The 57,671-nt window shown below is 72.5% G+C and carries 40 protein-coding genes and 1 pseudogene (1 of these 41 running past the window's edge); 29 read left to right on the forward strand and 12 right to left on the reverse strand.

Translation table 11 applies throughout. The annotated features are described in order from the left end of the window. Positions 1–173: 173 nt before the first annotated feature. The 3 genes from ACWD0J_RS15970 to gabT form a co-directional block, all read right to left on the reverse strand. Positions 174–1,082 (reverse strand): SMP-30/gluconolactonase/LRE family protein, encoded by a 909-nt coding sequence (locus tag ACWD0J_RS15970; RefSeq protein WP_451496402.1) that lies wholly within the window; start codon positions 1,080–1,082, stop codon positions 174–176. A gap of 97 nt (positions 1,083–1,179) precedes the next feature. Then, positions 1,180–1,992, reverse strand: a complete 813-nt coding sequence (locus tag ACWD0J_RS15975; protein ID WP_451496403.1) for a phosphatase PAP2 family protein — start codon at positions 1,990–1,992, stop codon at positions 1,180–1,182. Between the two features lie 237 nt (positions 1,993–2,229). Further along, positions 2,230–3,564 (reverse strand): 4-aminobutyrate--2-oxoglutarate transaminase, encoded by a 1,335-nt coding sequence (gabT, locus tag ACWD0J_RS15980; RefSeq protein ID WP_451496404.1) that lies wholly within the window; start codon positions 3,562–3,564, stop codon positions 2,230–2,232. Positions 3,565–3,838: 274 nt separating this feature from the next. On the opposite strand from gabT, the gene ACWD0J_RS15985 reads away from it, so the two are divergent. From ACWD0J_RS15985 to ACWD0J_RS15995, 3 genes are all read left to right on the forward strand, one after another. Continuing rightward, positions 3,839–5,977: an ATP-binding protein gene (locus ACWD0J_RS15985; RefSeq protein WP_451496405.1), complete on the forward strand. Its 2,139-nt coding sequence runs from the start codon at positions 3,839–3,841 to the stop codon at positions 5,975–5,977. 123 nt (positions 5,978–6,100) lie between these two features. Beyond that, positions 6,101–7,771 (forward strand): PucR family transcriptional regulator, encoded by a 1,671-nt coding sequence (locus ACWD0J_RS15990; RefSeq protein ID WP_451496406.1) that lies wholly within the window; start codon positions 6,101–6,103, stop codon positions 7,769–7,771. Between the two features lie 257 nt (positions 7,772–8,028). After that, positions 8,029–9,474: an aldehyde dehydrogenase family protein gene (locus ACWD0J_RS15995; RefSeq protein ID WP_451496407.1), complete on the forward strand. Its 1,446-nt coding sequence runs from the start codon at positions 8,029–8,031 to the stop codon at positions 9,472–9,474. A 123-nt stretch (positions 9,475–9,597) separates the two neighbouring features. Here the strand turns inward: ACWD0J_RS15995 and ACWD0J_RS16000 are convergent, their stop codons facing one another. After that, a complete protein-coding gene (locus ACWD0J_RS16000) occupies positions 9,598–12,435 on the reverse strand; it encodes a glycoside hydrolase family 3 C-terminal domain-containing protein (protein WP_451496408.1) in 2,838 nt (945 codons plus the stop codon). A gap of 393 nt (positions 12,436–12,828) precedes the next feature. Here ACWD0J_RS16000 and ACWD0J_RS16005 point away from each other — a divergent pair, with 393 nt between their 5' ends. The 7 genes from ACWD0J_RS16005 (at position 12,829) to ACWD0J_RS16035 (ending at position 23,970) form a co-directional block, all read left to right on the forward strand. After that, a complete protein-coding gene (locus ACWD0J_RS16005; RefSeq protein WP_451496409.1) occupies positions 12,829–14,517 on the forward strand; it encodes a Tat pathway signal sequence domain protein in 1,689 nt (562 codons plus the stop codon). Positions 14,518–14,521: 4 nt separating this feature from the next. Beyond that, entirely contained in the window at positions 14,522–15,619 is a 1,098-nt protein-coding gene (locus tag ACWD0J_RS16010; protein ID WP_451496410.1) for an ABC transporter permease, read from the forward strand. Next, entirely contained in the window at positions 15,616–16,566 is a 951-nt protein-coding gene (locus tag ACWD0J_RS16015; protein ID WP_451496411.1) for a carbohydrate ABC transporter permease, read from the forward strand. Before ACWD0J_RS16010 ends, ACWD0J_RS16015 begins: the two co-directional genes overlap by 4 nt. Before the next feature lie 124 nt (positions 16,567–16,690). Next, positions 16,691–18,901, forward strand: coding sequence for a WD40/YVTN/BNR-like repeat-containing protein (locus tag ACWD0J_RS16020; RefSeq protein WP_451496412.1), 2,211 nt, complete (start codon positions 16,691–16,693; stop codon positions 18,899–18,901). Beyond that, positions 18,901–20,865: a beta-galactosidase gene (locus tag ACWD0J_RS16025; RefSeq protein WP_451496413.1), complete on the forward strand. Its 1,965-nt coding sequence runs from the start codon at positions 18,901–18,903 to the stop codon at positions 20,863–20,865. Before ACWD0J_RS16020 ends, ACWD0J_RS16025 begins: the two co-directional genes overlap by 1 nt. After that, positions 20,865–23,213 (forward strand): glycosyl hydrolase family 95 catalytic domain-containing protein, encoded by a 2,349-nt coding sequence (locus ACWD0J_RS16030; protein ID WP_451496414.1) that lies wholly within the window; start codon positions 20,865–20,867, stop codon positions 23,211–23,213. Before ACWD0J_RS16025 ends, ACWD0J_RS16030 begins: the two co-directional genes overlap by 1 nt. A 43-nt stretch (positions 23,214–23,256) precedes the next feature. Then, the gene (locus ACWD0J_RS16035; protein WP_451496415.1) at positions 23,257–23,970 is read left to right on the forward strand and encodes a glycoside hydrolase family 12 protein; all 714 of its coding nucleotides are present in this window, start codon (positions 23,257–23,259) and stop codon (positions 23,968–23,970) included. 55 nt (positions 23,971–24,025) lie between these two features. On the opposite strand, the gene ACWD0J_RS16040 is transcribed toward ACWD0J_RS16035, so the two are convergent. Further along, complete coding sequence (locus ACWD0J_RS16040) at positions 24,026–24,901, reverse strand: ABC transporter permease (RefSeq protein WP_451496416.1); 876 nt, start codon at positions 24,899–24,901, stop codon at positions 24,026–24,028. A 32-nt stretch (positions 24,902–24,933) separates the two neighbouring features. After that, positions 24,934–25,974, reverse strand: coding sequence for an ABC transporter substrate-binding protein (locus ACWD0J_RS16045; protein ID WP_451496417.1), 1,041 nt, complete (start codon positions 25,972–25,974; stop codon positions 24,934–24,936). Positions 25,975–26,119: 145 nt separating this feature from the next. On the opposite strand from ACWD0J_RS16045, the gene ACWD0J_RS16050 reads away from it, so the two are divergent. Together ACWD0J_RS16050 and ACWD0J_RS16055 are read left to right on the forward strand one after the other, a co-directional pair. Then, on the forward strand, positions 26,120–26,890 hold the full coding sequence (locus ACWD0J_RS16050; protein ID WP_451496418.1) for an ABC transporter ATP-binding protein: 771 nt from the start codon (positions 26,120–26,122) through the stop codon (positions 26,888–26,890). A 4-nt stretch (positions 26,891–26,894) separates the two neighbouring features. Beyond that, positions 26,895–27,818: an LLM class F420-dependent oxidoreductase gene (locus tag ACWD0J_RS16055; protein WP_451496419.1), complete on the forward strand. Its 924-nt coding sequence runs from the start codon at positions 26,895–26,897 to the stop codon at positions 27,816–27,818. Positions 27,819–27,831: 13 nt separating this feature from the next. Here the strand turns inward: ACWD0J_RS16055 and ACWD0J_RS16060 are convergent, their stop codons facing one another. Together ACWD0J_RS16060 and ACWD0J_RS16065 are read right to left on the reverse strand one after the other, a co-directional pair. After that, positions 27,832–29,892 carry a glycoside hydrolase family 31 protein gene (locus tag ACWD0J_RS16060; RefSeq protein WP_451496420.1) on the reverse strand — a complete coding sequence of 687 codons (2,061 nt, stop codon included), beginning with the start codon at positions 29,890–29,892 and terminating at the stop codon, positions 27,832–27,834. 95 nt (positions 29,893–29,987) lie between these two features. Then, on the reverse strand, positions 29,988–31,004 hold the full coding sequence (locus ACWD0J_RS16065; RefSeq protein WP_451496421.1) for a LacI family DNA-binding transcriptional regulator: 1,017 nt from the start codon (positions 31,002–31,004) through the stop codon (positions 29,988–29,990). A gap of 606 nt (positions 31,005–31,610) precedes the next feature. Here ACWD0J_RS16065 and ACWD0J_RS16070 point away from each other — a divergent pair. The 8 genes and pseudogenes from ACWD0J_RS16070 to ACWD0J_RS16105 form a co-directional block, all read left to right on the forward strand. Further along, positions 31,611–33,542: an acyl-CoA dehydrogenase family protein gene (locus ACWD0J_RS16070; protein ID WP_451496422.1), complete on the forward strand. Its 1,932-nt coding sequence runs from the start codon at positions 31,611–31,613 to the stop codon at positions 33,540–33,542. A gap of 359 nt (positions 33,543–33,901) precedes the next feature. Continuing rightward, positions 33,902–35,083, forward strand: coding sequence for a 1-deoxy-D-xylulose-5-phosphate reductoisomerase (gene dxr, locus ACWD0J_RS16075; protein WP_451496462.1), 1,182 nt, complete (start codon positions 33,902–33,904; stop codon positions 35,081–35,083). An 8-nt stretch (positions 35,084–35,091) separates the two neighbouring features. Further along, on the forward strand, positions 35,092–36,384 hold the full coding sequence (locus ACWD0J_RS16080) for a M50 family metallopeptidase (protein WP_451496463.1): 1,293 nt from the start codon (positions 35,092–35,094) through the stop codon (positions 36,382–36,384). Positions 36,385–36,555: 171 nt separating this feature from the next. Then, positions 36,556–37,713 (forward strand): flavodoxin-dependent (E)-4-hydroxy-3-methylbut-2-enyl-diphosphate synthase, encoded by a 1,158-nt coding sequence (gene ispG, locus ACWD0J_RS16085; protein ID WP_451496423.1) that lies wholly within the window; start codon positions 36,556–36,558, stop codon positions 37,711–37,713. A 218-nt stretch (positions 37,714–37,931) separates the two neighbouring features. Beyond that, complete coding sequence (locus ACWD0J_RS16090; RefSeq protein WP_451496424.1) at positions 37,932–38,780, forward strand: GNAT family N-acetyltransferase; 849 nt, start codon at positions 37,932–37,934, stop codon at positions 38,778–38,780. A gap of 128 nt (positions 38,781–38,908) precedes the next feature. Next, positions 38,909–39,439 carry a GNAT family N-acetyltransferase gene (locus tag ACWD0J_RS16095; protein ID WP_451496425.1) on the forward strand — a complete coding sequence of 177 codons (531 nt, stop codon included), beginning with the start codon at positions 38,909–38,911 and terminating at the stop codon, positions 39,437–39,439. 119 nt (positions 39,440–39,558) lie between these two features. Continuing rightward, complete coding sequence (locus ACWD0J_RS16100) at positions 39,559–41,259, forward strand: proline--tRNA ligase (protein WP_451496426.1); 1,701 nt, start codon at positions 39,559–39,561, stop codon at positions 41,257–41,259. Positions 41,260–41,345: 86 nt separating this feature from the next. Continuing rightward, positions 41,346–41,564 (forward strand): annotated as a pseudogene (locus tag ACWD0J_RS16105) (hypothetical protein); the annotation flags it as partial. Between the two features lie 46 nt (positions 41,565–41,610). Here ACWD0J_RS16105 and ACWD0J_RS16110 read toward each other — a convergent pair. The 3 genes from ACWD0J_RS16110 to ACWD0J_RS16120 are packed head-to-tail and all read right to left on the reverse strand — an operon-like array spanning position 41,611 to position 43,549. Further along, a complete protein-coding gene (locus tag ACWD0J_RS16110; protein ID WP_451496427.1) occupies positions 41,611–42,507 on the reverse strand; it encodes an aminoglycoside phosphotransferase family protein in 897 nt (298 codons plus the stop codon). A 26-nt stretch (positions 42,508–42,533) separates the two neighbouring features. After that, a complete protein-coding gene (locus tag ACWD0J_RS16115; protein ID WP_451496428.1) occupies positions 42,534–42,995 on the reverse strand; it encodes a ferritin-like domain-containing protein in 462 nt (153 codons plus the stop codon). Next, positions 42,992–43,549: a hypothetical protein gene (locus tag ACWD0J_RS16120; protein WP_451496429.1), complete on the reverse strand. Its 558-nt coding sequence runs from the start codon at positions 43,547–43,549 to the stop codon at positions 42,992–42,994. Before ACWD0J_RS16120 ends, ACWD0J_RS16115 begins: the two co-directional genes overlap by 4 nt. 203 nt (positions 43,550–43,752) lie before the next feature. Between ACWD0J_RS16120 and rimP the strand changes: the two genes are divergently transcribed. The 9 genes from rimP to ACWD0J_RS16165 all read left to right on the forward strand — a co-directional run bounded on the left by rimP (position 43,753) and on the right by ACWD0J_RS16165 (position 56,164). Next, positions 43,753–44,262 (forward strand): ribosome maturation factor RimP, encoded by a 510-nt coding sequence (gene rimP / locus ACWD0J_RS16125; RefSeq protein ID WP_451496430.1) that lies wholly within the window; start codon positions 43,753–43,755, stop codon positions 44,260–44,262. Positions 44,263–44,264: 2 nt separating this feature from the next. Further along, complete coding sequence (gene nusA, locus ACWD0J_RS16130) at positions 44,265–45,251, forward strand: transcription termination factor NusA (RefSeq protein ID WP_451496431.1); 987 nt, start codon at positions 44,265–44,267, stop codon at positions 45,249–45,251. Positions 45,252–45,375: 124 nt separating this feature from the next. Beyond that, positions 45,376–45,657, forward strand: coding sequence for a YlxR family protein (locus tag ACWD0J_RS16135; protein ID WP_451496432.1), 282 nt, complete (start codon positions 45,376–45,378; stop codon positions 45,655–45,657). 177 nt (positions 45,658–45,834) lie between these two features. Then, the gene (gene infB / locus ACWD0J_RS16140; protein ID WP_451496433.1) at positions 45,835–48,996 is read left to right on the forward strand and encodes a translation initiation factor IF-2; all 3,162 of its coding nucleotides are present in this window, start codon (positions 45,835–45,837) and stop codon (positions 48,994–48,996) included. Positions 48,997–49,151: 155 nt separating this feature from the next. After that, on the forward strand, positions 49,152–49,445 hold the full coding sequence (locus tag ACWD0J_RS16145) for a DUF503 domain-containing protein (RefSeq protein ID WP_451496434.1): 294 nt from the start codon (positions 49,152–49,154) through the stop codon (positions 49,443–49,445). Positions 49,446–49,484: 39 nt separating this feature from the next. Next, positions 49,485–49,931 (forward strand): 30S ribosome-binding factor RbfA, encoded by a 447-nt coding sequence (rbfA, locus tag ACWD0J_RS16150; protein WP_451496435.1) that lies wholly within the window; start codon positions 49,485–49,487, stop codon positions 49,929–49,931. Beyond that, positions 49,928–50,833, forward strand: coding sequence for a tRNA pseudouridine(55) synthase TruB (truB, locus tag ACWD0J_RS16155; RefSeq protein WP_451496436.1), 906 nt, complete (start codon positions 49,928–49,930; stop codon positions 50,831–50,833). The genes rbfA and truB overlap by 4 nt, the downstream gene beginning before the upstream one ends. Positions 50,834–51,274: 441 nt before the next feature. Beyond that, complete coding sequence (locus ACWD0J_RS16160) at positions 51,275–55,051, forward strand: trypsin-like peptidase domain-containing protein (RefSeq protein WP_451496437.1); 3,777 nt, start codon at positions 51,275–51,277, stop codon at positions 55,049–55,051. Positions 55,052–55,216: 165 nt separating this feature from the next. Further along, entirely contained in the window at positions 55,217–56,164 is a 948-nt protein-coding gene (locus tag ACWD0J_RS16165; RefSeq protein ID WP_451496438.1) for a bifunctional riboflavin kinase/FAD synthetase, read from the forward strand. A 100-nt stretch (positions 56,165–56,264) separates the two neighbouring features. Here ACWD0J_RS16165 and ACWD0J_RS16170 read toward each other — a convergent pair whose 3' ends face one another. Beyond that, positions 56,265–57,671, reverse strand: the 3' portion of a protein-coding gene (locus tag ACWD0J_RS16170; RefSeq protein ID WP_451496464.1) for a nucleotide-binding protein. It continues 1,320 nt past the right edge of the window; only the last 1,407 of its 2,727 coding nucleotides appear in the window; its start codon lies off the right edge, out of view; it ends in the stop codon at positions 56,265–56,267.

Raw genomic sequence — 57,671 nt, forward strand, 5'->3', positions numbered from 1 at the left:
GCTACCTCGCCGGCCTTCATCTACGGGCCTCAATGATCTGGATCAGAGATCTCACCCGGACCACCCCCGTGATCACGACTCGATACGCGCCCTAGGGGCGTGTTCCGGAAGTCCCGGCCGGCTCTCCGGGCGGACGGCGCCACTTTCGGAACACGCCCCAGCCGAGGGCCCGGCTAGACGCGCGGTGCCCCGGTCACGGACATCACCAGGGAGTACAGGGAGGTGGTGGCCGTGAGGAAGAGGCGGTTGTTCCTCGGGCCGCCGAAGGCGATGTTGGAGACGGGCTCGGGCACGCGGAGCCGGCCGATGAGGGTGCCGTCCGGGTCGTAGCAGTGGACGCCGTCGTCCAGGGCGGCGGCCCACAGGCGGCCCTCGTCGTCGAAGCGGATGTTGTCGAAGCGGACACGGCCCCGGCCCTCGGCGAAGACCTTCCCGCCGGACAGCGTGCCGTCCTCGCGGACGTCGAAGACGCGGATCCGGGCGGTCCGCGAGTCGGAGACGTACAGCCGCTGCTCGTCGGGGGACAGGATGACGCCGTTGGGGCCCTCGAACCCGTCGGCGGCGAGGTGCACGTCCCCCGTCGCGGGGTCGATCCGGTACACGTGGCACGCGCCGATCTCGGACTCGGCGCGGTGGCCCTCGTAGTCGCTGGTGATGCCGAAGTCCGGGTCGGAGAACCAGATGGTGCCGTCGGAGCGGACGACGGAGTCGTTCGGGCTGTTGAGGCGCCGGCCGGCGTACCGGTCGGCCAGAACCGTCACCGTCCCGTCGGGCTCGGTGCGGGTGACGCGGCGGTTGCCCTGCTCGCAGGTGACCAGGCGGCCCTGCCGGTCGAGGGTGTTGCCGTTGCTGTGGCCGGCCGGGGCGCGGAAGACGCCGACGGCACCGGTGGCCTCGTCCCAGCGCAGCATGCGGTCGTTCGGGATGTCGCTCCAGATCACCTGGCGCCACGCGGGAAGGTACACCGGGCCCTCGGCCCAGCGGCAGTCGGCGTGCAGGACCTCCAGCCTGCTGTCGCCGTTCGCGCAGCGTCCGGTACGGAAGCGGTCGTCCAGGATCTCGTACAGGCCGTCGGCGGACATGGTGTCCTCTCGGAGGGGCGGACCGGGATGGCGTTCAACGTAACGCGGGCGGAGGGCCGGCCGGGCCGAGGCGTACCCGGCGGGGCCGCCGTGGCGGTCACCGCCCCGGTCGGTCCGGCGTCGCCCTCGCGAGGAACAGCCGCAGCGACGCGAGCAGCACCGCGCACAGGCACCAGCCGGCCACCACGTCCAGGGGCCAGTGGTAGCCGCGGCGGACCAGACCGAAGGAGACACCCAGGACGAGGAGGGCGCACAGGGCGACGAGGGCCCGGCGGGCGTGGGTGCGCAGCCATGGCAGCAGGAGCAGGGTCGCCGAGCCGTAGGCGATGGCGGCCGTGGCGGTGTGGCCGGAGGGGAAGTAGCCGGTGCCGGGGGGCATGACGGGGGTGCCGGGGCGGGCGGTGAGCTCCTTCAGCGGGATGACCAGGGCCGGCACCAGGGCCATCAGGAGGGCCGCCGCGGCGGCCGGGAGCCACCACCGGTCTGTACCGGTGCGGCGGGAGCGCCAGGCCGCCCAGATGAGGGCGAGGGCCAGGACCGGCACGGCCACCTGGACATTGCCCAGGTCGGCGAGGAACTCGGAGAAGCGGTCCGGGTGGACCAGGGCGCGACTGACGCGCTCGTCCGCGCGCACCAGCGGGCCGTCGGCGACGACCTGCCAGGTGATCAGCGCGAAGAGCAGAGCGGGAAGCCCGAGGAGCCCGAGAAGGCGCAAGAGGGAGGTCGGCCGCCCCGGAACAGGGGGGGTGGTTCCGGGGCGGCCGAAGGGACCGGGGCGTCGCGCGCCCCGGGGGGTTTGGGGCGGGCGACTGTCCGATCGGTGAGGAGATCCGGAACCAGAGGCTCCGTTTGTGTGCGCGAGGGCACGACCAGGTCGAAGCTGGGGAGGCCCCGGCCTGAACTCGCCCACAGTCCCCTGTGGGCGGGGTGTATCTCTCATCTGGGTAGAACCTACGCCAGGGGATGGGCCGAGGACAGGCTCCATCGCGTCCCGCCATCCACCCCGCACACCTTCTTCACACCGTCTGCCGTCGGCGGAATCAGGTGTGCGGACGCCCCGTCAGATGGGCGCGCAGGCGTCCGTCCGGACGGGCGCGAACCCCGACAGACACGGGCGAAGCCACCCGCCGGAGGTCCGGCGGCACCGTCAGACGCGCGCGAAGGCCTGCTCGATGATGTCGAGACCCTCGTTCAGCAGGTCCTCGCCGATCACCAGCGGGGGCAGGAAGCGCAGCACGTTGCCGTAGGTGCCACAGGTCAGGACCAGCAGGCCCTCCTGGTGGCAGGCCTTGGCCAGGGCGCCGGTCGCCTCCGGGTTCGGTTCCTTCGTCGTACGGTCCTTGACCAGCTCGATGGCGATCATCGCGCCGCGGCCGCGGACGTCGCCGATGATGTCGAACTTCTCGGCCATGGCACCCAGGCGGGCCTTCATCGTGGCCTCGATCGCCTTCGCCCTGGCGTTGAGGTCGAGCTCCCGCATCGTCTCGATCGCGCCCAGCGCGCCCGCGCAGGCGACCGGGTTGCCGCCGTAGGTGCCGCCCAGGCCGCCCGCGTGCGCGGCGTCCATGATCTCGGCGCGGCCGGTGACGGCGGCCAGCGGAAGGCCGCCGGCGATGCCCTTCGCCGTCGTGATCAGGTCCGGGACGATGCCCTCGTCCTCGCAGGCGAACCACTGGCCGGTGCGGCAGAAGCCGGACTGGATCTCGTCGGCGACGAAGACGATGCCGTTGTCGGAGGCGAACTCGCTGATCGCGGGCAGGAAGCCCTTGGCCGGCTCGATGAAGCCACCCTCGCCCAGCACCGGCTCGATGATGATCGCGGCCACGTTGTCCGGGCCGACCTGCTTGGTGATCTGGTCGATGGCCTGCGCGGCGGCCTCCGGACCGGCGTTCTCCGGGCCGGTCGGCCAGCGGTAGCCGTAGGCCACCGGCACCCGGTAGACCTCGGGCGCGAACGGGCCGAAGCCGTGCTTGTACGGCATGTTCTTCGCGGTCAGCGCCATGGTGAGGTTGGTCCGGCCGTGGTAGCCGTGGTCGAACACGACGACCGCCTGCCGCTTGGTGTACGCCCGCGCGATCTTGACGGCGTTCTCGACGGCCTCGGCGCCGCTGTTGAACAGCGCCGACTTCTTGGCGTGGTCACCCGGGGTCAGCTCGGCGAGGGCCTCGGCGACCTCCACGTACCCCTCGTAGGGCGTGACCATGAAACAGGTGTGGGTGAAGTCGGCGAGCTGGGCGGAGGCCCGGCGTACGACGGCCTCGGCGGAGGCGCCCACCGAGGTGACCGCGATGCCCGAGCCGAAGTCGATCAGGCGGTTGCCGTCGACGTCCTCGATGATGCCGCCGCCCGCGCGCGCGGTGAAGACCGGGAGCACCGAGCCCACACCGGCCGCGACCGCGGCGGTACGGCGGGCCTGCAGCTCCTGCGACTTCGGGCCGGGGATGGCGGTGACGACGCGGCGCTCCTGCGGAAGTGCGGTCATGGGGGGCTCCCTGATGTCTTGCGAACCGGAGATTCCGGGTGGGCGTGCTGAGGACGCTCGACTTCTTTTCTCGCAGGCTAGGACGGGGAGGGAGGGGTGGGCATGCTCCATGTGGGCGTTCTCGGCGGCGCGGCTTGTCCGCCGTGGACATAGCGGAGTACGGGCCGGCCGATGGGGACCCGGCCGTGTAAGCGGTGAACTCCCCTTGCGAGGGCGTTAGATTGACTCGCTGACGGTGGACGGAACGGCTGGTCAAGGGGCGAGGGCGAGGGCGATGGACAGCGACGGGACGCAGGACGCGCGGGGTACGCATGCGAACCCGGTGCCACGTCCGGCGGGGCCCCCTCAGGTTCCGGCGATGCCGCCACGGCCCGCCGTGGCACCGGGCGTGCCCCCGATGCCGGGCCGTGTGCCGGACGGCTCGGCCTTCCTCACGTGGCTGCGCACGCCCCGCCCGGAGGCGGCGCCCGGCGTGTGGCGGTTCGGGCACACGCCCCGGCCGGACGAGGAGCCCGAGCAGATCCCGACGCGGCAGCTGCTCAGCGGGGCGGTGATCGCGTTCCTGGTGGGCTGGCTGGTCTGGTCGCTGCTGTGGAACGGCTACCTCGGCGGCTGGTGGGTGCTGCCCCTGGAACTGTTCACCCCGGACTCCTGGCGGCACAGCGACGACCGCGTCGGCAACGCGGTCCTCTGGTACGGCTACTACACGCTGATCGCCCTCACGATCATGCTCGTCGTCGGGCGTCTCGGCCGCTGGGGCGAGATCTGGCGCCGCTTCGGCCCGCCCGCCTGGAACCGGACCGCACCGGCGCCCGAGCGGCCGCCCGCCCCGGAGCAGGACCCCGCCGAGTGGCCCCAGCTGCGGGCCGCCGGGGTCGTCGACGCGGCCGAGCGGCTCGCCGCCGAGGCCCGCGCCGGGCTGATGCGGGACGTCGACCACGCCCGGATCAGCCGCGCCTGGCAGGGCGTGCGCAGCGGCCGGCACAGCCTCGCCACCTTCACCGGCGCCGTGCTCCAGGAGGGCGCCGCCGCCTGTCCGCACCCCTCCGGCGAGCGGGACCTGCCGGGCCGGCTCGCCCGGCACGACCTGGTCACCGGCCAGGTGCGGCTGGGCACCACGGCCGACGACGCCCGCAACCCGTACGCCTACCGCGGTGCCGGCCTCGGCCTCGGGCCCGACCTGCTCGGCACCTCCCTGCTCGCCGTCGGGCCGGCCGGGTCCGGCAAGACCGGGACCGTCGTACGGCCGCTCGCCGAGTCGCTGTGCCTGCACGCGCTCGCCGGCCGGGCCGCGGTCGTGGTGGTCGGCGCGGCGGGCGCCGGGCTCGGCCCGACCGAGGCGTACGACGTCGTGGTACGGATCGGGAACCCGGAATCCGTCTACGACCTCGACCTGTACGGCGGGACGACCGACCCGGACGAGGCGGCGGCGGTGCTCGCCGAGGCGCTCGTCGGGGACCTCGCCGAGCCGCACCAGGGCGGGGACACCCGCCGGTCCACCACCGTCCTCGCCCAGCTCCTCGGACCGTTCTGGGCGGTGCACGGCCGCTTCCCCTCCGTACCGGAGCTGCGGCAGCTGCTCGACGGGGCGCCCGGGCCGCTGGCCGCGCTGCGCAAGGGTCTGGAGGACTCCGGACAGGATTCGCTGCTGCGGGAACTGGACGCGCGGGAACGGCAGATGGGGCATCCGGGAGACGTCGGGGGAGTGCTCGCGGACCGGGTGGCGCTGCTCGACCGGCCGGCCTTCGCGGGGTTCTTCGACACGTCCGGCCAGACGCGGCCCTTCTCGCTGAAGGCGCTGGACCATCCGGTGCGGGTCCGCGTCGACCTGCCGCAGCGCGGGCACGCCGACGCCTCGCGGATGCTGGCGCGGCTGGTGCTGGCCCAGTTCACGGCGAGCGTCGCGGTACGGGAGGACCGGTCGCTGTTCGCCTGCCTGATCCTCGACGACGCCACCGGCGTGGTGACCCCGGAGGCGGTCCGGGGCATCCAGCGGCTGCGGTCGGGCAACGCCGGGGTGGTGCTGACGCTGCGCACCCTGGACGACGTGCCGAGGGCGCTGCGCGGGCCGCTGCTCGGGGCCACCGGATGCCGGATGGCGCTCTCCGGGCTCACCCCGTGGGACGGACAGGACTTCGCCGAGGTGTGGGGCAAGGAGTGGACCCAGGCGACGGACGTCACCGACCGGCAGATCATCGCCGAGACGCCGGCCGGCAAGGCGCTGCACATGGTGCGGCGGGTGATCACCGGCAAGGCGGCGACCGCGCGGGCGGTGACCGTGCGGCAGGTCGAGCGGGAGCGGTGGTCCGCGTCCGAGCTGGCGCACGGAGTGCCGCCGGGGCACGCGGTGCTGTCGCTGACGAACGTGAAGGGGGAGCACGCGCCGCCGCTGCTGGTGGACCTGCGGGGGTGAGCGGGACGGAGGCTGTGACGTCACGCGGGGACCGTACGGTGAGGCACAATCGGCACAGGTCGTTCATACGTGACGGCCAAAAGATCACCACGATCACGACGGTCACCCATCCCTGAAGGCCCCATGCCCCCCACGCTCGCCTCGCTCGTCCACCACTCCCCGCTCAAGCTGACCGTGCGAGCGGGCGAGGACCGCCTGGACGTGCCCGTCCGCTGGGCGCACGTCAGCGAGCTCGCCGACCCCGTGCCCTACATGGAGGGCGGGGAACTGCTGCTCATCACCGCGCTGAAGCTGGACGCCGAGGACTCCGAGGCCATGCGCCGCTATGTGAAGCGGCTGGTGGAGGCCGGGGTCGTCGGGCTCGGCTTCGCGGTCGGGGTCACCTACGAGGAGATCCCCGAGGCGCTCGTCGACGCGGCCCGGCAGGAGGGGCTGCCGCTGCTGGAGGTGCCGCGTCGCACGCCCTTCCTCGCCATCAGCAAGGCCGTCTCGGCGGCCATCGCGGCCGACCAGTACCAGGCGGTGACGGCGGGCTTCGCCGCGCAGCGCGAACTGACCAGGCAGACCCTCGCGGCCGGCCCGGAGGGCCTGCTCGCCGCGCTCGCGTCCCACGTGGACGGCTGGGCGGCGCTCTACGACGCCTCGGGCGCCGTCGTCGCCACCGCCCCGGAGTGGGCCGGCCGCCGGGCCGCCCGCCTGACCGCGGACGTCGAGCGGCTGCGGGAGCGGCCGGCGCCCGCCTCGTCGGTCGTCGGCGGCCCCGAGCACGAGGACCGGGTCGAACTGCACTCGCTCGGCACCGGGCGGCGACCGCGCGCGGCGCTGGCCGTCGGCACGGCCGCGGCTCTCGGCACGGCCGAGCGGTACGCCGTCCACTCGGCCATCGCCCTGCTGACGCTCACCACGGAACGCTCGCGGTCCCTGCACGCGGCCGAACAGCGGCTCGGGGCGGCGGTGCTGCGCATGCTGCTGGCGGGGGAGCCGGACCACGCGCGGGCGGTCGCCGGAGACCTGTACGGGGAACTGCTGGACGCCCCCTTCCGGATGATCGTCGCCGAGTCGGCGTCCGCCGCGTCGGCCGCCCGGGTGCAGGCGGACGGACCCGCGCGCGTGCCGCTCACCAAGGCGACGGCCGCGACGCTCGCCGCCGCCGACACCCACGGCGATCCGCTGGGCGCTCTCACCGAGGTCCTCGAGTCGGCGGCGGCACGGTCCGGGGAAGCGGTGCTGGTCGTGCCCGAAGGCGGGGACGAGGCGCGGCGGCTGGTGGTGCTGGCCGCGGACGGGGGCGCCGCGGTGGCCGCGTGCGGGGAGTACGCGGCGGCGCTGGAGGCCGCGCGGGCCGACCAGGCCGCCGCCGGCGAGGAGCACGAACTGGTCGTCGGGCTGTCGGCGCCGGCCGGGCCGATCGCGGCCTCCGCCGCGTACAAGCAGGCCGAACAGGCGCTGTCGGTGGCCCGGCGGCGGGGGTGGGTGTGCGTGGAGCACGAGCAGATGGCGGCGGGCTCGGTGGTGCCGTTGCTCGCGGACGACGCGGTGAAGGCGTTCGCGGACGGGCTGTTGCGGGCGCTGCACGAGCACGACGCGCGGGGGCGGGGGGATCTGGTGGCCTCGCTGCGCGCATGGCTGTCACGGCACGGCCAGTGGGACGCGGCGGCCGTGGATCTGGGGGTCCACCGGCACACGCTGCGCTACCGGATGCGGCGGGTGGAGGAGATCCTCGGACGGTCGCTGGACGACCCCGATGTGCGGATGGAGCTGTGGCTGGCGCTGAAGGCGACGACGTCGGAGTGAGGAGCCTGATGAGCCAGCCCCTCCGGCGTCCGAGGAGCGGGGGTCCAGGGGACGGAGCCCCCTGGGACGGAAACGGGTAGGGGCGACGGGGGCGAGGAACCTCCCGCCCACTCCTGCCCCTACTCCCACCCCGCCGTACCGGCGCACCTTCAGCCACGACCACTCCACCGCGGCCAAACACCCCCCGCCCGCCCCCGCCCTACCGTGGACCCCGACACCCGAAGCACACACCCCAACGAGGAAGGGCCGGAACTCACATGACGTCCACCCACGCCTTCTGGCTCGCCGGCCGCCAGGCCACCGGCGAGGACACCTTCGCCGTCACCTCCCCGTGGGACGGCCGCGTCGTCGGCGACGTCGCCGTGCCGACCGACGCCCAGATCGAGGAGGCGGTGGCCGCCGCGTACGCCGTCCGCGACGACTTCGCCGCCACCCCGGCCCACGTGCGCGCCGCCGCCCTCGACCACGTCAGCAAGCGGCTCGCCGAGCGCACCGAGGAGATCGCGCGGCTGATCTCCGCCGAGAACGGCAAGCCGGTCAAGTGGGCCCGCGGCGAGGTCGGCCGGGCCGTGTCCGTGTTCCGGTTCGCCGCCGAGGAGGCCCGCCGGTTCAACGGCGGCGAGGCCCAGCGGCTCGACACCGACGCCGGCGGCCAGGGCCGTCTCGCCCTCACCCGCCGCTTCCCGAAGGGTGTCGTCCTCGGCATCGCGCCGTTCAACTTCCCGCTGAACCTGTGCGCCCACAAGGTCGCCCCGGCCATCGCGGCCGGCGCGCCGATCATCCTGAAGCCGGCCCCCGCCACCCCGCTCTCCGGCCTCGTCATCGGTGAGCTGCTCGCCGAGACCGACCTCCCCGCCGGCTCGTGGAGCATCCTGCCCGTCCCGAACGACCGGATGCCCGCCCTCGTCCAGGACGAGCGGCTGCCCGTCATCTCCTTCACCGGCTCCGAGAAGGTCGGCTACGCGATCATGGACTCGGTGCCGCGCAAGCACTGCACCCTGGAGCTGGGCGGCAACGGCGCCGCCGTCGTCCTCGGGGACTACGCCTCCGACGCCGACCTCGACTGGGCCGCCACCCGCATCGCCACCTTCTCCAACTACCAGGGCGGCCAGTCCTGCATCTCCGTGCAGCGGGTCATCGCCGACGCGTCCGTGTACGACCGTCTCCTCCCGCGCCTCGTCGCCGCCGTCGAGGCCCAGGTCACCGGTGACCCGGGCGACGACGCGACCGACGTCGGGCCGCTGGTCAGCGAGGACGCCGCCCGGCGCGTCGAGGCGTGGGTGCAGGAGGCCGTGGACGCCGGGGCCACCCTCCTGACCGGCGGCAAGCGCGACGGCGCCGCCTACGCGCCGACCGTCCTCGCCGACGTGCCGGCCGGCACGACGATCTCCTGCGAGGAGGTCTTCGGACCCGTCCTGACCGTACGGAAGGCGGACGGGGAGGCGGAGGCCTTCGCCGCCGTCAACGACTCGAAGTACGGCCTCCAGGCGGGCGTGTTCACCCACGACCTCCAGACCGCCTTCCGCGCCCACCGCGCCCTGGAGGTCGGCGGTGTGGTCATCGGCGACGTGCCCTCCTACCGCGCCGACCAGATGCCGTACGGCGGTGTCAAGCAGTCCGGTGTGGGTCGGGAGGGCGTGAGGTTCGCGATGGACGACTACACGTACGAGCGGGTGCTGGTCCTCACCGGCCTCGCCCTCTGACCCGGGGCCGCTTCCGGCCCTCTCCAGCTCATGGGAACCATTTTCATATAGACTCCCCGAAGGGGCCCGGCACCGATGCCTTCCGGTGCCGGGCCCCTTCTCTGTGCCGGCCTGTCCGGACCCTCAGCCGGAGAAGCCGACATGCGCGAGCCGCAACGGGCCGCGCAGCCTGAGGTGCACGTCGTGCACGCCCTCGGCGGCCAGACCGGCGCCGAGCGTGGTGTAGTCGTACGGTCCGGAGCCGGACGCCCCGGCCGTGAGCACCGCCAGCGCCGGGCCGCCGTCGAGGGAGATCTCGACCGTGCCCTCGCCCGCCACCGACACGGCCACCCGGGTCGCCCCGCCGCCGAAGTCGCAGGCCCGGTAGACCAGTTCACCCGTGCGTCCCGCCGCCGCCGTCACCGCGTCGCCCGCCGCCTTCGTGCGGTCGACGATGTCGACGCCGCTCTGCTCGTCGAAGTCGGCCGCGTCCAGGCCGCGTTCGAGCACGGCACGCGGGGCGGCGGGCTCCCCGTCGAGCAGCACCGTCGTCCGCAGACGGACGTCCTCGCTGGAGGCGCCCGCCAGAACGTCGTAGGAGCCCGGCTCCAGGCGCCAGCCGCCCCGTGCCACGTCCCAGAACTCCAGGGCGGACAGCGGCACCTCGAAGGCCAGGTCCGCCCGCTCGCCCGGCGCGAGCGTCACCCGGCGATGGGCCACCAGCTCGCGGCGCGGGCGCGGGACCGTCGGGTCCACCGCGCGCGTGTAGAGCTGGGCGACCTCGTCGGCCGTCATGTCACCGGTGTTCGTGACCGTGAAGGAGACGTGCAGGACCCCGTCGCCGGCCCGCGCCGCGAGATCGCCGTACGCGAAGGACGCGTACGACAGGCCGTGCCCGAACGGGAACAGGGGCGTGCCCTCGAAGTAGAGGTACGTCTGCCGGCCGCCGATGACGTCGTAGTCGAGGAGGTCGGGCAGGTCGGCGTCGTCGGCGTACCAGGTCTGCGGCAGGCGGCCGGCGGGGGAGACGTCACCGGCCAGGACCCGGGCCAGCGCGGTGCCCGCCGCCTGGCCGCCGTGGGCCGTCCAGAGCACCGCGGGAAGGGCGGTGGTGTCGACGGCGTACGGATAGGCGGAGGTCAGCGCGAGCACGGTGGCCGGGTTGGCGGCGCGGGCGGCGCGCAGCAGCCGCTCCTGCTGGGCGGGCAGGCGCAGGGTGGTGCGGTCCTCGGTCTCGCGGCCGTTGATGTGCGGGTCGTTGCCCGCGACCACCAGGACCACGTCGGCCTCGGCCGCGACCCGGGCCACCGCGTCCTCGCCGCGTTCGACGATGATCAGCTCGAACGTCTCGGGATTCTCGTCGGCAACCTTCACCCCGTCGGCGGCGACCGAGACGTGGCGACCCGTACCGACGTGCCGGAGGAGGTGTCCGTTCTCGTGCGGTTCCAGACGGAACGTCTCCTGGACGACCCAGCCGCCGGGCTGGTCGGCGGAGGCGCGGAGGCGGCCGTCCTCGGCCACCGAGAGGTAGCGGCCGTCCGGCGCGCGCAGGGTCAGCACGCCCTCGCCCCAGTCGACGAGCGCGAACTCGGTGCCGGTGGTCTCGGCGCTGAGCGGGGGCAGGTCGGTGCGGCCCGCGAGCAGGGCCGGGTCCAGCGCGCCCTCGGCGCCGCGCACCTCGTCGGCCGCGTCCGCCGCCTCGGGGACGTGCAGGAACGTACCCGCACGCGTCCTGAGCAGGACCCGGTCCACCCCCTCCGCGAACTCCACACGCTCCGCGCCGAACCGCTCGTACAGGCCCTCCAGCGGGGTCGAGCGGTGCAGGAGCGTGCCGCTGTACCAGTCGAGCTTGCACTCGTCGGCGAGCAGACCGACCACGGCGATCCGGGTGTCCGCGGCCAGCGGCAGCACACCGTCGTTCTTGAGCAGGACGATCGCCTGCTCGGCCGCCTCCTGGGCGAGCGCCCGGTGCGCCGGGGTGTCGAAGTCCCGGGCGCCGGCGTACGGGTCGTCGTGCGGGTCGAACTCGCCGAGCCGGAACCGCACCGAGAGCTGGCGGCGCACGGCGGTGTCGAGGTCGGCCTCGGTCAGCAGCCCCTTCGCGAGGGCGCCCCGGACGCGGGCGACGATCTTCGAACTGTCCGTGCCGTGGTCGGTGAAGCTGTCGACGCCGGCGAGGACCGCGGCCGCGGTGGCCTCCTCGTGGGTGTCGAAGTAGTGCTCGGAGTCGACCAGGTTGGAGGGCGCGCCCGCGTCCGAGCAGACCAGCAGCTCCTCGTCGGTCCAGGCGCGCAGGTGGGTGCGGAGGTACGGCGAGACGTGGTTGGGGCGCCCGTTGACCAGGTTGTACGCCGGCATCACGCCCGCCGTCGCGCCCGCCTCGACGGTCTCCCGGAAGGCCCGCAGGTCGTACTCGTGCAGCACGCGCGGGCGGACCGAACTCGACGCGGTGTCCCGGTCCGTCTCGTTGTTGTGCGCGAGCCAGTGCTTGAGGACCGGCGCGGTGCGCCAGTACGTCGGGTGATCACCGCGCAGGCCGCGCGTGTACGCGGTGGCGATCGCCGAGGTGAGCTTCGGGTCCTCCGCGTAGCCCTCCTCGTTACGGCCCCACAGCGGATGCCGGAGCAGGTTCACCGTCGGCGACCAGACGTTGAGGCCCACGCGCTCGTCGCGGGCGCGCATCGCGCGAATCTCCTCGGACACGGCCTCGCCGACCCGGCGTACCAGCTCGGTGTTCCAGGTCGCGCCGAGGCCCACGGCCTGTGGGAACACCGTCGCCGGGCCCATCCACGCCACGCCGTGCAGCGCCTCCTGGCCGGTGCGGAACGCGGCGACGCCGAGCCGCTCCACCGCCGGGGTGAACTGGTGCAGGAAGGTGATTTTCTCGTCCAGGGTCAGCCGCGACAGCAGGTCGTCGATGCGCTTCGCGAACGACAGGCGCGGATCGCGGAAAGGCGGCGTAGGCGGCGTTTGTGCGGTCACGTGGGGATCCCCTTGCGATGGAGCGACGAAGCGCTTTCGAAGCGCTTCGATGCTCATTCGATCCGGGGGTGGGTGTCAAGACACTCCCGGGCAACAACTCCGACTCCTGACCGACATTTCAAGTCGCGTAAGAGCCCGGTTCCTTCCCTCACACCTCGGAGGAATCTTGGGAACGACCCTTGTGTACCCCTGGGTGTTCACTTAACCTCGCAGCAACATCGAAGCGCTTCGACTACTTCGACCAGTCGCTGCGAGGACTGCCCGCCAGGACGGCGCGCGTTCTTCGAGGCCCGAGGTTCCCAGAACCGCTTCGGCTCAGCCAGTTCCACACAAGACACCGCAGCCGACGGCTCCACCGCCGGGTGTCCTGGTGCGCCATGAAGGGTTGACGCAATGACGCCGAACGCCGCTTCCGCCTCCTCCGGGCCCAGCCGGAGAAGCTTCCTCGCCTCCACCGCGGTCGCCACCGCAGCGGTGGCGGGCGGGATGCCGCTGCTTGCCGCGTGCGGAGGGTCCGACGGCGGCTCCAAGGAGGGCACGACCGCGGGCAAGAACGCGAAGAAGATCCTTCCCGCCTTCGTGGCGCAGAACGTGGTGACGCCGGACATCCCGGCGAAGAACGGCTCCGCCGCCGGCTTCACCAGCGAGCTGTCTCTGGCCGACCTGAAGACCTCGGTGCCACAAAAGCTCGGCAAGGGCAGCACCATCAAGATCATGTCGCCGTTCTGGGGAACGCCGCCGAGGAGCGGCAATCCCTACTACACGACGATGAACGGGCTGATCGGCGCCGACATCGTCTGGCAGAACCAGGACGGCAACACGTACGACGAGAAGCTGGGCGCGGTCCTCGCCTCCAGTGACATGCCGGACGTCGTGGTGATCCCCAGCTGGAACATGGGCGGCAAGATACCCAGCGCCATCATCAGCAAGATGGCCGACCTCGGCCCGTACCTCTCGGGTGACAAGGTCAAGGAGTACCCGAACCTCGCGGCCATCCCGACGGACGCCTGGCAGTACTCCATCTTCGGCGGCAAGCTGCGCGGGCTGCCGATGCCCGCGCCCACCACCCCGGCCACCGTGCCCTTCTACCGCAAGGACGTCTTCGACAAGGAGGGGTACGAACTCCCCACCTCCGCCGATGAGTTCCTGGCCCTCGCCAAGGAGATCACCAACGCCAAGGCGAAGGTGTGGGCCTGCGACGACATGAAGTGGTCCGCCTTCAACATCTTCGGTGCGCTGGGCGGCGCCGAGAAGCCGCTCGGCTGGAACCTGGTCGACGGCAAGCTGATCTACCGCGTCGAGACCGACGAGTACCTCGAAGCGCTGGAGTGGACGCGGAAGCTCTACGCGGCGGGCGTCGTCCATCCCGACACCAAGGCGCAGAACCAGGGCACCGCGGGCCAGCGCTTCACCGACGGCCAGGTCCTGATGTACAACGGGAACATCGCGGACTGGTGGGGCAAGATGGCCGAACAGTCCACCCAGAACAAGGAATTCCGCATCGCGGGCATGGACATCTTCGGCCACGACGGCGGCGACCCCGAGCTGTTCGCCGTATCGCCCGCGGGCATCTTCGCCTTCGTCAACAAGAAGGCGTCGAAGGCCAAGATCCAGGACGTGCTGGCCGCCGCGAACGTCACCGCGGCCCCGTACGGCACCAAGGAGTACATGCTCACCAACTACGGGGTGGAGGGCACGCACTACACCCTCAAGGACGGGGTGCCGACCAAGAACGACAAGGGCAACCAGGAGGTCCTGAACGCCTTCGTCATGCTCGCCAGCCCCGCCCCGACCATCGCGCACCCCGACTTCCCGGACATCGCGAAGGAACAGGTGGAGTGGCAGCAGCGGATGGGCGCCTTCGCCAAGAAGACCCCCTTCTTCGGGATGCAGGTCACCGAACCCGCCCGCTACACCAACCTCTCCAACGACTTCGAGCAGCTGGAGGACGACATCGTCCGCGGCCGCAAGAAGATCAGCGACATGCAGCAGGCGGTGTCGGACTGGAAGAGCCAGGGCGGCGACAAGCTGCGGGACTGGTACAAGAAGCTGCTGGACGACAGCGGATCCGCGCAGGGGTGACGAAGTGGCACACAGCACCACTCCGGGCGCCGCCGCGCGCACGGCGCCGTCGTCGACGACGGACGACACCGCCGAACCCTCCGCCAAAGGGAGCAACTCCACCAAGGCCGCCAAGGCCGCCAAGCCCCCCGGGGTCTCCAAGGCCGAGAAGAAGGCCCTGAAGAAGGCCGCGAACGGCGGCACCCTCAGGACCCGCCTCAGGCGGGACCGCACGCTGATCCTGATGACCCTGCCGGCCGTCCTGCTGGTCCTGGTCTTCAACTACATACCGATCCTGGGCAACGTCGTCGCCTTCCAGGAGTACGACCCGTACGTCAGCGACAACGGCTTCGTCGCCATCTTCCACAGCCCCTGGGTCGGCTTCGAGCAGTTCTCGCGGATCTTCGAGGACTCGGCGTTCTGGGACGCCGTCCAGAACACGTTCGTCCTGTTCTCCCTCCAACTGCTGCTCTTCTTCCCGATCCCGATCGTGCTCGCGCTGCTCATCAACAGCGTGATCCGGCCTCGGGTGCGGGCGGTGTCGCAGGCGATCCTCTACCTGCCGCACTTCTTCTCCTGGGTGCTGGTCATCACCGTCTTCCAGCAGATCTTCGGCGGCGCCGGCATCATCGCGCAGACCCTGCGCGAGCACGGCTACGAAGGCTTCGACCTCATGACCGACCCGGGGATCTTCAAGTTCCTGGTGACGGCGGAGGGCGTCTGGAAGGACGCCGGCTGGGGCATCATCGTCTTCCTCGCGGCGCTGGCCTCCGTCAGCCCCGATCTGTACGAGGCCTCGGCGATGGACGGGGCCGGCCGGTGGCGCCGGATGTGGCACGTCACGCTGCCCGCGCTGCGACCGGTCATCGCCCTGCTGCTGGTGCTGCGTGTCGGTGACGCGCTCACGGTCGGTTTCGAACAGATCCTGCTGCAGAGAGACGCGGTGGGGCCGGGCGCGGCGGAAGTCCTCGACACCTATGTGTGGTGGAACGGCGTCCGCAACCAGGACTTCAGTTACGCGGCCGCGGCGGGTCTGATCAAGGGCGTGGTCAGTCTCGGACTCGTCCTCGCCGCGAACAAGGTCGCCCATCTCATGGGCGAGCAGGGGGTGTACAAGAAGTGAGCGCTGTCACCGAGGAACGGCCCAAGGCCCCCGCCCCGAAGGCTCCCGGACGCTGGGCCGCCCCGCCGCGGCCCGTCTGGGAGGAGAAGCCCAACCCGGCCGGACTGGCGGGCAAGGGCATCGTCCTGGCCTTCGCCTGCCTCGCCGTCCTGTTCCCGCTGTGGATCGTCGTCGTCACCAGTCTGTCCTCGAAGCAGGCCATCAGTGAGGCCGGCGGCCTGGTGGTGATCCCCAAGGACATCACCTTCGTCGCCTACCAGGAGCTGCTGAGCGGCGGCCAGGTCACCCGCGCCACCCTCGTCAGCCTGGGCGTCACCCTCGTCGGCACGGCGTTCTCGATGACGGTGTCCGTCCTCTCCGCGTACGGGCTCTCCCGCCTGGGGTCGGTCGGGCACCGCTGGTTCCTGATGCTCCTGCTCGCGACGATGTTCTTCGGCGCCGGTCTCATCCCCACGTATCTGCTGGTGCAGTCGCTGGGGCTGACGGACACGTATCTCGCGCTGATCCTGCCGAGCGCGATCAGTGTCTTCAACATCCTGGTCCTGCGGGCGTTCTTCATGAGCATCTCGCCGGAGCTCACCGACAGCGCGCGGATCGACGGGGCGGGGGACTGGCGGATCCTGTGGCAGATCGTGATGCCGCTCTCCCGCGCCGTCATCGCGGTGATCACGCTCTTCTACGCCGTCGGCTACTGGAGCGCCTGGTTCAACGCGTCGCTCTACCTGAGCGATCAGGACATGATGCCGCTGCAGAACGTCATGATCCAGCTCGTCCAGAAGCAGGAACCCCCGGTCGGCATGAGCCAGGCCATCAAGACGGGCCAGCTGTCCGCGCTCGGCGTCCAGATGGCGGTCATGGTGCTGGCGCTGCTCCCCGTCGCCGTCGTCTCGCCCTTCGTCCAGCGCCACTTCAAGAAGGGCATGCTGACGGGCGCGGTGAAGGGCTGACCCGCGCCCACCCAGCGGGGTACTTCTGCTGTCCGGCGGCTGCGGCTGCGTCGCGGCCGGTCGCGCGGTCCCCCGCGCCCTGAGGTTGCGTCCACTTCCCCTTCCTTGCAGATCGAGGTCCGTCATGCGTACGTCACCCCTGAGCCGGCGTGCCGTTCTCGCCGGAACCGCGGCCGCCGCCGCGCTCACCGCCGTCCCCGTGAGCCAGGGACGTGCGCACGCCGCCGGGACCGCCGGCGCCCCCGCGTACCGTTGGCGCACCGCTGTCATCGGCGGTACCGGCTTCGTCACCGGCGTCCTCTTCCATCCCTCCGTCCGCGGTCTCGCCTACGCCCGCACCGACATCGGCGGTGCCTACCGCTGGGACGACCGGGCCGCCCGCTGGACCCCGCTGACCGACCACCTCGGCTGGGACGACTGGAACCTCCTCGGGGTCGAGGCGATCGCGGTCGACCCGGTCCACCCCGACCGCGTCTACCTGGCCCTCGGCACCTACGCCCAGTCCTGGGCCGGCAACGGCGCGGTCCTGCGCTCCGAGGACCGCGGTGTCACCTGGACGCGCACCGACCTCACCGTGAAGCTCGGCGCCAACGAGGACGGCCGGGGCGCGGGGGAGCGGCTCCTGGTGGACCCGCGCGACAGCGACACCCTGTGGCTGGGCACCCGGCACGACGGGCTCCTCAAGTCCACCGACCGGGGCGCCACGTGGACAGCGGTGGGCTTCCCCGCCACGCCCAGCGCCACCGGCCAGGGCGTCACCCTCCTCGTCGCCGCCGGCCGCACCCTGTACGCCGGCTGGGGCGACGCGGACGGGACGGCCGCCAACCTGTACCGCACCGCCGACGGCACCACCTGGGAGGCCGTCCCCGGGCAGCCCGCCGGCACCGCCGCCAAGGTCCCGATCCGCGCCGGGTACGACCGGCACACCCGCGAGCTGTACGTGTCGTACGCCAACGCGCCCGGCCCCAACGGGCAGTCCGACGGCAGCGTGCACAAGCTGCGCACCACGGACGGCGAGTGGACCGAGGTCACGCCGGTCGAGCCGGGCGGGACCACCAGCGACGGGTCCGCCGACAGCTTCGGCTACGGCGGCATCGCCGTCGACGCCCGCCGGCCCGGCACCGTCGTCGTCTCCACCAACAACCGCTGGGCGGCGGTCGACACCCTGTACCGGACCACCGACGGCGGCCGGACCTGGACGTCCCTCAAGGACACCGCCGTGTTCGACGTGTCCGAGACGCCCTTCCTCAAGTGGGGCGGGGACCAGCCCAAGTTCGGCTGGTGGATCCAGGCGGTCGCCGTCGACCCGTACGACTCGAAGCACGTCGTCTACGGCACCGGCGCCACCCTCTACGGCACCCGGGACCTGAAGAACTGGGCTCCGCAGATCCGCGGCCTGGAGGAGTCGGCCGTGCGCCAGCTGATCTCGCCCCCGGCCGGGAAGGCGCATCTGCTCAGCGGACTCGGGGACATCGGCGTGATGTACCACGAGCGGCTCACGGCGTCCCCGTCGCGCGGCATGGCGACGAACCCCGTCTTCGGGTCGGCGACGGGCCTCGCGCAGGCCGCGCGCAGACCGGCGTACGTCGTCCGCGCCGGCTGGGGCGACCACGGCAACGGCGCCTCCTCGCACGACGGCGGGCAGACCTGGGCGCCCTTCAAGGCCCAGCCCGCCATCGCCAAGGACGCGCCGGGGCCGATCGCCACCAACGCCGACGGCAGCGTGCTGCTGTGGTCCTTCGTGCACTGGGACGGCACGAAGTACGCCGCCCACCGCTCGGCGGACAACGGCGCCACCTGGTCCGAGGTCCCCTCCTTCCCGAAGGGCGCCGCACCGGTCGCCGACCCGGCCGACCCGGCGCTCTTCTACGCGTACGACACCGATGCGGGGACGCTGCTCGCCAGCACCGACAGCGGCCGGACGTTCACCGCGCGGGCGACCGGACTGCCCGCCGGTGACAGCCAGTTCAGGGTGGTCGCGGCGCCGGGCCGGTCCGGTGACCTGTGGCTCTGCGCGAAGTGGAACGGGCTCTACCGGTCCACCGACGGCGGGGCCACCTTCGCGAAGGTCGACAGCTGCTGGGCCTCCTACACCCTCGGCTTCGGCAAGGCGGCCGACGGGGCGCGGTACCCCGCCCTCTACCAGGTCGGCTCCACCGACACCATCACCGCCGTCCACCGCTCCGACGACGAGGCGAAGACCTGGGTGCGGATCAACGACGACCAGCACCAGTGGGGCTGGACCGGCGAGGTCATCACCGGCGACCCGCGCGTGTACGGCCGCGTGTACCTCGCCACCAACGGACGCGGGATCCAGTACGGGGAGCCGGTCTGATGCCCTCGCTGCGCGACACGACCCGGGGCCGCATCCTCTACGGCGGCGACTACAACCCGGAGCAGTGGCCAAAGGAGACCTGGCACGAGGACGTCCGCCTGATGAAGGACGCCGGCGTCAACTCCGTCACCCTCGGCGTCTTCTCCTGGGCGAAGCTCGAACCGCGCCCGGGGGCACGGGAGTTCGGCTGGCTGGACCGGCTGATGGACCTGATGCACGAGAACGGCATCGGGGTCGTCCTCGCCACCCCCACCGCCTCGCCCCCGCCGTGGATGGGGCACCTGCACCCCGACACCCTGCCCGTCGACCAGGACGGCCGCACCGAGTGGTGGGGCGGACGCCAGCACTTCTCGCACTCCAGCGCCACCTACCGCCGCTACGCCGCCGCCATCACCGAGGACCTCGCCGCCCGCTACGGCAGCCACCCGGCCCTCACCCTGTGGCACATCAACAACGAGTACTGCACCTTCGACTGGAGCGACGAGGCCGCCGCCCGCTTCCGCCGCTGGCTCCAGGACCGCTACGGCTCCCTCGACGCCCTCAACGAGGCCTGGGGCACCGCCTTCTGGAGCCAGGGCTACGGCGACTGGGCCGAGATCCACACGCCCCGTCACGCGCACTACCTGAAGAACCCCGGCCAGGTGCTGGACTTCCGGCGGTTCACCTCCGACATGCTCCTGGAGTGCTACGCCGCCGAGCGGGACATCGTCCGCCGGGCCACCCCGCACCTCCCCGTCACCACCAACTTCATGCCGCTGTGGATCGGCCAGGACGCCTGGCGCTGGGCCGAGGAGGAGGACGTCGTCTCGGTCGACCTCTACCCCGACCCGCGCGACCCGCTCGGCGCGCAGAACGGTGCCCTCGTCCAGGACATGACCCGCTCGCAGGCACGCGGCCCGTGGATGCTGATGGAACAGGCGGCCGGTCCCGTCAACTGGCGGGGCGTGAACCACCCCAAGCCGCGTGGCCTCAACCGCCTCTGGTCCCTCCAGGCCGTGGCCCGGGGCGCGGACGCCGTCTGCTACTTCCAGTGGCGCCAGTCCCGGCAGGGCGCGGAGAAGTTCCACTCCGGGATGGTCAGCCACGCGGGGCCGGAGGGGCGGACGTACCAGGAGGTCAAGCAGCTCGGCGCCGACCTCGCGCGGATCGGCGAGCGGGCGGCGGGCAGCCACACCGCCCACGACATCGCGATCCTGCACGACTGGCACGCCTGGTGGGCCGGCGCCCAGGACGGCCGCCTGTCCACGCACGTCGACCACCCCGAACTCCTGAAAGCCTGGCACCGGGCCTTGTGGGAGGCCCACCTCACCACCGACTTCGCCCACCCCGAGCACGACCTGAGCGCCTACAGGCTGGTCGTCGTCCCCCAGCTGTACGCCCTCACCGACGCGGCGATCGAGAACCTCCTCGGGTACGTCCGGGGCGGCGGCACCCTCGTCTCCGGCTTCCTCACCGGCATCGCCGACGAGGACGACCGGGTACGCGCCGGTGGCATGGACGCCCGGCTGCGCGAACTGGTCGGCATCCGCACCCTGCACGAGTGGTGGCCGCTGGACCCGGGCGAGCACGCCGACTGCGACGGCTTCCGATCCACCCTGTGGTCGGAGGAGATCGAGAAGCGCGAGGACGCCGAGACGGTGGCCGCGTACAAGGGCGGCGAGCTCGACGGTCTGCCGGCCGTGCTGCGCAGAGGACGCGCCTGGTACGTCTCGACGCTGCCCGAGCCGGAGGCGCTGCGCGACCTGCTCGCCCGGATCGCCGCCGACGCGGGCGCCCGCCCCGTGCTCGACGCGCTGCCCGCCCAGGTCGAGGCGGTCCGCCGCGGTGACCTGCTGTTCCTCCTCCACCACGGCCGCGAGTCCGTGACGGTCGGGGTGCCCGGCACCCACCGGGACCTCCTCACGGACACGACGGTGACGGACGAGATCACCCTCGGCCGCTACGGTGTGGCGGTGCTGACGTGATGAGCACCGGACCCGTCCACGGCACCTGGGAACCACGGCCCGCCGCCCGCTGGGAGGACGCCTACCTGAGCGGCAACGGCCGCCACGGCACCCTCGCGTTCGGCGATCCGGACGACGAGCGGGTCATCGTCACCCACCACACCCTGGTCCGCCCCAACGGCGGCGAACACGCCCGCCCGCCCGAGCTCGCCGCCGAACTCCCCGCCCTCCAGGACCGGTTGCTGGCCGGAGAGCCGACCGCCGCCGAGACCTTCACCGACGGCCGCGACCTCCAGTGGGTCCAGCCCTTCCACCCCGCCTTCCAGATACGGCTGCGCAGGCCGGCTCGGGACCGCGAGCCCCGCGCGTACCGCCGCTGCGTCGACTTCACCACCGGCGAGACGACGGCCGAGTGCCCGGGGTGGCGCAGCCGGGTCTTCGTCTCCCGTGCCGACGATGTCGTCGTCCAGCGCGTCGACGCCTGCGACCTGGACATCTCCCTCGACCACCGGCTCCCCGGCGCACCGCACGACCTGGCCGTCGGCCAGGGTGCCGTGCTCACCCCCGAGGGCGCCCTGCTCACCCTGCGCGCCCGCTACCCCGGCAGCGACCGCGCGTACACCGGTGTGACGCTGATCGCGGTCACGGGCGGCCGGACCACCCTCACGCCTCCCGGGCTGCGCGTCACCGGCGCCGAGTCGGTGCTGCTCCTCACCCGCGTCCTGCGCCACCCGGGCGCTCCGAAACCGGGCGCGTGGCACACGGACGCGCCCGCCGCCGGCGCACCGACCGCCGACCCCCTGACCGCCGACCCCCTGACCGCCGACCCCCTGACCGCCGACCCCCTGACCGCCGACGCCCTGACCGCCGGCCACGCGACCGCCGCCGAGCCGGACGCCCTCGCCCACGCCCGTGCCCTCGGCGACCTGATCCCGGACGGCGAGGACCCCTACGCCCGCCTCCTGGCCGGTCACACCGCGACACACGGCGCCGCCTACCGGCGGGTGACCCTGGACCTGGACGCGGACCCGGCCGAACGGGCCCTTTGTGGAACGGAGTTGCTGGGCCGCCCCGAGAGCCCCGCCCTCCTGGAACGGCTCTTCGCCGCCGGCCGCTACCACCTGCTCTCCGCCAGCGGCATGCTGCCGCCCCGCCTCGTCGGCCTGTGGACCGGCGACTGGAACACGGCCTGGTCGGGCGCGTTCACCACCAACGCCAACCTCAACCTCCAGACCGCCTCCGCCGCGGCCGCCGCCCTCCCCGAAGTCACGGAGGCCCAGGCGTCGCTGATCTACCGTCAGCTCGGTGACTGGGCCGAGAACGCCCGCGCGATCTTCGGCGCCCGAGGCGTCGTCGCGCCCTCCCACACCGACGGCGAGTCCGGCTTCAGCTACCACTTCAGACGGGAGTACCCGCTCCACCTGTGGACCGCCGGCGCCGACTGGCTCCTCAAGCCTCTCGTCGACCACGACGAGGCCCGCGGTGAACAGGACCCGCGCACCGCCCACGTCCTCGCCCAAGTCGCCCTGTTCTACGAGGACTTCCTCACCCGCACCGACGAACACGGCCACCTGGCCGTCGTCCCCTCCTACTCGCCCGAGAACCGCCCGGCGAACGCCGGCTGGGGAGCGGTCGACGCGGCCATGGACCTCTCGGCCGCCCGCCACGCCCTGCGCACCGCCGCCGCCTACCACCCGGACCGGGCGGATGCCTGGCGGGCGCTCGCCGACCGCCTCCCGCCCCACCGGATCAACGCCGACGGCGCCCTCGCCGAGTGGGCCCGGCCCGGTCTCGACGACACCTACGACCACCGCCACCTCAGCCACCTCTACGGCGTCTGGCCGCTGGACGAGATCAACCCGTACGACACCCCGGACCTCGCCACGGCCGCCCACCGGGCGCTCGAACTGCGGGGCGCCGAGAACGACTCGGCCCACGGGCACCTGCACCACGCCCTGGTCGCCGCCCGGCTGCGCGACGGCGAACGGGTCGCGCACGCCCTCGGCCAGGTCCTCAAGGGCGACTTCTTCCACGCCTCGCTGATGAGCGCGCACTACCCGAACCGTGACGTCTACAACGCGGACGCCGCGCACACCCTGCCCGCCGTGCTCATCGAGATGCTCGTGCAGTCGACCCCGGACCGGCTGGTCCTGCTGCCCGCGCCGCCGCCGACCTGCCCGAGCGGCCGGCTCCTCGGCGTCCGCACCCGGTTCGGCGCGGAACTCGACCTCACCTGGAGCCCCCGAGAAGCGACCGCGGTGCTACGCCCCACGCGTACCCACCGCGTCGAACTCCGGACTTCCTCCGGCGCACGACCGCTCGACCTCGTCGCCGGAGAAGACCACGTCCTCACGCTGAGGACGTGGTAACTCCCCCTCCCCGCATTTCCCCCCACCCATGGAAAGGGACACCATGGCAAAGAGCACACTCCGCAAGGCCACCATGGCCCTGCTCGCCCCGGCGATGGCCCTCGGCGTCACCGTCGGACTCGCCTCCGCCCCCGCCTCGGCCGCCGTCTGGAGCTCCTGCGACCAGTGGGGCAACACCAGCCTCAACGGTTACACGCTCTACAACAACATCTGGGGTTCCGGCGCCGGCAGCCAGTGCATCTGGGCCAACTCCGGCACCAACTGGGGCGTCAACGCCAACCACCCCAACACCGGCGGCATCAAGTCCTACCCGAACTCCAAGAAGGTGATCAACAAGACGATCACCTCGCTGGGTTCGCTCTCCAGCAGCTACAACGTCTCGGTCCCGTCGTCCGGCGCGTACAACACCTCGTACGACATCTGGGACACCGACTACGACTACGAGATCATGCTCTGGGTCAACAAGACCGGAGCCGTCGGCCCCCTCGGCACCTCGCAGGGCAACGTGACGCTCGGCGGCCACACCTGGACCGTCTACAAGGGCACCAACGGCGCCAACGAGGTCTTCTCGTTCATCCGCACCTCGAACTCGTCCTCCGGCACCGTGAACATCCTGCCGATCCTCAAGTGGATCAAGGACACCAAGGGCTGGATGGGCAACGAGACCATCGGAGACGTCCAGTTCGGCTTCGAGATCACCTCGTCGTCCGGCGGCCTGGACTTCGCCACCAACAATTTGACGGTCAGCAGCAGCTGATCCGAGCCCGAGCCGGCGCCGCCCTCCTCGCGAGGAGCGGGGCCGGCTCGGGCCGCTACCGGGCCGACGTGGTCTCTCGCACCCACGGCAGCAGCAGCCGTTCCGCCAGGACCAGGGCGTAGAACAGCACCACGCTCATCACCCCCAGCAGGGCGACGGCGGCGAACGCCAGTGCCGTGTCCGAGTTCGCCCCGGACTGCTGGATGACGAAGCCGAGCCCTTCGTCGCCGGCGCTGAACTCGCCGATCACCGCCCCGACCGCGGCCAGCGGCATCGCGACCTTCAGCCCGACGAAGATCTGCGGCAGCGCGCTCGGGAAGCGGAACCTCAGGAAGGTCCGGGTCCGGGACGTGCGCAGGGACCGGGCGAGCTCCACCAGTTCCACCGGCGTCGAGGTGAGCCCCTGGGCGACCGACAGGACGATGGGGAAGAAGCAGACCAGCAGGGTCATGACCACCTTGGGCTGCTGTCCGAAGCCCATCCAGACCACCAGCAGCGGTGCCAGTGCCACCTTGGGCACGGCGTTGAAGGCGACCAGGAGCGGGGCGAACATCAGTTCCACGATCCGGGAGGCCGCGATCGCCACACCGATCACCAGACCCGCCACCGCGGCCGCGGCGAAGCCCAGCACGACGACGGTGAGCGTGGTCAGCGCCTCGCCGAGGAGATAGCCGGGCAGGCTCAGGAAGGCGGCCAGGACGTCGGCGGGGGAGGGCGCGATGATCTCGGGCACGTCGAGGACGGCCACCACCAGTGCCCAGCCCCCGAGGGCGGCGGCCAGACCGAGCACCGGCCACCCGGCCGCCATGAGGCGTCTGCCCAGACCGTTCGCCTCCTTCACCGGCCGGGACTCCACCCGCCGGGACTCCACCCGCTGGGACTCCACCGGCCGGGACTCCACCGGCCGGGACTCCACCGGCCGGGACTCCACCGGCCGGGACTCCGCTGCTCGCCCTCCACCGGTCAGGACTTCGGCACCAGGTCGAAGGAGACCAGCTGCTCCGGCTTCAGCCCCGGCCGCACGGCACCGGCGTCCACCAGCGTCCTGATCGCGCCGGCCACGCGGGCACGGTCCATGGTGCCGATCGGAGCGCCGTCCTCCTTCGGCCGTACGGCGGCGCCGACCAGTTCGATCTCGGCGGCGGCGGTCTCCTCGTCCACCGTCGGGTGCCTGTCGTGCATCAGCCGCGCGGCCTCCTGAGGGTGCTCGATCACGTCACGCATGCCCTTGAGCAGCGCGGTCGTGAAGCGTTCGACCAGGTCGGGGTCCTCGGTGGCGATCTTCGTGGTCGTGGTGACGGCCGCGCCGTAGCTCTCGGGCAGGTACGCGCTGAAGGGGAGGACGACGACCTCCTTGCCCCGGACGGCGTTCTCGATGGTGGGGCGGCCCACGCGGTACTGCCCGACCGCGTCGACCGAGCCGGAGCCGAGGTTGACCCCCAGCTGCTGGGGCTCCAGGTTGACCCAGTCCACTTCAGCGGCGTCGAAGCCGGCGAGCTTCGCGTACGCCGGGAAGAGGGCGCCGATGACCGAGCCGGCCGGGTCCGCCACCTTCCTGCCCTCCAGGTCGGCCGGTTCCTCGATGCCGCTGCCGGCCAGCGCCATCACGGCGGCGTCCGTGGTCTGGTGGATGGCCGCGACGGCGGTGACGCCGGAGACCTTGCCGCCGCCGAGCTGGATGATGGTGCTGCTCAGGTCGACGGGGGCGAACTGGGCCCGGCCGCCGGCCAGCGCGGCGAGGGAGGAGCCGCTGCCCTGCCCCGGTTCGATGGTGACGTCCACGCCGGCGTCCTCGAAGTAGCCCCTGTCCTGGGCCACGTACGCGTAGGCCTCGCGGCCGAAGGTGCCGAAGCCGGTGAGGTAGGTGACCCGGTCCGGCGCGGGGTCCTCGGAGGAGGAGCCGCCGCCTCCTCCGGTGTCGTCGTCGGATCCGCAGGACGAGGTGAGCGCCGCCGTCAGTGCGACGGCGAGGAGCGCGGCGGATAACCGCGATGTCCGTCTCATGCCGTCAAGTGGAGCCGTCTCGGGGGTGATCTGTCGATACCGAGGACCGGTTTGGCATGTAACAAACAACGAACACCGGGTGATCACGGGGGTGCCGCCCTATCCTCGGCGGTACCGCTCCAGACGAACCGGTGATGGGGGAACCGTGATCCGAGTGCGCGGCATGTCCAAGAGCTACGCGGGACGCAGGGGGACCGTCGAGGCGCTGCGGGGCATCGATCTGCACGTCCGGGAGGGGGAGTTCACGGCCGTCCTGGGCCGCTCGGGCTGCGGCAAGTCCACCCTGCTCCGGGTGCTCGCCGGCCTGCTCCCGCCCTCCGCCGGCGAGGTCACGATCGCGGACGAGCCGGTGCGCGAACCACGCCGGGACGTGGCCATCCTCTTCCAGCGCCCGGCCCTGCTGCCCTGGCGGACGGCCCTGGACAACGTGCTGCTCCCGGTCGTCGTCCGCGGCCGCCCCACCCCGGGACACCGGGCCGCGGCCAGGGAGTCACTGCTGCGCGTCGGACTGGACGCGCCCTTCCACACCCGGCTCCCGCACGAACTGTCCGGCGGCATGCAGCAGCGGGTGGCACTGTGCCGGTCCCTGATGCAACGGCCGCGCGTGATGCTCATGGACGAGCCGTTCTCGGCGCTGGACGCGCTGACCCGCGAGGAACTGTGCGAGGTCCTGCAGCGGGTCCACATGGAGCACGGCGCCACCGTCGTCCTCGTCACCCACTCGATCGAGGAGGCCGTGCTCCTTGCCGACCGGGTCGTGGTCCTCAGCCCCCGCCCGGGCCGGATCCGCACGGCCCTGGAGGTCCCCGTGCCCAGGCCCCGCTCGCTCGGCCGTGACACGCACGCCGCCGAACTGGCCCGCTGCCGCACGGAACTCCACGAACTCCTGCTGGCCAGCCACAGGACGGGGGTATGAGGCGATGGAACTGCGCGTGTTCACCGAGCCGTACCACGGCGCGACCTACGCCGACCTGCTGCGCGCCGCCCGGCACGCCGAGAGCTGCGGCTTCGACGGCTTCTTCGTCGCCGACCACTACCACCCGATGCACTACGGCGACGGCCTGCCCGGCCCCACCGACGGCTGGACCACGCTGGCCGGACTCGCCCGGGAGACGACGACGATCCGCCTGGGCACCCTGATGTCCTCGGCGACCTTCCGCCACCCGGGACCGCTGGCGGTGCTCGCCGCCCAGGTGGACGCCATGAGCGGCGGCCGGGTCGAACTCGGTCTCGGCGCGGGCTGGTTCCCGCTGGACCACAGCGCGTACGGCATCCCGTTCCCGCCGCCCGGCGAACGCTTCGACCGGCTGGCCGAGCAGCTCCAGGTGGTCACCGGCCTGTGGACCACCGCGCCCGGCGAGCACTTCACGTACGAGGGCCGCCACTACCGTCTGACGGACTCGCCCGCCCTGCCCAAACCCGTGCAGCGGCCCCGGCCGCCGATCATCGTGGGCGGCCGGGGCCCCCGGCGCACCCCGGCCCTGGCCGCCGCCCACGCGGACGAGTTCAACCTGCCCTTCACCCCGCCCGCGCTGAGCGCCGACCGCTTCGCCCGGGTGACGGCGGCCCGGCCGGACGACCGCCCGCCGCTGGTCCTGTCGATCAGCCTGGCCGTGGCCTGCGGCCGCAGCGAGGCGGACGTCACCCGGCGCCTGGCCCTGCTGCGCGAGGAGTCCCGGCTGCCGCCGGAGGAGGCGCTGTCCGGCTCCCCGGCGAAGATCGCGGACCTGATCGGCGAGTACGCCGGCCTCGGCGCGACCCGCGTGTACATCCGGCTGCGCGACCTGTCCGACCTCGGCCACCTGGACCTGCTGGCGGCGGAGGTGGCGCCCCGACTGCCCTGAGAGCCCGTGCGCGCTACTCGGCGATGGGCAGCCGCGCCCCGTCCCGCAGGAACAGCGGGATGCGGTCCAGCGGCGCGTCGACCGTCACGGCCGCGCCGCCCGCGTACGTCTCACCGGTCCACGCGTCCGTCCAGACCGCGCCCGCCGGGAGATACGTCGTGCGGGCCGTGGCCCCCGCGGTGAGCACGGGCGCGACCAGCAGATCCCGGCCGAACAGGTAGGCGTCGTCGACCGACCAGGCCGCCTGGTCCTCGGGGAACTCCAGGAACAGCGGGCGCATCACCGGCAGGCCCTCCTCGTGGGCCTCGCGCATGACCTTCAGGACGTACGGCTTCAGGCGCTCGCGCAGCCGCAGGTACCGCTCCAGGATCGCGCCGGCCTCCTCGCCGTACGACCACACCTCGTTCGGGCCGCCGGTCATCTCCGGGCCCAGCGGCATGCCCGGGTCGCGGAAGCCGTGCAGCCGCATCAGCGGGGACAGCGCCCCGAACTGGAACCAGCGGACCATCACCTCGCGGTACGCCGGGTCGTCCGGGTCGCCGCCGTGGAAGCCGCCGATGTCGGTGTTCCACCACGGGATGCCCGACAGGGCCGTGTTCAGGCCGGCCGCGATCTGGCGGCGCAGGGTGGCGAAGTCGGTGCCGATGTCGCCGGACCACAGGGCCGCGCCGTAGCGCTGACTGCCCGCCCACGCCGAGCGGTTGAGGGAGATGATCTCCTCCTCGCCGGACGCCTTCAGGCCCTCGTAGAAGGTGCGGGCGTTCTCGGCCGGGTACATGTTGCCGACCTCCAGGCCCGGACCTGCCCAGTAGCGCAGGTTCTCCGAGAAGCCCGGCTTCAGCTCCGGCTCGCAGGCGTCCAGCCAGAACGCCGTGATGCCGTACGGCTCCAGGTAGTTGCGCCGCACCCGCGACCACACGAAGTCACGGGCCTCGGGGTTGGTGGCGTCGTAGAAGGCGACCTGGACGGTGGAGGCGACCTCCTTGTCCGGCCAGTCGGCGTGCGCCATCGGACCGTACTGGGTGCCGATGAAGTAGCCGCGCTGCTCCATGAGCTGGTGGTTCTCGCTCAGCGGGGACACCGACGGCCACACGCTCACCACCAGCTTGACGCCGAGTTCCGCCAGCTCGCGGACCATCGCCGCCGGGTCGGGCCACTCCGACAGGTCGAACTTCCAGTCGCCCAGGTGCGTCCAGTGGAAGAAGTCGCAGACGATCACGTCGAGGGGCAGCCCGCGCCGCTTGTACTCCCGTGCCACGCCGAGGAGTTCGTCCTGCGTGCGGTAGCGCAGCTTGCACTGCCAGAAGCCCGCGGCCCACTCCGGGAGCATCGGGGTGCGGCCGGTGACCGCGCTGTAGTGGCGCTGCGCGTCGGCCGGGGTGCCCGCGGTGATCCAGTAGTCGAGCTGGCGGGCCGAGTCCGCCACCCAGCGGGTGCCGTTGCCGGCCAGCTCCACGCGGCCGATCGCCGGGTTGTTCCACAGCAGCGTGTAGCCGCGGCTGGAGGTGAGGACCGGGATGCCGACCTCGGCGTTGCGCTGGACCAGGTCCAGGACCAGGCCCTTCTGGTCGAGCCGGCCGTGCTGGTGCTGGCCGAGGCCGTACAGCTTCTCGTCGTCGTAGGCGGCGAACCGCTGCTCCAGACGGTGGTAGCCGTTGCCGACGGCGGTGTACAGGCGCGAGCCCGGCCACCAGAAGTGGGCGCGGTCCTCGGCGAGGATCTCCGTACCGTCGTGGGTGCGCAGGAAGCGCAGCAGGCCCTCGGCGCTGACCTCGACGGTCAGTGCGCCGACGGTCAGGAACCCCTGCCCGCCCTCGGTCTTCACGGTCGACTCGGTGGCGGGCGCCTCGGCGAGCAGCGCACCGGGCAGGCCCTCCAGGACGGGACCGCCGAGCCGGGCCCGGACCCGGACCGCGTCCGGGCCCCACGGCTCGATGCGCACCGTCTCCTGGCGTCCGCTCCACTCCAGCGCGCCGTCCCGCTCGCGGAACGTGCCGACGGTGGGTGACGACTGCGCGAGGCTGACCTGAGGCTGGTCCCCGGCCGCAGGCGGGGTTTCGGCAGGCTGATTCACGTGGGGTGCTCCTTGAAGGAGTGCGGGCATGGCGGTGCCCTGGCGAGGGCGGCGTGCGGGATGAACGCAGGGCGGAAGGGCAGCGGACCGGCAGGTCAGGAGGCGGCGACCGGGGCGGGCCCGGTGCTCGTCCGTACCGTCAACTCGGGGGCGATGAGCACGACTTCGTCGGCCCCGTGGCCGTCCAGCTTGGCGACCAGGCGCTCCACGGCATGCCTGCCCATCTCCTGGGCGGGGATGGCGACGGACGTCAGCCGCACCGAGGCCTGGACGGCGACCTGGTCCGGGCAGATCGCCACCACCGACACGTCCTCGGGCACGGCCCGGCCCTGCTGGCGCAGCAGGGCGAGCAGCGGCTCGACGGCCGACTCGTTCTGCACCACGAACCCGGTGGTGCCGGGGCGTTCGTCGAGTACGCGGGCGAACGTCACCGCCATCGCGTCGTACCCGCCCTCGCACGGCCGGTGCAGCAGCCGTACGCCCAGCTCCTGGGCGCGGGAGCGCAGTCCGTCCAGGGTGCGCTCGGCGAAGCCGGTGTGCCGCTCGTAGACGGCCGGGGCCTCGCCGATGACAGCGATGTCACGGTGCCCGAGCTTCGCGAGATGCTCCACGCACAGCGCGCCCGTCGCCTTGAAGTCGAGGTCCACACACGTCAGGCCGGTGGTGTCGGCGGGCAGTCCGATGAGCACGGACGGCTGGTCGGTGCCGCGCAGCAACGGCAGCCGTTCGTCGTCGAGTTCGACGTCCATCAGGATCATCGCGTCGGCGAGCCCGCTGCCGGTGACGCGGCGGACGGCGTCGGGGCCCTCCTCGCCGGTGAGCAGCAGGACGTCGTACCCGTGGGTGCGGGCCGTGGTGGCCACCGCGATGGCGATCTCCATCATCACTGGCACGTACATGTCGGTGCGCAGCGGGATCATCAGCGCGATGATGTTCGACTTGCTGCTGGCCAGCGCGCGGGCGCCCGCGTTCGGGTGGTAGCCGAGTTGGCGGATGCTCTGCTCGACCCGCTGCCGGGTGGTCGTGGAGATGGACCGCTTGCCACTGAGGACATAGCTCACCGTGCTCGCCGATACTCCGGCGTGCTGGGCGACCTCGGCGAGGGTGACCATCCAGCTCTCCCAGTTTTGTGAAGCGCTTCGACAGTGCGCAGTGCGAACAAGGGCGGGTGGGGTGGTTCGACAGTAGCTCCACCGGGGGTGGGTGTCCATAGGTTGTCGAAGCGCTTCGACAAGGAGTTGCGGACGGGCCTCGCGCGGGCGTGAGGCCCGGGGGAGGCCCGTCGCCGGCCGGGTGCCGCCCGGTGCTCCCGGCGTGGGGTTCCTGCCTACCACGGCCGGCCGTGGCGGGCCATGGAACGGGACAGGACGCCTGCGCGACGGACGGCGGCCTCCCGTCGAGCCCCGAGCCCGAACCCTGAACCCTGAGCCCTGAACCCTGAGCCCCGAACCCGAGCCCCGACGGCTTCCCCCGGACACCCGTCCGGCGCAAGCTGTTGAGCGGCGGCCCGTGCGTCGTCGGCACCGGGCCGGGCGCCCGGGTCCGCAGGGGAACGGGCCGTCCGGACGCGGCGCCGCGCCGCGCCGAGCATCGGCCGAACGGCGCGCGAGGGGTGGTGGGGCGGGCCCGGATCGGGTACATACGATCGGGTAGCACCCGTCGGTAACCATGCGGCACCAAGATCCCGATGATCCCGATTCGCGGCGAGGTGAGCCTCCATGTCCGCACCACCCACCCCACCCACCGTCACCGAGCGTGAAGCGCGCGAGGTGGCGGAGGCCGCCCGGGAGCAGGACTGGCGCAAGCCAAGCTTCGCCAAGGAACTGTTCCTCGGCCGCTTCCGGCTCGACCTCATCCACCCCCACCCGATGCCGCCCGACGAGGACGCCCAGCGCGGTGAGGAGTTCCTCGCCAAACTGCGCGACTTCTGCGAGACGAAGATCGACTCGGCGCGGATCGAGCGCGAGGCGCGGATCCCGGACGAGACGATCGACGGGCTCAAGGAGCTCGGCGCCCTCGGCATGAAGATCGACACCAAGTACGGCGGCCTGGGCCTCACGCAGGTCTACTACAACAAGGCCCTCGCCCTGGTCGGCTCCGCGAACCCGGCGCTCGGCGCGCTGCTCTCCGCCCACCAGTCGATCGGCGTACCGCAGCCGCTGAAGATCTTCGGCACCCAGGAGCAGAAGGACACCTTCCTGCCCCGCCTCGCCCGCACGGACATCTCCGCGTTCCTGCTGACGGAACCGGACGTCGGCTCCGACCCCGCACGGCTGGCCACGTCCGCCGTCCCTGACGGCGACGACTACGTCCTCGACGGGGTCAAGCTGTGGACCACCAACGGCGTGGTCGCCGACCTGCTCGTCGTCATGGCCCGGGTGCCGAAGTCCGAGGGGCACAAGGGCGGCATCACCGCGTTCGTCGTCGAGGCCGCCTCCGAGGGCATCACGGTCGAGAACCGCAACGCCTTCATGGGCCTGCGCGGCCTGGAGAACGGTGTCACCCGCTTCCACCAGGTCCGGGTCCCCGCGGCCAACCGCATCGGTCCGGAGGGCGCGGGCCTCAAGATCGCGCTCACCACCCTCAACACCGGCCGGCTCTCGCTGCCCGCCATGTGCGTCGGCGCCGGCAAGTGGTGCCTGAAGATCGCCCGTGAGTGGTCGGCGGCCCGGGAGCAGTGGGGCAAGCCGGTCGCGTTCCACGAGGCGGTCGGCTCGAAGATCAGCTTCATCGCGGCGACGACCTTCGCCCTGGAGGCCGTCCTGGACCTGGCGTCCCAGATGGCGGACGAGGACCGCAACGACATCCGCATCGAGGCCGCCCTCGCCAAGCTGTACGGCTCCGAGATGGCCTGTCTGATGGCCGACGAACTGGTCCAGATCAGGGGCGGCCGGGGCTTCGAGACGGCCGAGTCGCTGGCGGCCCGCGGCGAACGCGCGGTGCCCGCCGAGCAGATCCTGCGCGACCTGCGCATCAACCGCATCTTCGAGGGCTCCACCGAGATCATGCACCTGCTGATCGCCCGCGAGGCGGTCGACGCCCACCTGTCCGTCGCGGGCGACCTGATCGACCCCGAGAAGTCACTGTCCGACAAGGCGAAGGCGGGCGCCCAGGCCGGCGCCTTCTATGCCAAGTGGCTGCCCAAGCTGGTCGCCGGACCGGGTCAACTCCCGAACTCCTACAGTGAGTTCAAGCATGAGGTCGACCTCTCGCCGCACCTGCGCTACGTCGAACGCACCGCCCGCAAACTCGCCCGCTCCACCTTCTACGCCATGTCCCGCTGGCAGGGCCGGATGGAGACCAAGCAGGGCTTCCTGGGCCGGATCGTCGACATCGGCGCGGAGCTGTTCGCGATGAGCGCGGCCTGTGTCCGCGCCGAACTCCTGCGCTCCACCGAGGCCCACGGCCGCGAGGCCTACCAACTGGCCGACATCTTCTGCCGCCAGTCCCGCATCCGCGTCGAGGAACTCTTCGGCCGCCTGTGGACCAACACCGACGACCTGGACCACAAGGTCGTCAAGGGCGTCCTGTCGGGCACGTACGCATGGCTGGAGGAGGGCATCGTCGACCCGTCGGGCGAGGGACCCTGGATCGCGGACGCGACACCGGGGCCGAGCAAGAAGGAGAACGTGCACCGTCCGATCCGCTGACCGGTCCGCCGAACCGGCCCGTGCCCCCGCGTCCCCCGAGCCCCCCGTGCGGGGGACGCGGGGGACGCGCTGTCCTCACCTGCCGTCCTTGCGGCAACAATGGGGGAATGACCGACAGCCCAACCCCCTCAGGGCGCGAGGCGCACGCCTCGTCCGCCCCGCGACGCCTCGCACGCACGCTCGCCGCACCGGGCCCCGACCCCAGCACCTCCCGTACAAGGGTCGGGCTCCCGTACGACGAGAGCGCGCACCGGGCGCCGCAGGGCCCGCCCGCCGGGCGGACGACGGGGCCCGCGCCCCGCGCGCTGGCCGACCCGCACCTCGTCTACGACCCGGTCGCGGGCGACGGGCCGAAGGACGTGGTGATCCTCGGCTCCACCGGCTCGATCGGCACCCAGGCCATCGACCTGGTGCTGCGCAACCCCGGCCGGTTCCGGGTCACCGGGCTCTCGGCCAACGGCGGCCGGGTCGCCCTGCTCGCCGAGCAGGCGCGCCGGCTCAGGGTGCGCACCGTCGCCGTGGCCCGCGAGGACGTCGTCCCGGCCCTGCGTGAGGCACTGAGCGCCGAGTACGGGACGGGCGAGCCGCTCCCGGACATCCTCGCCGGACCGCACGCGGCCACCCAGCTCGCCGCCTCCGACTGCCACACCGTCCTGAACGGCATCACCGGCTCCATCGGCCTGGCGCCGACCCTCGCCGCCCTGGAGGCGGGCCGCACCCTCGCGCTCGCCAACAAGGAGTCGCTGATCGTGGGCGGCCCGCTGGTCAAGGCCCTCGCCGAGCCCGGACAGATCATCCCGGTCGACTCCGAGCACGCGGCGCTCTTCCAGGCGCTGGCGTCCGGCACCCGGGCCGACGTGCGCAAGCTGGTCGTCACCGCCTCCGGGGGCCCGTTCCGGGGCCGGACGAAGGCCGAGCTGGCGCACGTGACGGTCGAGGACGCCCTCGCGCACCCCACCTGGGCGATGGGCCCGGTGATCACGATCAACTCCGCGACCCTCGTCAACAAGGGGCTGGAGGTCATCGAGGCGCACCTGCTGTACGACATTCCCTTCGACCGGATTGAGGTGGTCGTGCACCCGCAGTCGTATGTCCACTCGATGGTTGAGTTCACGGACGGATCCACGATCGCCCAGGCGACGCCCCCCGACATGCGCGGGCCGATCGCCATCGGCCTCGGCTGGCCCGAACGCGTCCCGGACGCGGCGCCCGCCTTCGACTGGAGCACGGCGTCGACGTGGGAGTTCTTCCCGCTCGACAACGACGCGTTCCCGTCGGTGAACCTGGCACGGCACGTGGGACAGCTCGCGGGCACGGCCCCGGCGGTGTTCAATGCCGCCAACGAGGAGTGCGTGGAGGCCTTCCGGGCCGGCGCGCTGCCGTTCGACGGGATCATGGAGACCGTGACCCGGGTGGTGGACGAGCATGGCACCCCGCGCGCGGGAACCTCGCTCACCGTCGCGGACGTCCTCGAAGCGGAGACCTGGGCGCGGACCCGGGCCCGGCAACTGGCGGCACAGACGGCGGAGGCCCGTGCATGACGACCCTGATGTTCATCCTCGGCATAGTGGTCTTCGCCGTGGGCCTGCTGGTGTCGATCGCGTGGCACGAGCTGGGGCACCTGTCCACCGCCAAGCTCTTCGGCATCCGTGTGCCGCAGTACATGGTCGGCTTCGGCCCGACGCTCTTCTCGCGCAAGAAGGGCGAGACCGAGTACGGGATCAAGGCCATCCCGTTCGGCGGCTACATCCGCATGATCGGCATGTTCCCGCCCGGCCCGGACGGCCGCCTGGAGGCCCGCTCCACCTCGCCCTGGCGCGGCATGATCGAGGACGCCCGCTCGGCCGCCTTCGAGGAGCTCAGGCCGGGTGACGAGAACCGCCTCTTCTACACGCGCAAGCCGTGGAAGCGGGTCATCGTGATGTTCGCGGGCCCGTTCATGAACCTGGTCCTCGCGCTGGCGCTGTTCCTCACCATCCTCATGGGCTTCGGCATCTCGCAGCAGACCACCACGGTCAGCTCGGTCTCCCCGTGTGTCATCGCGCAGAGCGAGAACCGCGACACCTGCGAGAAGTCCGACCCGGCCTCGCCGGCCGCGGCCGCGGGCCTGAAGGCCGGCGACGAGATCGTCTCCTTCGGCGGCGTGCGGACCGACGACTGGGAGACCCTCTCCAACCTCATCCGCGTCAGCGCCGGCAAGGAGGTGCCGATCGTCGTCGACCGCAAGGGCGAGGAAGTGACCCTCCAGGCGAAGATCGCCACCAACCAGGTCGCCAAGAAGGACTCCAGCGGCACCTACGTCCAGGGCGAGTACGTCAAGGCCGGCTTCCTCGGCTTCAGCGCCGCCACCGGCATCGTCAAGCAGGACTTCGGCGACTCCGTGACCTGGATGGGCGACCGCGTCGGCGACGCCGTCGACTCCCTCGCCGCCCTGCCCGGCAAGATCCCCGCCCTGTGGGACGCGGCCTTCGGCGACGGCCCGCGCGAACCCGACTCCCCGATGGGCGTGGTCGGCGCGGCCCGCGTCGGCGGCGAGATCTTCACCCTGGACATCCCGCCGACCCAGCAGCTGGCGATGGCGCTGATGCTGGTCGCGGGCTTCAACCTCTCGCTGTTCCTCTTCAACATGCTCCCGCTGCTGCCGCTGGACGGCGGCCACATCGCGGGCGCCCTGTGGGAGTCCCTGCGCCGGAACGTGGCGAAGGTGCTGCGGCGGCCCGACCCCGGCCCGTTCGACGTGGCGAAGCTGATGCCGGTCGCCTACGTGGTGGCGGGGATCTTCATCTGCTTCACGATCCTCGTGTTGATCGCCGACGTGGTCAACCCGGTGAGAATCTCCTAGCCACCCGGCGTTCACGGCGGCCTGGAACCCTCGGTTCCGGGCCGCCTCCCATTCGAGTGGGTTTACGGGCCGGGATGTGCTCGCGCCCGGCGGCGTGCCGTAATCTCGAAGCCTGGAGCCCGCCGCTGACGGGACCTGGGCCTTGATCCACGACTTGGGGTTGCACAGCAGATGACTGCGATTTCTCTCGGCATGCCGTCCGTTCCGACCAGGGTTGTCGAGCGCCGCAAGAGCCGGCAGATCCAGGTCGGCTCCGTGGCGGTCGGCGGAGACGCCCCGGTGTCCGTGCAGTCGATGACCACGACCCGTACGTCCGACATCGGCGCCACGCTCCAGCAGATCGCCGAGCTCACCGCGTCCGGCTGCCAGATCGTCCGCGTGGCCTGCCCCACCCAGGACGACGCCGACGCCCTGGCGACCATTGCGCGCAAGTCGCAGATCCCGGTCATCGCGGACATCCATTTCCAGCCGAAGTACGTCTTCGCGGCCATCGAGGCCGGCTGCGCCGCGGTCCGCGTGAACCCCGGGAACATCAAGCAGTTCGACGACAAGGTCAAGGAGATCGCCAAGGCGGCGAAGGAGCACGGCACCCCGATCCGCATCGGCGTGAACGCGGGCTCGCTGGACCGGCGCCTGCTCCAGAAGTACGGCAAGGCGACCCCCGAGGCCCTGGTCGAGTCCGCCCTGTGGGAGGCGTCCCTCTTCGAGGAGCACGACTTCCGGGACATCAAGATCTCGGTGAAGCACAACGACCCGGTCGTGATGATCGAGGCGTACAAGCAGCTCGCCGCGCAGTGCGACTACCCCCTGCACCTCGGCGTCACGGAGGCCGGCCCCGCCTTCCAGGGCACGATCAAGTCGGCGGTCGCCTTCGGCGCGCTGCTCTCGCAGGGCATCGGCGACACCATCCGCGTCTCCCTGTCGGCCCCGCCGGTCGAGGAGGTCAAGGTCGGCAACCAGATCCTGGAGTCGCTGAACCTCAAGCAGCGCGGCCTGGAGATCGTCTCCTGCCCGTCCTGCGGCCGCGCCCAGGTCGACGTCTACAAGCTGGCCGAAGAGGTCACCGCCGGCCTGACCGGCATGGAGGTCCCGCTCCGCGTCGCCGTCATGGGCTGCGTGGTGAACGGGCCGGGCGAGGCCCGCGAGGCCGACCTCGGAGTCGCCTCCGGCAACGGCAAGGGCCAGATCTTCGTCAAGGGCGAAGTCATCAAGACCGTCCCCGAGTCGAAGATCGTGGAGACGCTCATCGAAGAGGCCATGAAGCTCGCCGAGCAGATGGAGGCGGACGGGGTGGCGTCGGGCGAGCCGTCGATCTCGGTCGCGGGCTGACGCGTCTTCGCAGCGCCGGGCAGCCGCACTCAGCCCGTCCGGCGTGTGAGCACGAGGCCCCTTTGGGGCCGAAGCGGGGATCCGGGGGCGGCAGTCCCGGGGGCACGAGGTCCCAGGGCCGCTGCTGAGCGAGCGGCGACCAGAACGCAGGGCGGCACGGCTCAGCTTCCGCAGGTACAGTGCGGAGATCAGCAGACCCCAGTGTGAGGCTCCCGTCCGTGTTGACCCAGACGACCTCCCGGGTCCTCGAACCGAGCGACCTGGACGCCGCACTCGCCGTCCTCCACCGTGAGCCGGTCGCGAACGCCTTCGTGACCTCGCGGGTCCAGGTGGCGGGCCTCGACCCGTGGCGGCTCGGCGGCGAGATGTGGGGCTGGTACGAGGGCGGCATGCTGACGTCCCTGTGCTACGCGGGCGCCAACCTGGTCCCGATCTGTGCGACCCCGAGGGCCGTGCGCGCCTTCGCCGACCGGGCCCGCCGGGCCGGCCGGCGCTGCTCCTCCATCGTCGGCCCCGCCGAACCCACCACCCAGCTCTGGCGGTTGCTGGAACCGAGCTGGGGCCCGGCCCGCGAGGTCCGCACCCGCCAGCCCCTCATGGTCACCGACCGCATGCCGGCCGACATCGCCCCGGATCCGCACGTCCGCCGCATCCGCAAGGACGAGCTGGAGACGATCATGCCGGCCTGCGTGGCGATGTTCACCGAGGAGGTCGGCGTCTCTCCCATGGCCGGCGACGGCGGCCTGCTCTACCAGGCCCGGGTCGCCGAACTCGTCGGCGCCGGGCGCTCGTTCGCCCGCCTCGACGACCATGGCAAGGTCGCCTTCAAGGCGGAGATCGGCGCCGCCACGGACCGCGTCTGCCAGATCCAGGGCGTCTGGGTGGCCCCCGAGTACCGGGGCAGGGGCCTGGCGGCGCCGGGCATGGCGGCCGTACTCCGCTACGCGCTGGCGGACGTCGCCCCGGTGGCGAGCCTGTACGTGAACGACTTCAACACGACGGCACGGCGGACGTACCGGAGGGTCGGCTTCCAAGAGGTGGGCGCCTTCATGAGCGTTCTCTTCTGAGCATCGCCAGGACCGATGCCCCAGGGAGCGCGAGGCCGTCCCGACAGGCGGCTGCGCCGCGCGGGCGCGCCCGCGCGAAGACGCACCGCACCGGGCATCACATCAGCACCCCCCTGTACGCTCCCCGCATGGACCTCGCCATCGGCCCCTTGGACCTGTCCGCCCACGTCGATGAGGCCCTAGCCGTCCAAGCCATCGCTTTCGGCCTGGGCCCCGACGAGGTGGCCGTACGCCGCCAGATCGTGCTGCGCCACATGACGTACCCCGGAGCGACGGCCCTCGGCGCCACGTCCGGCGGCAGCCTCGTCGGCTTCGTCTACGGCATGCCCAACCACCGCTCCCACTGGTGGTCCACCGTCGTGGAGCCCTACCTCCGCGCCCGCGGCCACGACGACTGGCTCGACGACTCCTTCGTGATCACCGAGCTGCACGTGCACCCCGGACACCAGAACCGCGGCATCGGCCGGTCCCTGATCACCCGGATCACCGACACCGCCGCCGAACCCCGCTCGATCCTCTCCGCGATCGACACCGACAGCCCCGCCCGCGGCCTCTACCACTCCCTCGGCTACCAGGACCTGGCCCGCCAGGTCCTGTTCCCCAGCGCCCCGAAGCCGTACGCCGTGATGGGCGCGCCGCTGCCGCTGCGCAGGCGGTAGCGGGCCGGAACCGATTTCCACCGGGATGGACCACCCGGCTAACCTCCTGCCATCACCCTCCCCCGGCTCCCGGCTTCACCCGGGCGGGGGGAACCCCCAGCAGCAGGAGTACGAGAACCATGGCGAACGCACCGGTCCAGCGCATGTCCCAGTTGATGGCGAAGACGCTGCGCGACGACCCGGCGGACGCCGAGGTCCTCAGCCACAAACTGCTGGTGCGCGCCGGCTACGTCCGCCGCGCCGCCGCCGGCCTGTGGAGCTGGCTGCCGCTCGGCAAGAAGGTCCTCGCCAACGTGGAGCGGATCGTCCGCGAGGAGATGGACGCGATCGGCGCCCAGGAGGTGCTGCTCCCCGCGCTGCTGCCGCGCGAACCGTACGAGGCGACCGGCCGCTGGGAGGAGTACGGCCCCGAGCTGTTCCGCCTCCAGGACCGCAAGGGCGGCGACTACCTCCTCGGCCCCACCCACGAGGAGATCTTCACCCTGCTGGTGAAGGACCAGGCGTCCTCCTACAAGGACCTGCCGGTGATCCTGTACCAGATCCAGACCAAGTTCCGCGACGAGGCCCGCCCCCGGGCCGGCATCCTGCGCGGCCGTGAGTTCCTGATGAAGGACTCCTACTCCTTCGACCTGGAGGACGAGGGCCTGGCCCGGTCGTACGCCCTGCACCGCGAGGCCTACCAGAGGGTGTTCGCGCGCCTCGGCCTCGACTACCGCATCTGCGCCGCCACCGCCGGTGCGATGGGCGGCTCCAGGTCGGAGGAGTTCCTGGCCCCGGCCGGTGCCGGAGAGGACACCTTCGCGGACTGCCCGAACTGCGACTTCGCCGCCAACACCGAGGCGATCACCTACGCACTCAAGCCCGTGGACGCCACCGGCGTGCCGGCCGCCGAGGAGATCCCGACCCCCGACACCCCGACCATCGAGACCCTCGCCGCCTCCCTCGGCGTCCCGGCCTCCGCCACGCTGAAGAACCTCCTCGTGAAGGTCGACGGCGAGATCGTCGCCGTGGGCGTGCCCGGTGACCGCGAGGTCGACCTGGACAAGGTGGAGGCGCACTTCGCCCCGGCCGCCGTCGAACTGGTCACCGCCGAGGACTTCACGGGCCGCCCGGACCTGGTCCGCGGGTACGTCGGTCCGCAGGGCCTGGAGAAGGTCACCTACATCGCCGACCCGCGCGTGGCTCCGGGCACCGCCTGGATCACGGGCGCCAACAAGGAGCACACGCACGCCAGGAACGTCGTCGCGGGCCGCGACTTCGAGGTCGGCGCGTACGTCGACGTCGTGGTCGTCCAGGAAGGCGACCCCTGCCCGAAGTGCGGCACCGGCCTCACGCTGGACCGCGCCATCGAGATCGGCCACATCTTCCAGCTGGGCCGCAAGTACACCGACGCCCTCAAGCTCGACGTCCTCGGCCAGAACGGCAAGCCGGCCCGCGTGACCATGGGCTCCTACGGCATCGGCGTCTCCCGCGCGGTCGCCGCCCTCGCCGAGCAGACCGCCGACGACAAGGGCCTGTGCTGGCCCAGGGAGGTCGCCCCGGCCGACGTGCACGTCGTCGCCGCGGGCAAGGCCCTCCAGACCGAACTGGCGCTCGACGTCTCCGGCAGGCTGGCGGCGGCCGGCGTCCGCGTCCTGGTCGACGACCGGGCCGGCGTCTCCCCGGGCGTGAAGTTCACGGACTCCGAGCTGATCGGCGTACCGCAGATCCTGGTGGCCGGCCGGCGTGCCGCCGAGGGTGTGCTGGAGCTGAAGGACCGCCGCACCGGTGAGCGCGAGGAGCTGACCGTCGAGGAGGCGATCGCCCGCCTGACCGCCTGACCGCCTGACCGTTTGAGGAGCCTCTCACCGGTTCCGCCTCAGGGGCGTCGCGACGAGCACGCCCCTGAGGACCCGCACCGCCGGGCCTGGCCGTCGACTTCGCGGCGGGCGAGGACCCGCGCACCGAGGTGTCGGCGACGTTCCGCGAGGACGGCAGGCGCGCGGAACTGTCCGCTGCGGGCCTCGGCCCGGCCGGACTCCCGCGCCCTGCTCCTGGCCGGCACCACGCCGAGGCCGACGCCGGGCGCGGTCGTTCCGGGCGGACTTCACCCGAGTCCGGGAGGACGACCGCCCGGTACGGCTGACCGTGAGCCGTGAGCCGTGAGCCGTGAGCCGTGAGCCGTGCCGGGCTCAGAGCCAGCCCGCGAACTCCAGCAGCAGTTCCGCGTCCGCCGGTCGTCCGATCCGCCGTGCCCGTACCCCGGACTCCACGGCCCGGAACAGCGTCCAGCCCCGCAGCCGCTCCTGGTCCACGTCCAGTGACTCCGCGAGCCGCTTCACCCGCCGCCGGGTCGTCGCCGCCCCCGACGGGGAGGCGATCAGGTCCTCCACCCGGTCCCGCACCAGCCGCGCCAGATCGAAGGCGCACTCGCCGACCACCGGATCGGGCCCCACGGCCAGCCACGGCATCCGCTCACCGGCGAGCACCTTGCTCTGCCGGAACGTTCCGTGCAGCAGCCGGTGCTCGGGCGGCGCGGCCAGCAGTTCCTCGCGGGCAGCGAGCGCCGCGTCCACCAGCGAGGCCACCTCCCGGTCGGCGGCGGCACGCGCCCGCATCGCCGCGGCCTGCCGCCCGGTCCGCTCGGCCACCGTCTCGAAGGGATGCTCCCCGGGCTCGACCCACAGCCGCCGCAGCGTCCCCGCCGCCTCCAGCAGCGCCTTCGCCTCCGGCAGCGACCGCACCGAGACGTCCTGGTGCAGCCGCTCCAGAAGCAGCACACCCTCCGTCACCAGGGGTTCGAGCAGTTGTACGGCGCCCAGGCCGTCCCAGCGGGCGAGCGCGGCCCGCTCGCTCTCCGGGCGCGCCCGGGGCGGCGCCAGTTTGAGCACCGCGGGCGTCCCATCCGGCCGCCGCACCAGCACGACCAGGCTGCTGCGCCCGCCGGGCACCTGCACCCGCTCGACGGTCAACTCGCGCAGCGCGACGGCCTGCCGGGCCGCCTCGGGCAGCCTCTCCAACCAGCCGTCGCCGTCCGGTGCCGCCTCGCCGAGCGCCCTCACCAGACGCGGCGGCGGTTCGAAAGCCATGCGCGAGTCGTCCCTTCCCGTACGCGTCACCCGGTGGGCGTCACCGATGCCGAGGCCGAAGCGGCCGTGGCCCGCTCCGCGAGCCCAGGGAAGGCTACGCTCTCACCGCGCCAGCGCACGGCCCGCACGGCCGCGTCGCGCAGCGCCCCCGCCGCCGTGTCCCGCCGCTTGCCTGCGGCTGCCCGCACCAGATCGGAGTACACCCCGGCCACCCGGTCCTCCAGCTCGGCGGCCAGCCGCACCGCCGACGCCGAGTCCGGCACCGGGAAGGGCAGCGCGTACGCCGCCGCCGCGGCCACCGGCCGCGCGCCCTGGTCCCGCACCTCGCGGGCCAGTGCGTCCCGCCGGGCGCGGTGGGCGTCGTACGCCGCCCTCGCCTCGGTACGGCGGTCCTCGTGGATCCGCCCGCCGACGACCCCGTAGCCGTACACCGCCGCGTGCTCGGCGGCCAGCGCCGCCTGGAGCGCCTTGAGTTCCCGTTCCCTCACTTCGCGTCCTCCGTCAGCAGATACGCGTGCGCGGCCCCGGCCGCCGCCACCGAGGCCAGCAGCCGCGCCAGCTCGCCCTCCACGTCGAGCAGCGCCTTCGCCCGCCGGTCGGCGAGGGACCGCTCGGCGGCGGCGAGCTCGGCGAGGGCGGCCTGCTCGGTCCCGGGAACGGCGGCGGGCGGCTGCGAGGCCGCGGCGGCACCGGGAGAAGCGGCAGAGGGAGAAGGGGGAGCGGAAGAAGGGGGAGCGGGCGCTCGTCCGGAGCCCCCGAAGGCCTCCGTGTGCCGTACGGTCTCCGCCCGCAGCGGTTTCAGCCGCTCCGCAAGGGCCGGATGCGCGAGGAGGACGGCGTCGTAGCGCTCGACCAGCCGCAGGCTGTCCCGGGCCGCACGCGCGCGTGCCCGCTCGACGACCGACGGGCCGCCGTCCGTCCCTCCGCCGGAGTCCTCACAACCGGTGGAGCAGCCCACCAGCGACACGGCCCCGGCGACCGAGGCGAGCAGGGTTCTTCGGCGCGGCCCCGAGGGGGTGCGCGGCGGTGGGGGCAACGGCACGGCAGACGTCCTCGGGGAGCTCGTACGAACACACGGGCGGGAAGGGTGGCACGCCCGTGATCACGGTACCCGCGCACCCGCCCCGCACCACTCAGCGGCACCGCCTTCGCGCAGGTGGACGGCAACACACCCCGGGACCGGATACCCTTTGACCAGACACGCGACCTTCCCACAACAGCACACGCGGCCGAGGAGTCACCCGGATGAGCACCACCCAGAGCGAGAGGCTGCGAGAACTTCTGGAACCGCTCGTCGGCTCCCAGGGCCTGGATCTGGAAGAGATCGCGGTGGACTCGGTCGGACGCAAGCGTGTGCTGCGCGTCGTCGTCGATTCCGACACCGGTGCGGACCTGGACCAGATCGCCGATGTGAGCCGCGCGCTCTCGGCGAAGCTCGACGAGACGAACGCGATGGGCGAGGGCGAGTACACCCTCGAGGTCGGAACCCCCGGCGCGGAGCGCCTGCTCAAGGAGCACCGGCACTACGTACGCGCGCTCGACCGGCTGGCGAAATTCCAGCTGCACGACGGCGACGAACTGGTCGCCCGGATCCTCCGGGTCGACGACGAAGGCCTCGACCTGGAAGTGCCCGGTGTGAAGGGCCGCAAGGCCACCAGCCGCAGACTCGCCTTCGCGGACATCGACCGGGCACGGGTCCAGGTCGAGTTCAGCCGCAAGGACAAGAACGACATGAAGGAAGAGGAGGAGGCGTAGCCGTGGACATCGACATGAGTGCCCTGAGGGGCTTGGTGCGGGAGAAGGAGATCTCCTTCGACCTGCTGGTCGGGGCGATCGAGTCGGCCCTCCTCATCGCCTACCACCGCACCGAGGGAAGCCGCCGTCACGCGCGCGTGGAGCTCAACCGGGAGACCGGACATGTGACCGTGTGGGCGAAGGAGGACCCCGACGACCTCGAGGAGGGCCAGGAGGCCCGCGAGTTCGACGACACCCCGTCCGATTTCGGCCGTATCGCCGCCACCACCGCCAAGCAGGTCATCCTGCAGCGGCTGCGCGACGCCGAGGACGACGCGACGCTCGGCGAGTACGTCGGCCGCGAGGGCGACATCGTCACCGGCGTGGTCCAGCAGGGCCGCGACCCGAAGAACGTGCTCGTGGACATCGGCAAGCTGGAGGCGATCCTGCCGGTCCAGGAGCAGGTGCCCGGCGAGACCTACCAGCACGGCATGCGCCTGCGGTCGTACGTCGTCCGGGTGGCCAAGGGAGTGCGCGGTCCGTCCGTGACGCTCTCCCGCACACATCCCAATCTGGTGAAGAAACTCTTCGCGCTGGAGGTGCCGGAGATCGCCGACGGGTCTGTCGAGATCGCCGCCATCGCCCGCGAGGCCGGCCACCGCACCAAGATCGCCGTCCGGTCCACCCGTTCGGGCCTGAACGCCAAGGGCGCCTGCATCGGCCCGATGGGCGGGCGGGTGCGCAGTGTCATGAGCGAGCTGAACGGTGAGAAGATCGACATCGTCGACTGGTCGGACGACCCGGCCGAGATGGTGGCGAACGCGCTGTCGCCCGCCCGGGTGTCCAAGGTCGAGGTCGTGGACATGGCCGCCCGCTCCGCGCGGGTGACGGTGCCCGACTACCAGCTGTCGCTGGCGATCGGCAAGGAAGGGCAGAACGCCCGTCTCGCGGCCCGGCTGACCGGCTGGCGCATCGACATCCGCCCGGACACCGAACAGCCCGACGAGTAGCACCGTGGCGGCCGGAGCGGCGTCCGGGGAATAAATCCCAGCCGCAGGCCGTTGAGATCACGACAACAGCCGTTCGATTCCTGCCCCGAAGGGGTGAGGTCGATACGGGGAGGTAGACTTAAGAGTGTCTGGCCGGACGCGCACCGGCGCATGCCCTGAACGCACCTGTGTGGGGTGCCGGGAGCGAGCGGCCAAGACCGAACTGCTGCGCACCGTGGCGATCAAGGACGCATGCGTCCCCGATCCACGCGGTACGCTGCCCGGCCGGGGTGCGTACGTGCACCCCGCCTCGGTCTGTCTCGACCAGGCGGTACGCCGCCGGGCGTTCCCGAGGGCGCTGCGCGTCCCGGGCCCGCTCGACGTAATGGCGTTGCGCCAGTACGTCGAGCAGACAGAAGGTTGCTGAGCAGCTCTCGCTGTGCAGGCGACACCGTAAGGAGTGTCGTACGGAACCCCCGTGCGGCCCTGGTACCCCGCGAGTTGGAAGTAGGTCGAGATTGCGATGAGCACTCGATGAGCACGCGATGAGTACGCCCATGAAGTAGCGACGGTCCGGACGCAACCCGGACCTAAAAGGAGCGAAGTGGCTAAGGTCCGGGTATACGAACTCGCCAAGGAGTTCGGGGTGGAGAGCAAGGTCGTCATGGCCAAGCTCCAAGAACTCGGTGAATTCGTCCGTTCGGCGTCCTCGACGATCGAGGCGCCCGTTGTACGCAAGCTGACTGACGCCCTCCAGCAGGGCAACGGAGGCGGCAAGTCCGCCCCCGCACGCAAGGCTGCCCCGGCCAGGCCGGGCGCCCCCTCTCCCGCGCAGGCCGCCCGTCCGGCCGCCCCGCGCCCGCCGGCTCCCAAGCCGGCCGCCGAGCAGCCCGAGGCTCCCGCCGCGCCGGCCGCTTCCGGCCCCCGTCCGGGCCCGAAGCCTGCGCCGCGGCCCGCCCCGGCCTCTCCGGCTCCGACCACGCCCGAGTTCACGGCACCGCCGTCGGCTCCCGCCGCACCGGCCGCCTCCGGCTCCGGCACGGCGTCCGGCGCGGCGTCCGGCACCGGTACCGGCTCCGGCCCCCGTCCGGGCGCCCCGCGTCCGGCCGGTCAGGCTCCGCGTCCCGGCGCTCGTCCGGCCGGTCCCGGCCAGGGCGGCCAGGGCCGTGGTGAGCGTCCCGAGCGCGGCGACCGTCCCGGCGCTCCGCGCCAGGGCGGCCAGGCTCCGCGTCCGGGTGCTCGTCCGTCCGGTCCCCGTCCGGGCAACAACCCGTTCACCTCTGGTGGCTCCACCGGCATGGCGCGTCCGCAGACGCCCCGTCCGGGCGGTGCCCCGCGTCCCGGCGGTCCTGGTGGCCCCGGTGCTCCCGGCGGCGCTCCGCGTCCGCAGGGTCAGAGCCAGGGCGGTCCCCGTCCCCAGGGCGCGGCGGGCGGTCCCCGTCCGCAGTCCCCGGGTGGCGCGCGTCCCAGCCCGGGCGGCATGCCCCGCCCGCAGGGCGGCGGTCCGCGTCCCGGCGGCGGTCCCGGCGGTGCGCGTCCCAACCCCGGCATGATGCCGCAGCGTCCCGCTGCCAGCCCGCGTCCCGGCGGTGGCCCCGGTGGGGGTCGCGGTCCGGCCGGTGCGGGTCGTCCCGGCGGTGGCGCCGGTCGTCCCGGTGGCGGCGGCTTCGCCGGCCGTCCGGCCGGTCCCGGTGGCGGTGGCGGCGGCTTCGCCGGCCGTCCCGGCGGTCCCGGTGGCGGTGGCGGCGGCTTCGCCGGCCGTCCCGGCGGTCCCGGTGGTGGCGGTGGCGGCCGTCCCGGCTTCGGCGGTCGTCCCGGCGGTCCGGGTGGCCGTGGTGGCACGCAGGGCGCCTTCGGCCGTCCCGGCGGTCCCGCGCGCCGCGGTCGCAAGTCGAAGCGGCAGAGGCGCCAGGAGTACGAGGCCATGCAGGCCCCGTCGGTCGGCGGCGTGATGCTGCCTCGCGGCAACGGACAGCCCGTCCGCCTGTCGCGCGGTGCGTCCCTCACCGACTTCGCGGAGAAGATCAACGCCAACCCGGCGTCGCTCGTCGCCGTGATGATGAACCTCGGCGAGATGGTCACCGCCACGCAGTCCGTCTCCGACGAGACGCTGAGGCTCCTCGCGGACGAGATGAACTACGTCCTCGAGATCGTCAGCCCGGAGGAGGAGGACCGCGAGCTCCTCGAGTCCTTCGACATCGAGTTCGGTGAGGACGAGGGCGGCGAGGAGTTCCTCGTCCCGCGTCCGCCGGTCGTGACCGTCATGGGTCACGTCGACCACGGCAAGACCCGACTGCTCGACACCATCCGCAAGACGAACGTCGTCGCGGGCGAGGCCGGCGGTATCACGCAGCACATCGGTGCGTACCAGGTCGCGACCGAGGTCAACGGCGAAGAGCGCAGGATCACCTTCATCGACACCCCGGGTCACGAGGCGTTCACCGCCATGCGTGCCCGTGGTGCCAAGTCGACCGACATCGCGATCCTCGTGGTGGCGGCCAACGACGGTGTGATGCCCCAGACGATCGAGGCGCTGAACCACGCCAAGGCGGCCGACGTGCCGATCGTGGTCGCGGTCAACAAGATCGACGTCGAGGGCGCGGACCCGACCAAGGTGCGCGGTCAGCTCACCGAGTTCGGTCTGGTGGCCGAGGAGTACGGCGGCGACACCATGTTCGTCGACATCTCCGCCAAGCAGGGCCTCAACATCGAGAGCCTGCTGGAGGCCGTGGTCCTCACCGCGGACGCCTCGCTCGACCTGCGGGCCAACCCGGAGCAGGACGCGCAGGGCATCGCGATCGAGTCCCACCTGGACCGTGGCCGCGGCGCCGTCGCGACCGTCCTGGTCCAGCGAGGCACCCTGCGGGTCGGCGACACCATGGTGGTCGGCGACGCCTACGGCCGTGTCCGGGCGATGCTCGACGACAAGGGCGAGAACGTGGAAGAGGCGGGTCCCTCGACCCCGGTCCTCGTCCTCGGTCTCACCAACGTCCCGGGCGCCGGCGACAACTTCCTGGTGGTCGACGAGGACCGCACGGCCCGTCAGATCGCGGAGAAGCGTGCCGCCCGCGAGCGGAACGCCAACTTCGCCCGCCGGGGTGTCCGGTTCTCCCTGGAGAACCTGGACGAGGCCCTCAAGGCCGGCCTGGTGCAGGAACTCAACCTCATCATCAAGGGCGACGCGTCCGGTTCGGTGGAGGCTCTCGAGTCCTCGCTGCTCCAGCTCGACGTCGGCGAAGAGGTCGACATCCGCGTCCTGCACCGCGGCGTGGGTGCGGTCACCGAGTCGGACATCGACCTGGCGACCGGCTCCGACGCGATCGTCATCGGCTTCAACGTCCGCGCTGCGGGCCGCGCGGCTCAGATGGCCGACCGCGAGGGCGTCGACGTCCGGTACTACTCGGTGATCTACCAGGCCATCGAGGAGATCGAGGCGGCCCTCAAGGGCATGCTCAAGCCGGAGTACGAGGAGGTCGAGCTCGGCACGGCGGAGATCCGCGAGGTCTTCAAGTCGTCCAAGCTCGGCAACATCGCCGGTGTCCTGGTCCGCTCGGGCGAGGTCAAGCGCAACACCAAGGCGCGCCTCGTCCGCGACGGCAAGGTCATCGCGGAGAGCCTCAACATCTCCGGTCTGCGCCGCTTCAAGGACGACGTCACCGAGATCCGGGAAGGCTTCGAGGGCGGTATCAACCTCGGAAACTTCAACGACATCAAGGTCGACGACGTCATCGCGACGTACGAGATGCGCGAGAAGCCGCGCGCGTAAGCGCCCGGCCTTCCGAGGCGGTCCGGTCCGGGGCCGGTCGACGGAGAGTTATTTCCGTCGATCGGCCCCGGCCGTTCGTTGTACGGTTCTGATGTCCCTGCCACACGGATGGCGGGGCCATCGATCCCGGCCCGGCGGGTGAACCGGTTACACACATGTATGTGGGGACGCTGTCCTTCGACCTCCTCCTCGGCGACGTACGGTCGCTGAAGGAGAAGCGCTCCGTCGTCCGTCCGATCGTCGCCGAGCTCCAGCGGAAGTACGCGGTGAGCGCGGCCGAGGTGGACCACCTGGACCTTCATCGGCGGGCCGGTATCGGCCTCGCCGTGGTGTCCGGCGACACGGGGCACCTGACCGATGTGCTGGACCGGTGCGAGCGGATGGTCGCCGGCCGCCCGGAGGTGGAGCTGCTGTCGGTGAGACGGCGCCTCCACGGCGACGACGACTAGATTCTCTGAACGTGGAACAGGAAGAACGGGAGACGACCAGTGGCCGACAACGCGCGGGCTAAGAGGCTGGCGGACCTCATCCGAGAGGTGGTGGCCAAGAAGCTGCAGCGCGGGATCAAGGACCCGCGGCTCGGCTCGCACGTCACCATCACGGACACCCGGGTCACGGGTGACCTGCGGGAGGCGACCGTCTTCTACACGGTGTACGGCGACGACGAGGAGCGGGCGGCCGCGGCCGCCGGACTGGAGAGCGCCAAGGGCGTCCTGCGCTCCGCGGTCGGCGCGGCGGCGGGCGTGAAGTTCACCCCGACGCTGACCTTCGTGGCGGACGCGCTGCCGGACACCGCCAAGACCATCGAGGACCTCCTCAACCGGGCGCGCCAGTCCGACGAGAAGGTGCGCGAGGTCTCGGCCGGCGCGACGTACGCCGGTGACGCGGACCCGTACAAGAAGCCGGGCGAAGACGAGGACGACGCCGCCGAATGACCCAGAGGAACCAGACGCCCGACGGCCTTGTCATCGTCGACAAGCCGTCGGGCTTCACTTCGCACGACGTCGTCGCCAAGATGCGCGGCATCGCCCGGACCCGCCGCGTCGGCCACGCCGGCACCCTCGACCCCATGGCCACGGGCGTCCTCGTCCTCGGCGTGGAGAGAGCGACCAAGCTGCTCGGACATCTCGCGCTCACCGAGAAGGAGTACCTGGGCACGATCCGCCTGGGACAGACGACCCTGACCGACGACGCCGAGGGCGAGATCACGAGGTCGGCCGACGCCTCGAAGGTCACCCGGGAGGCCGTCGACGCCGGGATCGCCGCGCTGTCCGGCCACATCATGCAGGTGCCGTCCAAGGTCAGCGCCATCAAGATCGACGGGGTCCGCTCCTACAAGCGGGCGCGCGAGGGCGAGGACTTCGACATCCCCGCCCGGCCGGTCACGGTCTCGTCCTTCGCGGTGTACGACGTCCGGGACGCCGTCGCCGAGGACGGCACGCCCGTGCTCGACCTGGTGGTGTCGGTGGTCTGCTCGTCCGGCACGTACATCCGGGCCCTGGCCCGCGACCTCGGCGCCGGCCTGGGCGTCGGCGGCCACCTCACGGCGCTGCGCCGGACGCGTGTGGGCCCGTACAAGCTGGACTCCGCGAAGACGCTCGACCAGCTCCAGGAGGAGCTGACCGTGATGCCGATCGCCGAGGCCGCCACCGCCGCCTTCCCGCGCTGGGACGTGGACGCCAGGCGCGCCAAGCTGCTGACCAACGGCGTACGGCTCGACATGCCCGAGGAGTACGCGGGCAGGGGCGCCGTGGCCGTGTTCGACCCCGAGGGGGTCTTCCTCGCGCTCGTCGAGGAGCACAAGGGCAAGGCGAAGAGCCTGGCCGTGTTCGGCTGAGGTGGGCCCGGGGGCGATGGCGGGCCGGTTTCGCGATACGGCTCGCGCGGTGCCGCCCGTGGAGCGGCGATCACGGGGTCGTCGCTGCCGCCGCTCCACGGTCCCCCTCGGTTCCCCCACCTCTAGGGTGTATCCAGCCGCCCCCCTCCATTCACCCGGCCGGGCAGGCGCTCGGAGTGAAGCGGGGGAGCGGAAGGGGGCGCGTTCGCCACGCGATCTGTCCGGCTGATCATCTCGCGCCTACCGTCGAAGACAGGGCCTGGGCACGTGCGTGCGGAAGAGGCCCGCGCGGACGGCGGGGAGGTACCGACCATGGCGGAAAGGGGCCCGCGGCCCGGGGAGGCCCACGACCCCGTACGGCCGGGGCAAGGGCAAGGGCAAGGGCAAGGACAGGGGCAGGAGCAGGGGCCGGGGCTGGTGTCCGGGCGCGACGAAGCCCTCGTGCGCGTCCATGACCTGGCCGGCCGCCCCCGGGGCATCGGCTTCGTGGCCGACCACCACGGCACGGTCGTCACCAGCCACGAGAGCGTCGACGGCCTGACCCGGCTGGTGCTGCACGCCGCCGGAGAGCGCAGCTGCGTCGTGACCGCCGACGCGGTGACCCCGCTGCCCGCACTGGACCTGGCCCTCGTACGCACCGAGGGCCTCGGTGTGGACCCTCTCCCCGTCACCGTGCGGGACCGGGTCGAGTCCGGCACGTACGTGCGGGTGCCGGCCGGCTGCTGGCGTGAGGCGCGGGTGCTCGGCACGGCCGGTGTGACGTACGCGGCCACGGACCGCTTTCATCTCCTGGACGACGTACTGGAGTTGGCGATCGGCACGGCGGGACGGGACGCGCTGCGGCTGGGCGGCGGGGCCGCCGGGGGACCCGTGCTCGACGCCGCGACCGGCGCCGTGGTCGGCGTCCTCGGGACATCCCTGCGGAGCGACCACCGAGACGCCGGCTTCGCGGTACCGCTGCGCCCGGCACCCGACGGCCCCCTCGCCGAGCTCCTCGCCGAGAACGCGGCGACGGTTCCGGCCTACGCCGCCGACCTCAACCTGGCAGGCGTACTGGAACTGACGGCCACCTCGGTGGGGCAGGACGGGCCGCCCGGAGTGCTGGCGGGGGAGGGTGGGCCGGGGGGCCTGAGGGGGGCGTGCACGTTCGGCCTGGGGTGGTCCGACGTGGGCGAGCCGGGCGCGGCCGTGCCCGGAGCAGCCGTGCCGGAAGCAGCCGTGCCGGAAGCAGCCGTGCCGGGCGCGGATGCGCCTGGAGGTGTGGTGGAGCCGGGGGACGTCGAGCCGGTCGAACGGGTCGGCGTGGTGGCGGAGTTCGCCGCGTTCGTGCGGGGGCCGGCCGTCGTCCTCGGCCTCGTCGGGGATCCGGGGAGCGGCCGTACGACGGAACTCGCGGCCCTCGCCGCCCGGCGCCACCGCAGTGCGGAACCGGCCCCCACGCTGTGGCTGCGCGGCGCCGACCTGGAGGACGGGGACGTCTGCGTCGCGGACGCGGCACGCCGGGCGCTGGCGCGGGCCGCACGGATCGTGGCGGCATCGCGGTCCGTCCTGCCCGCCGACCTCGGCGACCTCGGCCCTGACCGTCTCGCCCGTGTCTCCCGCGGCGCCGGCCGCCCGCTCCTGCTCCTCCTCGACGGCCCCGAGGAGATGCCGCCGGTGCCGGCCCACCGGCTCTCCGAGTGGACCGCCGGCACGGCGACGTGGCTGCGCGAGGCCGGGGCGCGGCTGGTGGTGGCGTGCCGTGAGGAGTACTGGGAGACGGCGGGGGCCGGTTTCCCGGCAGAGACGCTGCACCGGGGGACCCCACCGCTCAGCGCCGGTCCGCGTCCTCCGGCCCGGCCCGCGCGCGAGGACGAAACCGTCGACGCGGCCAGCGGGGACGTGCGCTCGGGAGCCCCCAGGGACGGACACGGAGCGGGCGACGAGGGCGGGAACCCCGGACGGATCCCTCCCCACGTGCACCTGGAAGACCTCAGCCAGGACGAGGCCCGCTGGGCCCGCGCGCGCTACGGCATCCCCGAACACGCCCTCGCGGACCAGGACGCCCGCCACCCCCTGACCCTCCGGCTCCTCTGCGAGGTCCGCGCCGCCCTTCCCGACGCCCCTGGCTTCGACCAGGCCACCCACGTCCGCATCGACCGGAACGACGTCTTCTCGGCGTACCTCGACCTGATGTGCCTGCGCATCGCCGTCCGGCTGGCCGCCGAGCACGGCCTGCGCGGCTCCGCCGTACGCCGTCTCGCCGCGAAGGTCTCCGGCCAGGTCCACGAGGCCGCCCGCCGCAGCCTCGGCCCCGGCCAGGGCGAACTGGACCGGAAGTCGTTCGAGGCGGTGTTCCCCTGGGGGCCGGCTCCCGCGCGGCTCGGCGGCGGCACCGGCTGGGCGTCCGCCGTCCTCACCGAGGGCCTCCTCGTCCCCGCCGGCACCGGCTACCGCTTCGCCCACGAGGAACTCGCCGACTGGATCCAGGGCACGCACCTCGACCTGGACGAGGCCCTGCGCGCCCTGGTCCACCGCCGCCGCACCCTTCCCCGTGGAGCCGATCCGCAGGGAACCGGCCAGCACGGAACCGATCCGCGGGGAACCGATCCGCAGGCAACCGACCTGTACGGCGCTGATCCGCGCGGCGCCGATCCGCAGGGCGCCCCTCCACTGCCCGTCCCGCATCACCGCATCGGCCCCGTCGTGCAGGCCCTGCTGCTCCTCGCCCGCCAGCAGGGCACCCCTCAACTGGCGCTGCGCCTGGAGGAGATGGTCTACGCGCTCGACGCCGACCCGCACTCCTGGTGGGCCGCCCGCCTCCTCGCCGAGACCCTCCGGCGCGTCCCCGACGCGACCCCGTACACGGCCGTCCTGCACCTGCTCACCGACCGGCTCGTGACCTGGCGCCGGCGGGGCCGACCGCTCCCCACGGGGCTCGGACCCGGCTTCTGGGCCGCCCTGCCGCTCCCGCGGGACGCCCGCCTCGACCTCCTGCGCCGTCTGGTCTTCGCCGACGGCCCCCCGCACGAGGCCGGTCCGCGGTTCCTCGACGCCGTCGCCCGGCTGCTCACCGCCGACCCCACCGCCGTACAGGCGCACCTCACCCGCTGGTTCGACGACGAACGGCCGCTGCCCGCCACCCCGGACGCGACCGTCGCGACGGCCGCGCAGGCGCTGCTGCACACCCACCGGCACCAGGCCCTGGACGACCTCACGGAAGTACTCGTCGGCTGCGCGCACCGCCGGGCCGACGAACTGCTCGCCGTCCTGGCGGAGGACGAACCCTCCGCGCTCTGCCGGGCCGTCGACCGCTGGGCGCACGACGAGCGGCCCGCACGGCGGGTCGCGGCGGTGGCGTACGGGCTGCGCGCCGCCCCGCACGTGCGCACCGAGGCCGACCGTGAACTGCTGCGCTACGCCGCCCTCGCCCTGCTCGCCCGCCCCGACGACTGCACCCTGCACGGCGGCGCCCTCGCCCTGCTGGTCCGCGACCCGTGCACCCGGGCCCGCCATCTCCCGCAGGCACTCGGGCACTTCGTGGCCGGCGACCCGCAGCTCCCGCCCGACGCGCTGGTCCCCGCCCTCGCCACCCACCCCGAGCCGGTCCTCGACGCCTTCCGCGCGCGGCTGCGCCGCCCGGACGCCGGAGAGGCGCTGCGCACCCTCGCCGACGTCACCACGCCCGCCCTGGCGCGCCGGGTCGCCGTCCTCGTCCGCGAGGCGGTGGAGCGTCGCCCCGAGACGTCGCGGGACGTGGCCGCGTACGTCGACCGCCGCCTGGACCACGGGCCCACCGCCCGGCCGGTCCTCCTGCCGTTGGTCACGGGTCTGCTGGACGGCGGCCCCGAGCAGGTGCGGGCGGCGCTCGCGGCTGTCCTCGCCGCCTCCGGCACGCCCCACTCCCGCCCCCTGCGCCAGGAACTCCTCGAATTCCTCCTCACCCGCGAACACGACCCGTCCGTACTGGCCGCCGTGCTGCACACCGCCGCCGCGCGCCGCGACGACCTCCTCGTGACCCGGGGTCTGGTCCACCGCACCGGCCTCCTCCTCGTCCGCACCCCGGACGGCGCGACCCGGTTCGACCGCGATCTCGTCGACCTGGGACGCCACGTTCCCGGCTTCGCCGCGCTGGTGGCCGGCTGGCTGACCGAGACCCCCGGGGAGTGGGCCGCGGTGGTGGGTCCCAGCGCCCGCCGGATGATCGAGAACCTGGCGGGCGTACGCGTCCCCGCCTGAGCCCGCGACGGATACGTGCGCCCCGTCACAGGCCCCATGCCGATGCGGGCCGTGGGCACGCGGCATGGCACCCTTAGACCTGCGTAAGAGGTAGCGGGACGACACGGGTTCGACGACACGGTCGACGACACGGGCTCGACGAGGATGCGACGAGGAGCGGTCACAGTGCAGCGCTGGCGTGGCTTGGAGGACATCCCCCAGGACTGGGGGCGCAGCGTCGTCACCATCGGTTCCTACGACGGGGTCCACCGGGGGCACCAGCTGATCATCCGGCATGCCGTGGAACGCGCCCGCGAGCTGGGCGTTCCCGCGGTGGTCGTCACCTTCGACCCGCACCCCAGCGAGGTCGTCCGCCCCGGCAGCCACCCGCCGCTGCTGGCCCCGCACCACCGCCGCGCCGAACTCATGGCCGGCCTGGGCGTGGACGCGGTCCTGATCCTGCCCTTCACCACCGAGTTCTCGAAGCTGTCGCCGGCCGACTTCGTCGTCAAGGTGCTCGTCGACAAACTGCACGCCAAGGCCGTCGTCGAGGGCCCCAACTTCCGCTTCGGCCACAAGGCCGCGGGGAACGTGGAGTTCCTCGTCGAGCAGGGCGAGGTCTACGACTTCGAGGTCGAGGTCGTCGACCTGTACGTCCGGGGCGAGGCGGGCGGCGGCGAGCCCTTCTCCTCGACCCTGACCCGGCGCCTGGTCGCCGAGGGCGACGTCGAGGGCGCCGCCGAGATCCTGGGCCGCCCGCACCGGGTGGAGGGCGTGGTCGTCCGCGGGGCCCAGCGCGGCCGGGAGATGGGTTTCCCGACGGCGAACGTCGAGACCCTCCCGCACACCGCGATCCCCGCCGACGGCGTCTACGCCGGCTGGCTGCACGTGCAGGACGAGGCGATGCCGGCCGCCATCTCCGTCGGCACCAACCCGCAGTTCGACGGCACCGAGCGCACGGTGGAGGCGTACGCCATCGACCGCGTCGGCCTCGACCTGTACGGCCTGCACGTCGCCGTCGACTTCCTCGCCTTCGTGCGCGGGCAGGCGAGGTTCGACACGCTGGACGCGCTGCTGGTGCAGATCGGCGAGGACGTCAAGCGCTGCCGGGAACTGGTCGCGGCGGCCGAGTAGGTTCCCCTCGTCCGATCCCTCTCCGTACGACGCCGAAGGGCGGCCGGTGCCTCGGGGCACCGGCCGCCCTTTCTGTTGCTGCGGAGCTACTGCTGCGGGGCTACTGCTGCGGCGGGGGAGGGGGCGGCGGGATCTGCCCGTCCGGCTGCGGGTAGCCGTAGCCGTAGCCGGCGTACGGCTGGCCGGGCTGGCCGGGCTGAACGGGAGGTACCGGCTGGCCCTGCTGCGGCTGCTGCTGTGGTTGCGCCTGCGGTTGCGAGGGGTAGGGCTGGGGGCCGGCTGCCTGCGGGTACGGCTGGCCGGGCTGGGCGGGCGGCTGGCCCTGCTGACCCGGTTGGGGGTAAGGGTGGGGGGCGTACTGCTGTCCCGGGCCCGGTTGTCCCGGCTGGCCGGGCTGGGGCTGCTGTTGCTGCGGGTACGGACCCGGCTGCCCCGGGTACGGCTGTCCCGGGTACGGCTGTCCCTGCGTCTGGTGACCCGGCATCGGCGGGGCGGCGACCGGAGGCGGGTTGCCGTCGCTCGTCCACAGACCGTGCGCCTGCTGATGCCGTACGAAGTCCTCGGCGACCAGCGCCGCGAGGTTGAAGTACGCCTCCCGGACCTTCGGCCGCATCATGTCGAGGTCGACCTCGGCGCCGGCGGCCAGGTGCTCGTCGAACGGCACCACGATCACACCTCGGCAGCGGGTCTCGAAGTGCGTCACGATGTCCTCGACCTTGATCATCTTGCCGGTCTCGCGGACCCCGGAGATGACCGTGAGGGACCGTGAGACCAGGTCCGCGTACCCGTGTGCGGACAGCCAGTCCAGGGTCGTGCTCGCACTGCTCGCACCGTCCACGGACGGCGTCGAGATGATGATGAGCTGGTCGGCGAGGTCGAGTACACCGCGCATGGCGCTGTACAGCAGACCGGTGCCGGAGTCGGTCAGGATGACCGGGTACTGCTTGCCGAGCACGTCGATCGCGCGCCGGTAGTCCTCGTCGTTGAACGTGGTCGACACCGCCGGGTCGACGTCGTTGGCGATGATCTCCAGCCCCGAGGAGGCCTGGGAGGTGAACCGCCGGATGTCCATGTACGAGTTGAGGTACGGGATCGCCTGGACGAGGTCACGGATGGTGGCCCCGGTCTCCCGGCGCACACGGCGGCCGAGCGTACCGGCGTCCGGGTTGGCGTCGATCGCGAGGATCTTGTCCTGTCGCTCGGTGGCGAGGGTCGAGCCGAGCGCGGTGGTGGTCGTGGTCTTGCCGACACCGCCCTTGAGGCTGATCACGGCGATCCGGTAGCAGGACAGCACCGGCGTGCGGATCAGCTCCAACTTCCGCTGCCGCTCGGCCTCTTCCTTCTTCCCGCCCAGCTTGAACCGGCTGCTGCCGGGGGTCGGACGGCTGCTCTTCGCCTTCTGCTTCTTGCTGTTGAGCAGCCGGTCCGAGGACAGTTCCACGGCCGCGGTGTAACCGAGCGGCGCGGCACCGGGGTTGGTCGGCTGCCGCTGGTCGTGCTGGATGGG

Source organism: Streptomyces sp. NPDC003011, from assembly GCF_053591515.1.

Excerpts from the sequence above, each read along its gene's own strand:
- ACWD0J_RS15970 (WP_451496402.1), bottom strand. The coding sequence starts at position 1,082 with ATGTCCGCCGACGGCCTGTACGAGATCCTGGACGACCGCTTCCGTACC.
- gabT (WP_451496404.1), bottom strand. The coding sequence starts at position 3,564 with ATGACCGCACTTCCGCAGGAGCGCCGCGTCGTCACCGCCATCCCCGGC.
- ACWD0J_RS15985 (WP_451496405.1), top strand. The coding sequence starts at position 3,839 with ATGGACAGCGACGGGACGCAGGACGCGCGGGGTACGCATGCGAACCCG.
- ACWD0J_RS15990 (WP_451496406.1), top strand. The coding sequence starts at position 6,101 with ATGCCCCCCACGCTCGCCTCGCTCGTCCACCACTCCCCGCTCAAGCTG.
- ACWD0J_RS15995 (WP_451496407.1), top strand. The coding sequence starts at position 8,029 with ATGACGTCCACCCACGCCTTCTGGCTCGCCGGCCGCCAGGCCACCGGC.
- ACWD0J_RS16005 (WP_451496409.1), top strand. The coding sequence starts at position 12,829 with ATGACGCCGAACGCCGCTTCCGCCTCCTCCGGGCCCAGCCGGAGAAGC.
- ACWD0J_RS16020 (WP_451496412.1), top strand. The coding sequence starts at position 16,691 with ATGCGTACGTCACCCCTGAGCCGGCGTGCCGTTCTCGCCGGAACCGCG.
- ACWD0J_RS16025 (WP_451496413.1), top strand. The coding sequence starts at position 18,901 with ATGCCCTCGCTGCGCGACACGACCCGGGGCCGCATCCTCTACGGCGGC.
- ACWD0J_RS16030 (WP_451496414.1), top strand. The coding sequence starts at position 20,865 with ATGAGCACCGGACCCGTCCACGGCACCTGGGAACCACGGCCCGCCGCC.
- ACWD0J_RS16035 (WP_451496415.1), top strand. The coding sequence starts at position 23,257 with ATGGCAAAGAGCACACTCCGCAAGGCCACCATGGCCCTGCTCGCCCCG.
- ACWD0J_RS16045 (WP_451496417.1), bottom strand. The coding sequence starts at position 25,974 with ATGAGACGGACATCGCGGTTATCCGCCGCGCTCCTCGCCGTCGCACTG.
- ACWD0J_RS16055 (WP_451496419.1), top strand. The coding sequence starts at position 26,895 with ATGGAACTGCGCGTGTTCACCGAGCCGTACCACGGCGCGACCTACGCC.
- ACWD0J_RS16065 (WP_451496421.1), bottom strand. The coding sequence starts at position 31,004 with ATGGTCACCCTCGCCGAGGTCGCCCAGCACGCCGGAGTATCGGCGAGC.
- ACWD0J_RS16070 (WP_451496422.1), top strand. The coding sequence starts at position 31,611 with ATGTCCGCACCACCCACCCCACCCACCGTCACCGAGCGTGAAGCGCGC.
- ACWD0J_RS16080 (WP_451496463.1), top strand. The coding sequence starts at position 35,092 with ATGTTCATCCTCGGCATAGTGGTCTTCGCCGTGGGCCTGCTGGTGTCG.
- ispG (WP_451496423.1), top strand. The coding sequence starts at position 36,556 with ATGACTGCGATTTCTCTCGGCATGCCGTCCGTTCCGACCAGGGTTGTC.
- ACWD0J_RS16095 (WP_451496425.1), top strand. The coding sequence starts at position 38,909 with ATGGACCTCGCCATCGGCCCCTTGGACCTGTCCGCCCACGTCGATGAG.
- ACWD0J_RS16100 (WP_451496426.1), top strand. The coding sequence starts at position 39,559 with ATGGCGAACGCACCGGTCCAGCGCATGTCCCAGTTGATGGCGAAGACG.
- ACWD0J_RS16110 (WP_451496427.1), bottom strand. The coding sequence starts at position 42,507 with ATGGCTTTCGAACCGCCGCCGCGTCTGGTGAGGGCGCTCGGCGAGGCG.
- rimP (WP_451496430.1), top strand. The coding sequence starts at position 43,753 with ATGAGCACCACCCAGAGCGAGAGGCTGCGAGAACTTCTGGAACCGCTC.
- ACWD0J_RS16145 (WP_451496434.1), top strand. The coding sequence starts at position 49,152 with ATGTATGTGGGGACGCTGTCCTTCGACCTCCTCCTCGGCGACGTACGG.
- truB (WP_451496436.1), top strand. The coding sequence starts at position 49,928 with ATGACCCAGAGGAACCAGACGCCCGACGGCCTTGTCATCGTCGACAAG.